52 protein-coding genes, 1 tRNA gene and 3 pseudogenes (2 of these 56 cut by a window edge) are annotated in these 57671 nt (G+C 45.7%); 22 read left to right on the top strand and 34 right to left on the bottom strand.

What is annotated here, in order from left to right:
• Nucleotides 1–262: pseudogene (locus tag N5P32_RS11815) on the bottom strand (threonine aldolase family protein); it reaches 745 nt to the left of the window's first position.
• 227 nt (nucleotides 263–489) lie between these two features.
• Between N5P32_RS11815 and N5P32_RS11810 the strand changes: the two are divergent.
• Complete coding sequence (locus N5P32_RS11810) at nucleotides 490–1323, top strand: amidohydrolase family protein (RefSeq protein ID WP_265729258.1); 834 nt, start codon at nucleotides 490–492, stop codon at nucleotides 1321–1323.
• A 52-nt stretch (nucleotides 1324–1375) separates the two neighbouring features.
• Here N5P32_RS11810 and N5P32_RS11805 read toward each other — a convergent pair whose 3' ends face one another.
• Nucleotides 1376–2527: a peptidase C39 family protein gene (locus N5P32_RS11805; RefSeq protein WP_265729257.1), complete on the bottom strand. Its 1152-nt coding sequence runs from the start codon at nucleotides 2525–2527 to the stop codon at nucleotides 1376–1378.
• Between the two features lie 273 nt (nucleotides 2528–2800).
• Here N5P32_RS11805 and N5P32_RS11800 point away from each other — a divergent pair, with 273 nt between their 5' ends.
• Entirely contained in the window at nucleotides 2801–4282 is a 1482-nt protein-coding gene (locus tag N5P32_RS11800) for a RimK family protein (protein ID WP_265729256.1), read from the top strand.
• 87 nt (nucleotides 4283–4369) lie between these two features.
• Here N5P32_RS11800 and N5P32_RS11795 read toward each other — a convergent pair whose 3' ends face one another.
• The 4 genes from N5P32_RS11795 to N5P32_RS11780 form a co-directional block, all read right to left on the bottom strand.
• A complete protein-coding gene (locus N5P32_RS11795; RefSeq protein WP_265729255.1) occupies nucleotides 4370–4711 on the bottom strand; it encodes a carboxymuconolactone decarboxylase family protein in 342 nt (113 codons plus the stop codon).
• A gap of 116 nt (nucleotides 4712–4827) precedes the next feature.
• Nucleotides 4828–5259, bottom strand: coding sequence for a group I truncated hemoglobin (locus N5P32_RS11790; protein ID WP_265729254.1), 432 nt, complete (start codon nucleotides 5257–5259; stop codon nucleotides 4828–4830).
• Nucleotides 5253–6122, bottom strand: coding sequence for a DUF3034 family protein (locus tag N5P32_RS11785; RefSeq protein WP_265729272.1), 870 nt, complete (start codon nucleotides 6120–6122; stop codon nucleotides 5253–5255). Before N5P32_RS11785 ends, N5P32_RS11790 begins: the two co-directional genes overlap by 7 nt.
• A gap of 33 nt (nucleotides 6123–6155) precedes the next feature.
• The gene (locus N5P32_RS11780; protein WP_265729253.1) at nucleotides 6156–6782 is read right to left on the bottom strand and encodes a methylamine utilization protein; all 627 of its coding nucleotides are present in this window, start codon (nucleotides 6780–6782) and stop codon (nucleotides 6156–6158) included.
• Between the two features lie 163 nt (nucleotides 6783–6945).
• On the opposite strand from N5P32_RS11780, the gene N5P32_RS11775 reads away from it, so the two are divergent.
• Nucleotides 6946–7665 carry an AraC family transcriptional regulator gene (locus tag N5P32_RS11775; RefSeq protein WP_265729252.1) on the top strand — a complete coding sequence of 240 codons (720 nt, stop codon included), beginning with the start codon at nucleotides 6946–6948 and terminating at the stop codon, nucleotides 7663–7665.
• A 1-nt stretch (nucleotide 7666) separates the two neighbouring features.
• Here the strand turns inward: N5P32_RS11775 and N5P32_RS11770 are convergent, their stop codons facing one another.
• The 6 genes from N5P32_RS11770 to N5P32_RS11745 form a co-directional block, all read right to left on the bottom strand.
• Nucleotides 7667–8731, bottom strand: coding sequence for an ABC transporter substrate-binding protein (locus tag N5P32_RS11770; protein ID WP_265729251.1), 1065 nt, complete (start codon nucleotides 8729–8731; stop codon nucleotides 7667–7669).
• Nucleotides 8728–10221, bottom strand: coding sequence for a sensor histidine kinase (locus tag N5P32_RS11765; RefSeq protein WP_265729250.1), 1494 nt, complete (start codon nucleotides 10219–10221; stop codon nucleotides 8728–8730). Before N5P32_RS11765 ends, N5P32_RS11770 begins: the two co-directional genes overlap by 4 nt.
• Nucleotides 10184–10867: a response regulator transcription factor gene (locus N5P32_RS11760; protein ID WP_265729249.1), complete on the bottom strand. Its 684-nt coding sequence runs from the start codon at nucleotides 10865–10867 to the stop codon at nucleotides 10184–10186. Before N5P32_RS11760 ends, N5P32_RS11765 begins: the two co-directional genes overlap by 38 nt.
• A 99-nt stretch (nucleotides 10868–10966) precedes the next feature.
• The gene (locus N5P32_RS11755) at nucleotides 10967–12487 is read right to left on the bottom strand and encodes a tripartite tricarboxylate transporter permease (RefSeq protein ID WP_265729248.1); all 1521 of its coding nucleotides are present in this window, start codon (nucleotides 12485–12487) and stop codon (nucleotides 10967–10969) included.
• 1 nt (nucleotide 12488) lies between these two features.
• Nucleotides 12489–12929 carry a tripartite tricarboxylate transporter TctB family protein gene (locus N5P32_RS11750; RefSeq protein WP_265729247.1) on the bottom strand — a complete coding sequence of 147 codons (441 nt, stop codon included), beginning with the start codon at nucleotides 12927–12929 and terminating at the stop codon, nucleotides 12489–12491.
• Nucleotides 12930–13024: 95 nt separating this feature from the next.
• A complete protein-coding gene (locus N5P32_RS11745; protein ID WP_265729246.1) occupies nucleotides 13025–14017 on the bottom strand; it encodes a Bug family tripartite tricarboxylate transporter substrate binding protein in 993 nt (330 codons plus the stop codon).
• Nucleotides 14018–14273: 256 nt separating this feature from the next.
• On the opposite strand from N5P32_RS11745, the gene yddG reads away from it, so the two are divergent.
• Nucleotides 14274–15194, top strand: coding sequence for an aromatic amino acid exporter YddG (yddG, locus tag N5P32_RS11740; RefSeq protein ID WP_265729245.1), 921 nt, complete (start codon nucleotides 14274–14276; stop codon nucleotides 15192–15194).
• A gap of 18 nt (nucleotides 15195–15212) precedes the next feature.
• Here the strand turns inward: yddG and N5P32_RS11735 are convergent, their stop codons facing one another.
• Nucleotides 15213–16445, bottom strand: a complete 1233-nt coding sequence (locus N5P32_RS11735; protein ID WP_265729244.1) for a pyridoxal-phosphate-dependent aminotransferase family protein — start codon at nucleotides 16443–16445, stop codon at nucleotides 15213–15215.
• Nucleotides 16446–16762: 317 nt separating this feature from the next.
• Here N5P32_RS11735 and N5P32_RS11730 point away from each other — a divergent pair, with 317 nt between their 5' ends.
• Nucleotides 16763–17200, top strand: a complete 438-nt coding sequence (locus tag N5P32_RS11730) for a DUF3010 family protein (RefSeq protein ID WP_110573400.1) — start codon at nucleotides 16763–16765, stop codon at nucleotides 17198–17200.
• A 69-nt stretch (nucleotides 17201–17269) separates the two neighbouring features.
• Here N5P32_RS11730 and N5P32_RS11725 read toward each other — a convergent pair whose 3' ends face one another.
• The 3 genes from N5P32_RS11725 to N5P32_RS11715 all read right to left on the bottom strand — a co-directional run bounded on the left by N5P32_RS11725 (nucleotide 17270) and on the right by N5P32_RS11715 (nucleotide 19211).
• Nucleotides 17270–17674 carry a DUF1801 domain-containing protein gene (locus N5P32_RS11725; RefSeq protein WP_265729243.1) on the bottom strand — a complete coding sequence of 135 codons (405 nt, stop codon included), beginning with the start codon at nucleotides 17672–17674 and terminating at the stop codon, nucleotides 17270–17272.
• A 62-nt stretch (nucleotides 17675–17736) separates the two neighbouring features.
• Nucleotides 17737–17946 (bottom strand): hypothetical protein, encoded by a 210-nt coding sequence (locus tag N5P32_RS11720; protein ID WP_265729242.1) that lies wholly within the window; start codon nucleotides 17944–17946, stop codon nucleotides 17737–17739.
• Between the two features lie 371 nt (nucleotides 17947–18317).
• Nucleotides 18318–19211, bottom strand: a complete 894-nt coding sequence (locus N5P32_RS11715; RefSeq protein ID WP_265729241.1) for a DMT family transporter — start codon at nucleotides 19209–19211, stop codon at nucleotides 18318–18320.
• Nucleotides 19212–19348: 137 nt separating this feature from the next.
• Between N5P32_RS11715 and N5P32_RS11710 the strand changes: the two genes are divergently transcribed.
• The 3 genes from N5P32_RS11710 (at nucleotide 19349) to N5P32_RS11700 (ending at nucleotide 23326) form a co-directional block, all read left to right on the top strand.
• Nucleotides 19349–20170 carry an HAD-IIB family hydrolase gene (locus tag N5P32_RS11710; RefSeq protein WP_265729240.1) on the top strand — a complete coding sequence of 274 codons (822 nt, stop codon included), beginning with the start codon at nucleotides 19349–19351 and terminating at the stop codon, nucleotides 20168–20170.
• A gap of 51 nt (nucleotides 20171–20221) precedes the next feature.
• Entirely contained in the window at nucleotides 20222–21448 is a 1227-nt protein-coding gene (locus tag N5P32_RS11705) for a glycosyltransferase family protein (protein ID WP_265729239.1), read from the top strand.
• A 120-nt stretch (nucleotides 21449–21568) separates the two neighbouring features.
• The gene (locus N5P32_RS11700; protein ID WP_265729238.1) at nucleotides 21569–23326 is read left to right on the top strand and encodes an alpha-amylase family glycosyl hydrolase; all 1758 of its coding nucleotides are present in this window, start codon (nucleotides 21569–21571) and stop codon (nucleotides 23324–23326) included.
• Between the two features lie 69 nt (nucleotides 23327–23395).
• Here the strand turns inward: N5P32_RS11700 and N5P32_RS11695 are convergent, their stop codons facing one another.
• Entirely contained in the window at nucleotides 23396–23725 is a 330-nt protein-coding gene (locus tag N5P32_RS11695; protein ID WP_265729237.1) for a DMT family transporter, read from the bottom strand.
• Nucleotides 23726–23814: 89 nt separating this feature from the next.
• Nucleotides 23815–25670 (bottom strand): annotated as a pseudogene (locus tag N5P32_RS11690) (ABC transporter ATP-binding protein).
• Between the two features lie 280 nt (nucleotides 25671–25950).
• Here N5P32_RS11690 and N5P32_RS11685 point away from each other — a divergent pair.
• The 4 genes from N5P32_RS11685 to N5P32_RS11670 all read left to right on the top strand — a co-directional run bounded on the left by N5P32_RS11685 (nucleotide 25951) and on the right by N5P32_RS11670 (nucleotide 28944).
• Nucleotides 25951–27159, top strand: a complete 1209-nt coding sequence (locus N5P32_RS11685; protein ID WP_265729236.1) for a Bcr/CflA family multidrug efflux MFS transporter — start codon at nucleotides 25951–25953, stop codon at nucleotides 27157–27159.
• Nucleotides 27160–27192: 33 nt separating this feature from the next.
• A complete protein-coding gene (locus N5P32_RS11680) occupies nucleotides 27193–27543 on the top strand; it encodes a HopJ type III effector protein (protein WP_265729235.1) in 351 nt (116 codons plus the stop codon).
• 165 nt (nucleotides 27544–27708) lie between these two features.
• Nucleotides 27709–28530, top strand: a complete 822-nt coding sequence (locus N5P32_RS11675) for an HAD-IIB family hydrolase (protein ID WP_265729234.1) — start codon at nucleotides 27709–27711, stop codon at nucleotides 28528–28530.
• Between the two features lie 252 nt (nucleotides 28531–28782).
• On the top strand, nucleotides 28783–28944 hold the full coding sequence (locus N5P32_RS11670) for a hypothetical protein (RefSeq protein WP_265729233.1): 162 nt from the start codon (nucleotides 28783–28785) through the stop codon (nucleotides 28942–28944).
• A 63-nt stretch (nucleotides 28945–29007) separates the two neighbouring features.
• Here N5P32_RS11670 and N5P32_RS11665 read toward each other — a convergent pair whose 3' ends face one another.
• Nucleotides 29008–30510 (bottom strand): TyrR/PhhR family helix-turn-helix DNA-binding protein, encoded by a 1503-nt coding sequence (locus N5P32_RS11665; protein WP_265729232.1) that lies wholly within the window; start codon nucleotides 30508–30510, stop codon nucleotides 29008–29010.
• The gene (locus N5P32_RS11660; RefSeq protein WP_265729231.1) at nucleotides 30507–31712 is read right to left on the bottom strand and encodes an ROK family transcriptional regulator; all 1206 of its coding nucleotides are present in this window, start codon (nucleotides 31710–31712) and stop codon (nucleotides 30507–30509) included. The genes N5P32_RS11665 and N5P32_RS11660 overlap by 4 nt, the downstream gene beginning before the upstream one ends.
• A gap of 155 nt (nucleotides 31713–31867) precedes the next feature.
• On the opposite strand from N5P32_RS11660, the gene N5P32_RS11655 reads away from it, so the two are divergent.
• Both N5P32_RS11655 and N5P32_RS11650 read left to right on the top strand, forming a co-directional pair.
• The gene (locus N5P32_RS11655) at nucleotides 31868–33058 is read left to right on the top strand and encodes an AGE family epimerase/isomerase (protein ID WP_265729230.1); all 1191 of its coding nucleotides are present in this window, start codon (nucleotides 31868–31870) and stop codon (nucleotides 33056–33058) included.
• 92 nt (nucleotides 33059–33150) lie between these two features.
• Nucleotides 33151–34104, top strand: a complete 954-nt coding sequence (locus N5P32_RS11650) for a LysR family transcriptional regulator (protein ID WP_265729229.1) — start codon at nucleotides 33151–33153, stop codon at nucleotides 34102–34104.
• Between the two features lie 80 nt (nucleotides 34105–34184).
• Here N5P32_RS11650 and can read toward each other — a convergent pair whose 3' ends face one another.
• From can to N5P32_RS11625, 5 genes are all read right to left on the bottom strand, one after another.
• Nucleotides 34185–34817 (bottom strand): carbonate dehydratase, encoded by a 633-nt coding sequence (can, locus tag N5P32_RS11645; RefSeq protein WP_265729228.1) that lies wholly within the window; start codon nucleotides 34815–34817, stop codon nucleotides 34185–34187.
• Entirely contained in the window at nucleotides 34810–35667 is an 858-nt protein-coding gene (locus N5P32_RS11640) for a putative RNA methyltransferase (protein WP_265729227.1), read from the bottom strand. The genes can and N5P32_RS11640 overlap by 8 nt, the downstream gene beginning before the upstream one ends.
• Nucleotides 35668–35792: 125 nt before the next feature.
• Nucleotides 35793–37805 (bottom strand): putative bifunctional diguanylate cyclase/phosphodiesterase, encoded by a 2013-nt coding sequence (locus tag N5P32_RS11635; RefSeq protein ID WP_265729226.1) that lies wholly within the window; start codon nucleotides 37803–37805, stop codon nucleotides 35793–35795.
• 51 nt (nucleotides 37806–37856) lie between these two features.
• The gene (locus N5P32_RS11630; protein WP_265729225.1) at nucleotides 37857–38726 is read right to left on the bottom strand and encodes a DUF1853 family protein; all 870 of its coding nucleotides are present in this window, start codon (nucleotides 38724–38726) and stop codon (nucleotides 37857–37859) included.
• Nucleotides 38723–39064, bottom strand: a complete 342-nt coding sequence (locus N5P32_RS11625; RefSeq protein WP_265729224.1) for a YqcC family protein — start codon at nucleotides 39062–39064, stop codon at nucleotides 38723–38725. The genes N5P32_RS11630 and N5P32_RS11625 overlap by 4 nt, the downstream gene beginning before the upstream one ends.
• Before the next feature lie 113 nt (nucleotides 39065–39177).
• Between N5P32_RS11625 and N5P32_RS11620 the strand changes: the two genes are divergently transcribed.
• Entirely contained in the window at nucleotides 39178–40257 is a 1080-nt protein-coding gene (locus tag N5P32_RS11620; protein WP_265729223.1) for a DUF3549 family protein, read from the top strand.
• 124 nt (nucleotides 40258–40381) lie between these two features.
• On the opposite strand, the gene N5P32_RS11615 is transcribed toward N5P32_RS11620, so the two are convergent.
• The 5 genes from N5P32_RS11615 to N5P32_RS11595 all read right to left on the bottom strand — a co-directional run bounded on the left by N5P32_RS11615 (nucleotide 40382) and on the right by N5P32_RS11595 (nucleotide 45450).
• Complete coding sequence (locus tag N5P32_RS11615) at nucleotides 40382–40642, bottom strand: formyltetrahydrofolate deformylase (RefSeq protein ID WP_265729222.1); 261 nt, start codon at nucleotides 40640–40642, stop codon at nucleotides 40382–40384.
• 189 nt (nucleotides 40643–40831) lie between these two features.
• The gene (gene purU, locus N5P32_RS11610; RefSeq protein ID WP_265729221.1) at nucleotides 40832–41692 is read right to left on the bottom strand and encodes a formyltetrahydrofolate deformylase; all 861 of its coding nucleotides are present in this window, start codon (nucleotides 41690–41692) and stop codon (nucleotides 40832–40834) included.
• A gap of 99 nt (nucleotides 41693–41791) precedes the next feature.
• Nucleotides 41792–43963 (bottom strand): bifunctional 23S rRNA (guanine(2069)-N(7))-methyltransferase RlmK/23S rRNA (guanine(2445)-N(2))-methyltransferase RlmL, encoded by a 2172-nt coding sequence (gene rlmKL / locus N5P32_RS11605; RefSeq protein ID WP_265729220.1) that lies wholly within the window; start codon nucleotides 43961–43963, stop codon nucleotides 41792–41794.
• A gap of 113 nt (nucleotides 43964–44076) precedes the next feature.
• Complete coding sequence (locus N5P32_RS11600) at nucleotides 44077–45117, bottom strand: quinone-dependent dihydroorotate dehydrogenase (protein ID WP_265729219.1); 1041 nt, start codon at nucleotides 45115–45117, stop codon at nucleotides 44077–44079.
• Nucleotides 45118–45228: 111 nt separating this feature from the next.
• The gene (locus tag N5P32_RS11595) at nucleotides 45229–45450 is read right to left on the bottom strand and encodes a DUF2835 domain-containing protein (RefSeq protein ID WP_265729218.1); all 222 of its coding nucleotides are present in this window, start codon (nucleotides 45448–45450) and stop codon (nucleotides 45229–45231) included.
• Between the two features lie 129 nt (nucleotides 45451–45579).
• On the opposite strand from N5P32_RS11595, the pseudogene N5P32_RS18255 reads away from it, so the two are divergent.
• The 7 genes and pseudogenes from N5P32_RS18255 to N5P32_RS11555 all read left to right on the top strand — a co-directional run bounded on the left by N5P32_RS18255 (nucleotide 45580) and on the right by N5P32_RS11555 (nucleotide 53496).
• A pseudogene (locus N5P32_RS18255) lies at nucleotides 45580–46547 on the top strand (AAA family ATPase).
• A 34-nt stretch (nucleotides 46548–46581) separates the two neighbouring features.
• A complete protein-coding gene (locus tag N5P32_RS11580; RefSeq protein ID WP_265729216.1) occupies nucleotides 46582–47493 on the top strand; it encodes a DUF58 domain-containing protein in 912 nt (303 codons plus the stop codon).
• On the top strand, nucleotides 47493–47978 hold the full coding sequence (locus N5P32_RS11575; RefSeq protein WP_265729215.1) for a DUF4381 domain-containing protein: 486 nt from the start codon (nucleotides 47493–47495) through the stop codon (nucleotides 47976–47978). Before N5P32_RS11580 ends, N5P32_RS11575 begins: the two co-directional genes overlap by 1 nt.
• The gene (locus N5P32_RS11570; RefSeq protein WP_265729214.1) at nucleotides 47971–48819 is read left to right on the top strand and encodes a VWA domain-containing protein; all 849 of its coding nucleotides are present in this window, start codon (nucleotides 47971–47973) and stop codon (nucleotides 48817–48819) included. The genes N5P32_RS11575 and N5P32_RS11570 overlap by 8 nt, the downstream gene beginning before the upstream one ends.
• A 289-nt stretch (nucleotides 48820–49108) precedes the next feature.
• Nucleotides 49109–50734: a VWA domain-containing protein gene (locus N5P32_RS11565; RefSeq protein ID WP_265729213.1), complete on the top strand. Its 1626-nt coding sequence runs from the start codon at nucleotides 49109–49111 to the stop codon at nucleotides 50732–50734.
• Nucleotides 50728–52545: a BatD family protein gene (locus N5P32_RS11560; protein ID WP_265729212.1), complete on the top strand. Its 1818-nt coding sequence runs from the start codon at nucleotides 50728–50730 to the stop codon at nucleotides 52543–52545. Before N5P32_RS11565 ends, N5P32_RS11560 begins: the two co-directional genes overlap by 7 nt.
• Nucleotides 52546–52572: 27 nt before the next feature.
• Nucleotides 52573–53496, top strand: a complete 924-nt coding sequence (locus N5P32_RS11555; protein WP_265729211.1) for a Dyp-type peroxidase — start codon at nucleotides 52573–52575, stop codon at nucleotides 53494–53496.
• A gap of 96 nt (nucleotides 53497–53592) precedes the next feature.
• Here the strand turns inward: N5P32_RS11555 and N5P32_RS11550 are convergent, their stop codons facing one another.
• The 4 genes from N5P32_RS11550 to lon form a co-directional block, all read right to left on the bottom strand.
• Entirely contained in the window at nucleotides 53593–55419 is a 1827-nt protein-coding gene (locus N5P32_RS11550) for a SurA N-terminal domain-containing protein (protein ID WP_265729210.1), read from the bottom strand.
• 76 nt (nucleotides 55420–55495) lie between these two features.
• A tRNA-Asp gene (locus N5P32_RS11545) sits at nucleotides 55496–55572 on the bottom strand.
• Between the two features lie 7 nt (nucleotides 55573–55579).
• Nucleotides 55580–55852, bottom strand: coding sequence for an HU family DNA-binding protein (locus tag N5P32_RS11540; RefSeq protein ID WP_012069435.1), 273 nt, complete (start codon nucleotides 55850–55852; stop codon nucleotides 55580–55582).
• Between the two features lie 125 nt (nucleotides 55853–55977).
• A protein-coding gene (lon, locus tag N5P32_RS11535) for an endopeptidase La (RefSeq protein ID WP_265729209.1) crosses the window boundary here: on the bottom strand, nucleotides 55978–57671 show its 3' portion. It continues 700 nt past the right edge of the window; 1694 of the gene's 2394 nt are visible here — the last part of the coding sequence; the start codon falls outside the window, past its right edge; the stop codon is at nucleotides 55978–55980.

The following is a 57671-nucleotide window of genomic DNA, read 5'->3' as shown; positions in this document are numbered from 1 at the left end:
CCACCAATGCCAACAAATCGCGCACCACTAGTGTAAAACTCCGGTGCGGTACTTTCGTCGTTTAGCAAATGACTTTCTTGGTGGCACAATACACTCCCCAAGGTGGCGTTAACGCGCTGATACTCAATACATTCGCGGCCGTACCGGTGGACACCAAAAACACATCCACATCACACTCAAACAGTTCCGACAACATACGCGTGACTTGCGCCGAGCCATCATCATTACCGTACGGCATAGCATCGCCTTGAGCAGCTTCCATCATGGCCTTAAAAACAGAATCCGATGCACCGGCAACATTATCACTGGTAAACGCAACCCTCATTGAACTACTCCTCCATTCATTTATTTCGTATCCATGAACCATACCATGCTCGCAATGAAAACCAAGCAATCGCCCTCCGTTTTTCCAATACCAGAAGTCAAAAACCAAATAGCCTAAACGAAGCGCTTTCATTACTGTGATGACACATTATAAAAGGAGCCATTATGTCGGTATTTACTGAGCGCAAAATCGATTGTCATAATCATATTTTTGACCCGCAACAATTTCCCTATCAAGCCGATTCTCCTTACGCGCCAGAAGGCCATGAAGTCGCCACGGCAGATTATTTTCTGCAAGTTTTAGAAACCTATGGCGTTTCACATGCCTTATTAATTGGCCCAAATTCCGCCTACGGCGAAAATGACAATCGTGCTTTATTGGATGCGATAGCTCGCTCTAACGGTCGCTTCAAAGGTATGGCTGTCGTTAAACAAGATACGCTTTCAGAGGAATTGGCAACGCTAAAATCCCAAGGCATTGTTGGCGTGACGTTTAATGTAGCCTATTACGGATTTGAGCATTTCGCTCGATCTTTGCCCTTGATGGATCGATTGGCAGATTTAGAGATGATCGTGCAAGTTCAGGTTGAAAATGAGCAAATGCTCCGATTAGCACCGCTACTGATGCAAACCAAAGCAACCATTTTGATTGATCATTGTGGGCGCCCAAACCTTGAACACGGTGTAAACAACGCGGGCTTTCAAGCCATCTTAGCGTTAGCCAAAACACAACGTGCTTATATTAAAATCTCTGGCTTTGCCAAATTCACGCAAGGCGCCTTTCCTTATACAGATACAAAACCTTATGTCGAGGCGATTGTCGAAAATTTCGGAGAAGATTTCATTATTTGGGGATCAGATTGGCCGTTTTTAAAAGCACAACATAGAATGGATTATGGCACCTTGCTCACCCTTGCTGAGAAGCAATTTCCCGATACTAGGGTACGAGCAAAGTTTTTCTGGGAAAACGCAGCCAAACTCTGCGGCTTTCCAATATAAATAAGCAGACAACAAAAACTAAGCCGTTTTCAGCGCTACAATCTTTGCAGTACTACAGCCTTTTTAGTACGACAGTAGCCTGAAGACGACTCTGCCCAAAGCGCGACATTTTTTCAAACTCATCCCGGGCAATCGGCACAAACTGACAATCCAGTGGGCTTGGTGGATCGTCAGGCAATTTTTTATCGTCGTCTAAATCGGGGTCATGCACCAAAATACAATGTTCGTCGTAGCCCGACATCACCACCCAATGGGGCGATTTTTTCCCGTCCATGCGAAAGGTGCTGATCAAGATAATCGCCAAGCCGCCCTCGTCAAAGGCTTCTATTAATTGTTCTAGCGGCATCGCCGTATAATGCAATGGCACACCGACATATTCGCATTGCTCAACAAAACTGTCATGCACGCGAGTAATGACCTCTTTCTTTAGCTCGTTACGCACGCTGTCGACGAACAAAGGACCTTCTTCGCTTAACCAAACGTCTGCTGACAAGCCACGCTTTTTCGCTGCCAACGCCAGCCCCATAGGGTGACAACCGCCATGACCAGACGTCATAAAAATCGTCGTCGCTTCACGCCAAATTTCTAACTCATCGTTCGGCGTTGCCAGATAATCTGGGTGCATGGAAGACAGCACCATTTGCAATGATGCAGGACCACAAGTAAATGGCGTACCTTGCGCTAACCAAGGAATCGCGCGCGTGGTTTGTTCATCACCCGCATGACGCAAACGTTTCTGCATACGAATCGCATCGGTTTGGTCTTCGTAATAAGCATCGTAATGACCAAACTCCTTGTAACCCATTTTTTGATACAAGGCGATGGCATTGTGATTCACATCACTAACTTCCAAACGCAGCAACATCTTGCCTTTTTTGAGGGCTTTTTTCTCACAGGCTTGGATCAACAATTTTCCGATACCAAGGCCCCGTGCTTCAGGTGATACCGCTAGCGAATACAAACGAGCCAAGTGAGTACCTTGGCGAAGATGCAGCAAGGCATAACCCAGCAGTTCACCGTCTTCCTTCATTGCAACAAATAGCGCTGAACCAGAACTCGTAATTGCATGACGAAAACTACGGCGACTCAAACGGTCACCAGTAAAGGCTTTGCCCTCCAAAACGAGCAATGCTTTTAAATCATCTATACTAGCTAAACGTATATCAATATTTGGGAAAGAACAGGTGACCGAGCTTGTGATCATTACATCGCCTCTAAAGGGCAAAAGGTCGCTAGGATCGTCGAACTACTGACAGTTTAACGATGAAAATTTTCGCGCATTCTAGGGCGAAACCTATCTAAAAGATAGTCTATTTTTTCATCAAAAAAACATTTTATTTTTTCATTTTAGACTATTGTTAAATTAGTAAAACAAGCGCACCATCCGCACAAATTGAGGGTATTTTTTACCCCCCATTTTTGATACAACTTTTAAACACTCATAATGATTTTTTAAGCAAAAGGAAAAGCATACCCAATGTCACAGACTTACATAGTTGTTGATCAGGCCAAAGATTGGTCCGCATTTCTACCAAGCGACCGTGTTATCACTTTCACGCAATACCTAAACTTGGCGGCTACCAAAAGCCAAGGCCGCACTCGCATCATCAACCTTTGTAAAAGCAGTAAATATCTCTCCGATGGATATTACTGCTCTCTGTTGGCAGAAAGCCGCGGCCATCACGTTATGCCGTCTGTGCGCGTGCTAAACGACCTAAGTAAAAAAGACCTTTATGAGCTGGAGATCTCACAATGGCTGCCTTTACTTGCAAAAAAACTGGCCAAACCAGACGCACCAATGGAAATGAAATTCCACTGTGTATTCGGCAAAACCATTCATCCAGAAATGAAGGAATTTGCACGCAAATTATTCGAAAGCTTCCCAAGCCCTGTATTGGAAGTGACTTTGAAATTCCGCAAAGAATGGCAAGTCACCGCCCTCTTCTCTACATCACAAAGTAAACTGAACGACGCAGAAGAAACCCTGTTCGCCGAATCCTTAGAAGCTTTTAGCAATAAAGTATGGAGCAAAGGCCGCATTCAACGTGCGGCGAAATTCGACATGGCCATTTTGGTTAACCCAGAAGAAGCCATGCCGCCTAGTGATGACCAAGCAATTAAAAAGTTTATCCAAGCCGGTAAACAACTTGGTATACACGTCGATACCATTGGTCCAAAAGACATCATGCGTCTACCAGAATACGATGGCTTGTTCATTCGTGAAACCACCAACATCGACCACCACACCTATCGCTTCGCTAAAAAAGCCGAAGGCTTAGGCTTGGTTGTTATGGACGACCCACAATCCATCATGCGTTGTACCAATAAAGTGTACTTAGCAGATTTGTTCAACACTCACAAAGTACCTTGCCCAAAAACACGCATAGTACACAAAGGTGAAAGCAACGTAGAAGACGCATTGGAAGCCGTTATCAGCTACCCTATGGTGGTAAAAATCCCAGACGGTGCATTTTCTAAAGGCGTTATAAAAGCTGAAAACCGCGAAGCTTTGACTGAAAGTTTGAACACCTTGTTTAAAAAATCGTCTTTGCTATTGGTTCAAGAATACCTTTACACCGAATTCGACTGGCGTATCGGCGTACTGAACAACAAACCGATCTTTGCTTGTCGCTACTACATGGTGAAAAACCATTGGCAGATTTACCAACATACAGGTAGCAAAAGCCAAAGCGGCGGATTTGATACGTTACCAACCTTCGAAGTGCCACGACGCGTGCTACAAGCCGCCATCGCTGCCACCAAACCAATTGGTGAAGGCCTATACGGCGTCGACGTAAAAGAAATAAACGGTCGCGGCTACGTTATCGAAGTAAACGACAACCCAAGTATTGACCGCGGAGTAGAAGACAAATACCTAGGAGACGAACTTTATATGCAAATCATGTCGGAATTCCTACGCCGAATGCAGATGAAGCGTGGCGATATTCACGCTTACTAAACAAACACACTAGCCATACAAAAGGCGACTGATGGGTCGCCTTTTATCCCGCTGAAGTTCAAGTTTTCATTCTCTTCATCGATAAAATCACCCCGCCAAAAACTCATCAACGGCAGCCAGCGCTTGCGTCCCATAGATTACCGAAGGGCCGCCACCCATCATGACAGCAACGTCGATGGTTTCTATTAGCTCTTGTCTTGAGGCACCGGCTCGGATCGATGCCTTGGCATGAGAAGCAATGCAGCCGTCGCATCGTGCGGCAATGCCGATACTCAGCGCCATCAATTCTTTTACCTTGTTTGAAAGTGCCCCTTCACGCATAGACGCTTTGTACATGGTCATAAAGCCATCCAAAATCTCGGGGGATGCCTTGCGGTATTCTCGTGAAAAAGTATTTTGCTCTTTGTTTATTTCATTGTAGTTTTTCATGTCAGCCTCCATAAATAAGATAAACCTAATATATAAAATGAAAAGACAATAAAAAAGGCCATTCCCAACAGAAAATGACCTAAAGCAAGAAATGAGGTTAGCCGTGAATAATCGCTTTATTTATACAGCATCTCACCACGCATTGGAGCAAGCACCTTTAAAACACGATTTTGTTGCGGGTAGGTTAAGCCAGCGCGTTTCATTGCACTTACCAACAAATCGACAGTTAAGTTGAAATCGGTTTCGTTTATCTTTTGTCCTTGATGCACTTTCAGCATGGTATCACCCGTGTAAGTACAAGGTCCCCCTGTATTCACACAAAGGTGTTCGATAAATTTCTCACGAAATCGCGTGATATTGGTTTTTTCAAAATAACGATAAATGTCTTTGTTGAAGCTAATTTCGTCAATAAAATTATCCGTAATCGCCTCGACCGTCGGCTTACCGCCGATTTCGTCATACAGACTTTGTGGCGCTTTGTTTGGCGCTGCGCAAGCAACCAAAAATACACTGAGCGCAATGAATGATGCTTTTACTAGGTTTACCATAAGTACCCCGTCATGGATAAATAAATGCCTTTTTGGTCTTTCTTCGTCGCTACTGTGCCTAAATCAACATACGCTGCTGTGATGTTGACGTTCTTGTTCGGCAGGTAACTCACAAACACATCCGTCCAATCGTCTTCAACAATGGATAGATTGTTTGGTTTTTGACGATATTCCATACCCACTACCCAGTTGGGCGAAAGCAGCAAACCAACACTGCCTTCCATCATCACTTGGTAGCTGTTATTTTCTGAGCCACCATATCCTAATAAACCCATTTCGTTGGCTTTTGTTGCACGCGCCGCCACATTCCATATTAGGTTATAACCCGCAACCGCGCCCAAATGCACTTTCGTGGCCGCTACATAAAAATCCGTACCGCTGTCAGTTTTTGCCCCCACTTTTGATGCGACGGTGTCGCTGTCCAGCTGCTTATACTGTAACCCAGCGCTCACTTGAGGATACGCTGAATACACAGCATCGCCATACAAACGAACCTTCAACCCGACAATGTCTTGCTTGATTTGCTCTGACGTTAAGCTCAACCCTGAAATCAAGGATTCTGGCAACACAAACGTCTGCTGGGCATAACTTAGCTCGACTCTGTCATAAAAACTCGTCGCCACTCCGATGGAGGTCATACGAAAGTCACTGACATTCACATCGGACATAAAAAATGACGCCGCTGTTTCGTCTTGACTGTCGTAACCCGCCAAAGTCGCCCATGGCACAAGCCCACCACCGCCACTGCCTTCTACTTGTGAAAGCCCAGCCGTTGCTAAAATTTTACCGTCTGCAGCCATGCTTGGAGCCGTTGCAAAAATACAACACCCCACACTCAATATTTTCAATATCCTGTTATTCATCACTTCGAATTCCTAATGTCATCGTCGATCGGTTTACTTCGACCATTTACTCTTTCCAAAACCGCTGTACATTGACCCCATCGGTTCAATCGGAGGCAAAAGCTCTAACGCGACGGTTTGTTGTGAATCATCTGTGATTTCTAAATCCAGAGTGGCACTAACGCCATCCAGCATTCTTTCACTCCATAAAGACACAGTGTCACCCTGCTTCACTGGTAAACGAGCCTTTCCTTCTTTGTCCGTTTTCACCGAAAATGTATTATCGGCAACAATAATATAGCCGATCATGTCATCATGAATATTACAGCCCAGCACAATCAAACCGGGTTTATCAAACAGAATAGGGTCAATTTCTGTGCCTTTATAAAGCTTAATTTCAAACACTTTCGGTTTAGAAAAACTGTAAACATGGTGTCGAATATCGTCACTGTTTGGAAAAGCAACCGACTGACCTTTTTGAACAACCAGCACTCTTGGCACAAACGACTCATCGATTTGGTCCATGATAGCAACCGTGTCTGGCGTCACAACTGAGCTATTCGCTACAATCACAACGGCATCTTGCACCGGCATGTTATCTTGATCCAAGATGGTCAAAGTCATCTCGGCCCACGCATTTTGCAAAGCGAATGAACACATAAGAATCAATATATAACGCATTTTATTTCCTTTTGGTTTTATTCGATTAAGCAGTACCATGTCTGTAATCGCGCATTGTTTAAGGTAACTTACTCCATGAAACAGCAAAGCACGAGCCGAATCACTATATTTTCTGTTATCCAGTGCTCGTAAGAGTAAAGATAGACAACAAGGAATGAAATAAATGCGCGAACTCATCGAGGTTATTTCTTACAAAAATACCGCCAAGGCGCATTCGCACGGTCACACTCAGATTGTATTGCCTCTGTCTGGGCAGCTCGTACTCGACGTTGAGCACCGCCAACAGACAGTACAATTTGGACAAGCTTGCATGATATCCGCCAGCCAATCACACACCCATTTGGCACGACAAGACAACCATTGTTTAGTTCTGAACTCGCTCCCACTCTGGGACGAAACCATTGAAAGCGAACACAATTTCGTCGAGCTGTCCCCACAAACTCAAGCCTATTTGCCATTTTTGTCCAGCTTAGCAGCAAGCAAGAGCGACCACATTACCACTCGCCAAGCGTTGAATTTATTGGAACATTTACTGCCCATTCCACAATCAAACATTGTCAAAGCCGACACTCGATTGGCCAAAGCAAAACACCGTTTAGACCACCATTTCCAACACAGCTGGAGCCTAGACGAATTAGCCAACGACATACACCTAAGCAGCAGCCAGCTCACGGTACTGTTCAAACGTCACCTTGGTATGACGCCAAAACAATATTTACTGCAACGAAGACTAACCGAGGCCAAGATGTGGTTAGATTCCAGCAACAAAAGCCTAGAAGACATTGCTCATAAAGTCGGCATCAGCGACGCCAGCGCCCTAGTCAGACTGTTTACTAAGCACTACAACATCACCCCTGGACGTTATCGCAGCGAAGCTCGATAAATTAATCGTCCTCACTGATTTCTAATGCCATTTCCCAGTTACGAATAAAGCGTTTTTGCTTGGCATAATCACGCCCCACCAACAACTGCTGATCCAATTCAATCACACCAGTTGGGCCCGGAGCATTCACTACATAGGGATCATTTGGAGAACTCGAATCTGGCCAAATGGGAAACAATAAGCCTTGCGTCTGCATCATTTTTTGTGCGTTATCCGATAACAAAAAATCCAAAAAAACACCTGCATCTTCTGAATTAGGCGCCCCTTTCGGGATCAACGCTGCGCGCATCAACATCAGCGTGTAATCCTTAGGCAAGATCATTTTTAACCGATCGTCTTCCTGCGCCCTTTGCGAGGCATAGGAGCCCAACAAGTTGTAACCCAAGACCAATTTACCCGACGCGACATCGTCAATAATGTCGTGCGTACAGCAATAGGTTTGCACATCGTGACTGCCAAAAGCTTCCAATAAACGCCCCCATGTTACATCTGCTTGGCGAGCGTCTTGACTGGCTAACAAATACCCCACGCCACTTTGTCGAATATCATACGTACCGATTCGCTTGGTCATGGTTTTTTCATTTTGACGAATGGTTTGCAATAAAGATTGACGGTCTTCCGGTAAATCGCCGGGGAACGCCTTTTTATTCACCAACATCACAATAGGCTCAAGGGAAAAGGCAAACAGCTGATTTCGCCATTTAAAGTTATCCGGTAAGCGATCCGTAAAACTCGACTGATAACTTTGCGCATAGCCGTCATTGACCAATTTAAGATGCAAATCCATCGCACTGCTGATCACCAAACTCGCCTCAGGCTTTTGCTGCTCTTTGATCGTGAGGTAATACAATTCCAGCGTATTCACATCTCGATACGCCACTTTAATCGTCGGATGCTGCACAACGAACGCTCTCAAGATAGGTTCAAACGACGCTAAATCCATCGCCGAATTGATATACAACACCCTCGGCGCATTGCTATCGCCAAACCAAACAGGATCCGTTGCCCATGCCTTTGACATAAACGGAATCAGCAGAAACATCACCCAAATAGACACCGGCTTCATAAGACCCCCTCATCAAATCGAAACTTGGCAAAATCCACCTGAAACGTCGTGCCCTTAGGCTCGGTGTCCAGTATTTGGAGGCGCGCAGAATGGTGATCCACAATGTCTTTTACCATCGCCAGCCCCACACCACTGCCAGCAATATCATAACGGCCTCGATAAAAACGTTCGAACACACGCTCTTTTTCGTCATCAGGAATGCCGTCACCATAATCAATCACCTTAATGCGATAGAAACGTTCAAACGCATTCACCTGCACAATCACTTCCGTCGCTTTTTGCGCGTTTGAACCACTGTATCGCACCGCATTTTCAATGAGGTTTTGCATCATCTGCTGAATCGAAAAACTGTCGCCTAAAATCAACGTCTCTTTCAGGTCGCAATCCAGTGACAAATGCACACCTTGATGCAAAGCCGTTACCGCCTGTTCGCGACAAGACGCTGCGATTGGAATCAGCAAATCCATCGGCTCTAATCGGTGCGTTTGTAAACGATGCGACACCACCGCTTGGTTCAACAGCAAGGTCACCGTCTGGCTCAAAGCATCGCACTGTCGCACAATGTTATCTAACGCCTGACGCTGTCGCTCGGAGGCCGTTCCATCCACCGAATGATCCCCGAAAGACGTGATATCCCGAGCGTTTTCTGCCAACGCTTTTAGGCTCGCCAATGGCGTACGCAACTGATGTGCGGCATCAGCGGTGTAATTTTCCAACTGCTCTAAGTTCGTCTGGAGACGCGCCATAAAGTGGTTAATGGCCACCTTCAGGTGATGCGTTTCTTTCGGCGTGTTGATCACAATAGGAGTAAGGTCGCCCATCGCCCGCTCTTCCAAAGCGCGTTCAATACGGTGCAATGGTCTCAACACAAGATGACTGCCAATTATAATAAGAGTGATCGCCACCAAGGCAATAAACACCACCACCTCAACGGCTTTTTGCGTGACGGCCGCTGCCATTTCTTCACGGGACAATCGAGTTTGCCCCAGCACAATACGCACGGTTTGCGCGGTTTCTGGGTCGGTTAAATGACGCTGAATCCAAGCAAAACGCACCATCTCGCCAGAGTATTCTTGATTATAAAATTGAATTTGATCGATCTTAGGAGGTTGCGGTGGCTCGCTGTTTAGATCTTGATAGCCTGTGATGAAGCCTTGCTCAAGGCTTTCGACCTTATAAAAAACCCGATCTTCATCGGCCTGCGCCAAGGTAGCAAACGCCGACCAAGGAATATCAATACTCACTTCATTGCGCATTAAACCGACGTTTTCATCCATTTGCAGCAAGGCGCTGCGCAGCAAACGATCGTATGATAAATCCGCCAGCTTTTGGCTGTAGTCAAAAATCAAGTTAATCGCTAATCCAGCGATAATACCGATGACCAACACCCCCGCTAAAATAAAACGAAAACGCAGCGATGGGGCTTTTTTTAAAGCGTTTTCTTCCTCTTCTTTACTGAGGTTTTGGTGATTTAGTGATTTCTGCCACATAACCAATTCCTCTTAAGGTATTTATTGCCAAATCGCCTTTGACCATTTTTTTCCTTAAGCGCCCTACGTACAACTCAATGGCATTTGGCCCCGGCGTTTCATTAAAATTAAATAAATGATCGGTGATTTCATCCTTGCTTAACACACGCCCTAAATGGCCAAGAAAAATTTCAAGCAAGCGAAATTCACGGTTAGTAATCGCGGTTAACTCACCGTCAATAAACACCTGACGACTATCACGATTCACTAGAATGTTCCCGTGTTCCGTAGTGTTGGCGGCATAACCCTGCTTACGACGCAGCAATGCCCGACAACGGGCTTCTAACTCACCAAAATCAAAGGGTTTGGTCAGATAGTCGTCCGCACCTTCGTCCAATAAACGAATGCGGTCTTCTATTTGGTCTCGTGCGGTTAAGATCAACACAGGCGTATCATCATCGCGTTGTCGCAGTTTTTGCAGCAACTGCAGCCCAGACAAACCGGGCAAATTCAGATCCAACAGTATTAAATCCACCGACTGATATTTCAGCAGTTCGTCAGCGCGCTTGCCATCGCCAATCAGATCAACACCGTGCCCAAGGCTGGTTAGTCGCTCGCAAATTGCCTGACCCAGCACTTGTGTATCTTCTACCACCAGAATTCGCATAACCGTTAGCCATCGTCTTTTTTATTATAAAAACAACAAAATTCGAGCAACGTGAGTCACTCGAATTTTGTTATCACAATGCCTTTAGTATTACAGGGCTTAAGCGTCTTTAACAGACTCTTTTGATCTCTTCATTTTGGCGCGAACAATTGGGCCAACAACGATAGGTAAAACCAAACCAAGAATCGCTACCATCCATAGGCCAATACTCAAACCACTATTGAAAAGCACACTCCAATCACCATCAGAAAGCACCAATGCATGACGAAGGCTCTTCTCCATTTCTGGCCCAAGCAACATACCCAAGATAATAGGCACAAGAGGAATATCCACTTTACGGAAGATGTAACCCGCCACACCAAAACCAACCATGAAATACAAATCCAACGCACTGTGGCTAACAGAGTAGATGCCCACAGACGCGATCAGAGTCACGATCGGCATTAGGTATTTAGGTGGAATGCTCAACAGCTTAACGAAGATGCCAACCATTGGAATGTTCAACAGAAGCAACACTAAGTTACCCACGAACATCGCAGCGATCACACCCCAAACAAGATCCGCGTTTTGCTGGAACAACATAGGGCCCGGAGAGATGTTCAAAGAAATCAACATCGCCAACAACACCGCTGTCGTACCACTGCCAGGCACACCCAATGTCAACATAGGTACAAGCGCACCAGACGCCGCACCGTTGTTACCCGCTTCAGGAGCCGCGACACCACGAGGGTCACCTTTACCAAATTCACCTTTATCGGAAACGCGCTTTTCTAATGTGTAACTAATAAAGCTACCCAAAGACGCACCCGCACCAGGAAGAACACCAGCAACAAAACCCAGTACTGCACCACGCACAGACGCTGGTAACACTTTAATAATGTCTTTGGCAGACAGTTGTAGCTTGTTGATGGCAACTTGCTTCAAACCATCACCCGCGTGACGCTCTAGGAAGAACAACAACTCACTGATCGCAAACAAACCCACGATCGCAATAATGAAGTCCACACCTTCAAACAACTCAAGCGTATTAAAAGTGAAACGCTGAACGCCCGTAGAAATGTCGATCCCCACTGTCGCGATCATCAGACCAATTGCCGCCGCCATCAAGGTTTTGAATTGATTCTTACCCGTAATACCGCCCAAAGTGGCAAACGCAAGTGCAAACAGAGCAAAGTATTCAGAAGGGCCAAATCGCAAAGCGAACTTCGCTAAAATTGGCGCTAGAATCACCAAACCGATAGTCGCAATAAAACTACCAATAAAAGACGCAATCGCAGAAATAGCCAAGGCTTCTGCTGCTTTGCCTTTTAATGCCATAGGATAACCGTCTAAACAAGTCATCATAGCCGGCTCGTCACCTGGAATGTTTAACAGGATTGACGAAATACGACCGCCGTACATGGCGCCCGCGTAAACAGACGTTAGCAAAATCAAAGAGGATGTTGGAGACAAGCCCAAACTGAATGCCAATGGAATAAGAATCGCAACACCGTTTGCAGGGCCAAGACCCGGCAATGCACCAATTAATGTACCTAATATGGCACCAACAACCGCAAACATAATACTTTCCGGCGTTAACGCCACCGCAAAGCCTTGCATTAATAAGCTCATAGTATCCATATTAAAACTCCAACAGACCTAGAGGCAGTGCTAGTTCAAGCACATTATTGAAAAGGAAGAAGATAACAACAGAGCTTGTCACACCCGTGATAATACTCTTTGTCATACTTGCTCCCATACGCCAGCTGAGGAAACTCACCACCAGCGCCGCCGCAGGCATAAATCCGATAGGCTCAATTGCCCAGGCAAAGGCCAACATAGAAAGCACCACAACACTCAACTCAATTAACATTGCGGTCGGTGCCCATTTCTCATCAGGGTCAGGGCGAACTATCATATAAATTGAACTAATACCTAAAATGATAGACAGCATGATAGGAAACGTTTCTGGTCCAACACTTTCGTGTCCACCAAAAGGAATAGGGAACTGTGTTGCTTCCCATCCGTACGCGACGGCAAGAATCAGCATCAGCATGCCAAACACACGATCGTTTATACGCATGTTTCTGCTCCATGTAAGTTAATTAAGGGGTGAATAGGTAAAACAGGAGGGAACGATTTGTCATAACAAATGCCCCTCCAAATAGCGGTCTGAGGTTATTTAATTAGACCGATGTCCTGAGACAAGATTTTGATGTCTAGCGTTTGATTTTTTACGAATTGAGTAAATTCAGCACCAGATTTGTGGAATGGCATCAAACCGTTTTTCGTCATGATGTCTTTCCATTCTTTCGTAGTGTAAAGCTCGTTCATTGTTTTTACCCACCAATCGTACGAATCTTTGCTCGCATTTCCTGGTACGTAAAATCCACGCCAGTTTGGCGCAACAGAATCAATGCCCTGCTCCATTGCTGTTGGGATAGAATCGAAAGGCGCTGGTAGACGCTCTTCAGAAAGTACCGCTAGCACGCGCAAATCACCAGAATCCATGAAGCCTTTTACTTCAGAGATATCACCAGTAAACGCATCTACGTGACCACCAACCACTTGAACCAAAGCTTCAGAACCACCGCTGAATGCTAGGTAACGAACTTTAGGTAGGTTTTCGACGTTTGCTTTTTGTGCCGTCATCAATACTTTCAAGTGATCCCAACCGCCTGAAGCACTACCACCAGCGAATTTCACCGCGCCTGGGTCTTTTTTCAACGCATCGATAACTTGAGTAAGAGAAGTGTATTTAGAATCTTTGCCTACCGCGATGATGCCGTAGTCTGCGCCCAATGTACCAACCCATTTAACTTGGTCAGCATTCATACCAGGGAATTGGCCTTGAGCAAGGCGAGTTGTTGTTGCTGTACTAGCGGCAACAATCAGGTTTTCGTCTTTGTCGCGTTTACTGATTGTGTGAGCGAAAGCAACACCACCACCAGCACCCGTCATGTTGACAGTCTGTACGTTACCTTTGAAGTAACCTTCATCGACCAATACTTTACCTACGCTACGGCATGTAAAGTCCCATCCACCACCTGGGTTCGCTGGGGCAATACATTCACCACTGCGAGCTGGTTCGAAGGCGTAAGCCTGTCCAGCAATAGAAAGTGCTACCGCACCAGAAACAAGAACAGACTTCAAAGAAATGGTATTAAGCATGGTTATCTCCTGCTTGTTATTTTTTTTGTTGTTAGCGAATCAAGTGTTGAAAATAGACATTCCAATCAACCTGAGTCGTTAAACCTTACCCCTCAAACCTGTCACTACCCTGTCAGAGGTCAATATTTTTTACTTATTTGCAGTAAAAAACTCATTTTTGACAAATTAATTCGCGCATTTTTAACAATGCCTAAACGACAAAAAACCGTTAATCTGCCACTCAATCAGACTAGAACAGCTTTTAGGAAACAACAACATGAGTGCACAAAATCCACAAGCCACATTGATTGGCAGCATCGCTATTTTGCTCTGGAGCGCGTTGGCGCTTTTCACCACCCAAGCGAACTTAGTCCCGCCAATGCTGCTGCTCACCTTAACCTTTGGTGTTGCGACGCTGTTGTTTTTTATTGTCTATTTATTCAAAGGGGAACTGCGCACTTCATGGCAAAAAACGCCCAAACGCGCCATGGCGATGGGTGGACTGGGCTTCTTTTTTTATCATTTTTGTTATTTTTATGCGTTTCAGCATGCGCCACCGGTAGAAGCGGGACTAATCGCGTATCTATGGCCGCTGCTCATTGTGCTCATGGCAGGCATGACGAAGGGAAATCATTTATCGTGGACGCATTTAGTGGGAGCCGTCATCGCCTTTATAGGCACCGGCGTCATGCTGCAATCTAAAGGAAAAATAACCGACGTTGCGTTAAATTCAGCGTATAACTGGACAGGTTACGCAGCGGCGTTTGCCTGCGCATTGATCTGGTCGAGTTACTCGGTGGCCAACCGACGCTTTCAGACAGTGCCATCCAGTGCGGTTCTCTGGTATTGCCTAATCACCACCCTGCTTGCTGGCTTATCGCACCTTGCCATCGAGCCACCAAACTGGCAATTTCCAGCCAGCACATGGATTGCCATATTAGGACTGGGATTTGGCCCTGTGGGCATTGCGTTTTTTTGTTGGGACTTTGGCGTGAAAAAAGGCAATTTGTCCTTACTCGGCGTGCTGTCTTACACCGCCCCCGCCCTATCGACTGCTTGGCTTGGGCTGTTTACCGACGCGCAACTTACCACAGGGCAAATCATTGCTTGTCTGTTAATTACCGCAGGCGCCCTATTTGCCAGCTTAATGCCAAACAAAAAAATACCCTTGGCTGTTGAAACCAAGGGTATTGGATAGATCACCTATATTGAAACACTAAGCCACTTGATAAAGCGTACGCGGAATCTTCTGCAAGTACGCTTCCATTTCCGCCATGCCATTAGGCTGATCCACTTTTACGCCCAAATCGCGCATCGTGCTGCCCAGCGCGTGCAAAGTACGGAACAAGTTATGCTCGCGGCATTGCTCCCCCATTTGGCCGATACGCACGATAGGCTGACCAAATGAACCCGCAATCTCAACACGATACATCTCAGAAATATGACGACAAATCTGCCCAGCGGTTAGACCTTCCGGAATGTTAATCCCCACCACAGAATTCAAACGAGAGGCTGGCGGAATAAACAACTCCAACCCCATGCCCTCAATACCCGATTGCAACGCCTTAGAACAACGCAAATGGCGAGCAAAACGGTTCTCCAATGTCTCGTCACAGACCAATTTCAGCGCTTCATGCAACGCCATAATGCCAGACACAGGCGCGGTGTAATGGTAGCCATCGTTGTGCCAAAAATTTTCAGCCAACTGAGCATCAAAACACCACTGAGCGGTTGGCTTAGTGCGATTTTTTACCGCTGCCCACGCCTCATTAGAAAACACCAACAAAGACACACCGGGAATAGACGACAAGCCTTTTTGTCCGCCCGTGATCACCACGTCCACTTGCCACGCGTCCATTTTCAGCGGCATGGTACTTAGCGTACAAACCGCATCCACCACCACTAAACAGCCATAAGACTTAGCAATCTTGGTGATTTCTTCCAATGAATGATTAAACACCGTATTAGACGTTTCGCCTTGCACTAAGGTGAGCACTTTTGGACGAGTCTCTTCGATGGCTTTACGAACACGTTCTGGGTCCGCGGCTTCATGAACCCCAACATGAAACTCATGAACATCCGCACCAATACGTGTCGCCATTTCCGCCATACGATGACTAAAAAAACCATTGTTAATGCATAAAATACGCTCGCCCGGTTGCAACAAATTGGCAACCGCCATTTCCATCGCAGCTGACGCCGGCCCCGCCACACCCAACACCCATTTAGACTCGGTTTGAAACACGTAACGCGCCATCGTTTTGACTTGCCCGATTACTTGCGCCATGACATCACCAAGGTGGTTGATCACCACCGAATTGGCCTTGGCCACACGCTCAGGAATAGGAACAGGGCCTGCACCCATCATTAACAAAGGTTCGTGAGGAAGAATTTCGTCTAAAGATTTCACCTGGGGTCGAGGAATGCCCATTGGCGATGAAGCAGTCATTTTATACAGCCTATTGGTCAGAATTTAAAAAAACACCTTCACGATAAAAAGCCTAATTTTTCACTTTTACAGTAGAAAATGTCGTGTTTTGCATTTTAACAAAATATTATTTTGGAATAGTACAATATCCTTATCAATAATAAGAGGCAGTAAAATGAAAAGAGTGTAATAAACCACAAGCGCTTCATTTCGCCTTAGATCTGAATGGTATCCTTTTCCAGCGGCAGTATTTTTTACTTCGTAAGAAGCAGGTTAACTGTGCGAGATCACCGACAACTGTGCGATAATGCGCGAAATTCCCTATTCAGGATCACCCTATGATTACTTGTGGTATCGAAATTAAAGGCAGCGAAGTCATTCTTTGCCTACTGTCCAAACAAGACGGACTGTTTCAAATCGCCGACTGTCGCCAAACTCGACACACCCTCAACAACCCAAACGACAGCGAAAGCGTACGCAAATTTCAATTCATGCTGAAAAAACTGTTTGAAGATTACAAAGTGAAACGAGCGGTCATTCGTGAACGTCCAACCAAAGGCAAATTCGCTGGCGGCGCAGTTGGCTTTAAAATAGAAGCGGCGATCCAATTGATAAATACCGTAGAAGTGGATTTATTCAGCGGCGCCAAAGTAAAAGACATCTTGCAACACAACCCAATGCCAATTCCCTTCAAAGCAACAGGCTTGCGTGCATTCCAAGAAGGCGCCTTCACCGTGGCGTACGCTGCACTGTCAGAACACATTCCTGAAGCGTAAATAGATAGATCTCGCAATAAAAAAACGGACGCCAGTAAAGCGTCCGTTTTTTGTGCTTTATCGTTTTGTTTAACAGCCCAGCAAGGGCAAATTTTTTCGCTGTTGATAGGTTAACGCCAACTCGATACAGTGCCTTACAGCCGCTTCGGGCAATGGCTTGGACAACGACAAAACGATGGCCCTGTTTCCCTGAAAATCCAACACTTCGCCATACAATTCACGGAACGTATCGACCAACTTGGTTTGGCAATGGAAGAAAAGGCTGTAATCATCAGGGGATTTCAGCTTCCAATCCATCCTAATCGGACTACCTGTCGCCACACTGTAACTAGGCTCGCCCCATTTTAAAGATTCTTCCACCTCGCCCAACGCCAAATCCGAAGCGACGAGAAAGACCAAACCTCGCAATTCTTCTAAACGAATACGAACGTTTTCTGGATACTCAGCGAAACGGTCTGTGACTACCTTAGTCATTGAAATATTGGGGTCGAAATATTGGGGTCAGATGAAAATTAAAGCGATTTTTCATGTGCTTGTTATGTATTTTCATCTGGCTTATAAAAATGTGGTTCGTGTATTTGAGGATTTACCTCGTAGATTCCATCCATTTCTTTTGGCCTAAGCTCAGGATAACGTTCCCATAAAGGCTGTAGCATCTCTAAGAAAATCTCTCCCATAACTTTCCCTGCATTTGATCTATAAGATTCAAAATTTTCTTTTGTAGCGCGATTTGATCCGCAAGACAAGCGATTCCCTCAGGTCTTATGATCTGACCTGTGTTCAAGGCAATGTATTTATGCCTCACTAAATATTACGTTGCCGGGTTAAATTCGCGACATTAAAACTCTTCGAATCAATGATTTATAAGGTTAATGAGAACAAGGCAAACACCAAGAGCGAGGTCAAACGACAGTGTCGAGCGGTGGTGTTTGGTTTGCTCACCTCTGCAGCAAAGGCCGAAGTAAAAGGCCCGAAGAGCCGAAGTAATACCCCCTCCCTCGCCCTCCCCTTGAAAGACATAAGAGAAGGGAATAAACACATTATCACACGAAAAACGACCAAATTTTACTCAACAAGCCTATCAACGATGGCGCATCAAGAGAAAAACGCACCAAAACTAGGCATTTTTAGGGGTTCGTTTTCTTGCGATTATGACAAGCAATACGCCACCCAGAACACTTAACGTGGCTATGACAAGGTGTAAAGTGATGGATTCATTGGCAAAAATAACGCCTCCAACGGTGGCGATGATGGGAACCAAGAGTTGTAAAACCGCCGCCATAGAAGCACTAAGATAAGGCAAGACAGCGTACCAAATGGCGTAACCTAACCCAGACATAATGGCGCCGGAAGTGATGGCCAACGCAATGCCTTCACGCTGTGCGCTTTGTGGTTCATCGTTATAAAAATGAATAACAAGCAACGCCATCAGTAACAGCGGAATCGTTCGGACGAAGTTAGATGTGGTCGCAAACAAAGGCTTGGCCGAGATTTTGCCTCGCCATGTGTACAAGCCCCACGCCATGCCTGCTAGCGTCATTAACACAAAGCCCAATAAAGAAGGAGACGATAAGGTCGGCAGCACCAAATAAACAAAGCCTGCAAAGGCGATGGCCAACCCTAGCCATTCCAACCCAACCAGTTGTTGACCTGCCCTCACCGCCAATACGACCAATGTCAGCTGGACAGCGCCAAACAGTATTAAAGCGCCTATGCCAGTTTCTAATGTGACATAGGCATACGAAAAGCCCAGCGCATACACAAAGAGCGCAAACGCCGATAGCCAGCTGCCTTCGCGCCATGTTGCTTTTAGATCGTTGCGCTGGTGTTTTACGAATTGACATGTGCAAAGGAAGACCAAAGTAACTGCGCCACTTAGCAAGCGCCAGGTGGTGAATTGAGCTGGGTCGATCAGACCGTCGTTCAGCGCCAAACGACACAGTACCGAGTTCGCGGCGAACGCCAATAACGCAAACATCACATAGACACACAAACGTAGCAAACTTGTCATTATTCTGTTCAACAGCCCAGTTAACCTTAGGCCAATACCTCTTCGATAAACGCTCACTTTTACGCACTGGCACCAGATTTGCAAGACTCATATTAACGTCCAGCTGCGGTTTTTGATGAACCTAAAAAGGAACCTACATGACATCGTTTTTAATTTTTACCGATTTAGATGGCACCTTGCTTGACCATCACACGTACAGTTTCAAGCCTGCGCAAGCCGCTCTACAGTCACTAAAAACCGTTTCTATTCCTTGCGTTATCAATACCAGCAAGACCTTTGCCGAGCTTGCTTCCCTTAGAAAAGAGTTACATCACCAAGATCCTTTTATCGTCGAAAACGGCTCTGCGGTGTATATCCCAAAACACAGCACGCTGTTTGTCGACGAAATATTAGAAGACTGCGGCGACTATTGGCGCAAGTCATTTGGCCCAAAACGTCAACGCTTAATCGAACTGACCGACAGCCAATTAGACCATTACACGTTTAAACGATACAGCGACATGACGCACCAAGAACTCATGTCCATAACAGGGTTAAGCGAAGCAAACGCCAAGCTGTCTATGCAACGTGAGTTTACCGAGCCCATGGTGTGGACGGATTCGAACACGGCACTGAATGCCTTTCGCGAATATTTAGCGCCTTTTGACATACAAATACAGAAAGGCGGCCGTTTTGCGCATTTGATGGGACAACACTGTGACAAAGCAAACGCAATGCTGTGGCTGGCTGAGGTCTATGCCATGCAAAGCGACGATGTGTTAACGACCATGGCATTGGGCGATGGTGAAAATGACATTGGCATGTTGAGCAAAGCAGACATTCCAGTGGTCATTCGCTCTCCGGTTCATGCGCCACCAGAAGTACCCAACCGAAGCGACGCTTGGTTAAGCGACGGTTATGGCCCAGAAGGCTGGGCACAAGCGATTAATTTACTGCTCACTAAACAAGGTATTTTGTAACACACGAAAAGAACAATAAAACGAACCATTCGATTATTTAGGAGAATTATTATGGGCGACTTTCATCAGAACGGTATCATCACCACACTTCACAATTTGGCACACCGCCCGTTAGAAGAAATGGAAAAAGAACTGTGTGAGTTTGCTAAAACGCGTCCAATGTCTCTTATTCTGCCCTGTTTGTATTCGGAACTCGAAACCGATGCCATGCCGAATATTTTGGAACACTTGAAAAAAGTGCCTTATTTATCGGAAATCATCATTGGCTTAGACCGTGCGACTGAAGACCAATATCGCCATGCGTTGGAATTTTTCAGTGTGTTACCGCAAAACGTCAAAGTACTGTGGAATGACGGCCCTCGTTTACGAGAAATCGATGGGGTTCTAAAAGGCGAACACCTTTCCCCGTCCGATCCGGGAAAAGGCCGAAATGTGTGGTTTTGCATGGGCTACAACTTAGCCGCTGGCAAAGCCGAATCCATCGCCATGCACGACTGCGACATCGTGACTTACGATCGCGAATTGCTGGCTCGCCTGATTTACCCTGTCGCCAATCCAAATTTCAACTACGAATTCTGTAAAGGATTTTACGCGCGCGCCGCCAATGGCAAGATGAACGGACGTGTGAGCCGTTTATTAGTCACACCATTACTGTGCTCTTTGAAAAAAGTATTCGGTCATTTGGATTACTTGGATTACTTGGACAGCTACCGCTATCCGTTGGCGGGCGAATTTTCCTTCCGCCGCGATGTCATGACCGACTTGCGCATTCCTAGCGATTGGGGATTGGAGATCGGCGTATTAAGTGAGATGTACCGCAACTATTCGACCAACCGTCTATGCCAAGTGGACATCGCCGATATTTACGATCACAAACACCAAGACTTGTCTGCAGACAATGACGATGGCGGTTTGTCTAAAATGTCGATTGATATTACCAAAGCCATTTTTCGGAAACTGGCGACAAACGGGACTATCTTTAATCAGGAAACGTTCCGCACCATTAAAGCAACATATTACCGCGTCGCGTTGGATTTCATTGAAACTTACAAAAACGACGCTGAAATTAATGGTCTAAAATTAGACGTACATTCCGAAGAGCAAGCGGTGGAACTGTTCGCGAGCAACATCATGAAAGCGGGCAACCATTATTTGGACAACCCAATGGAAACCCCTTTTATTCCTAGTTGGAACCGCGTGCTCAGTGCCTTCCCTGGTGTTATGTCACAACTTACTCAGGCAGTTGAATTGGACATGGCGGAATTTGGTCCAAAATAACAGCACGACTATCCGTGTTATCGGCGATGCCTCTGCTACTGGTTTTCTTTACAACGAAAGGCATACAGAGGCATCGCCACATTGCTTTCACCCACTTACGAAAAAGATAGGTAGGTAAAAATGGAAAATGCCCCTTTGTCGCACTTAGAGCAACGGCTTATTGCTCATCTCCAAGTCATTTACCCAAGCCTAGACAACAAAGATCTAGCGGAAAAATGCCTCGCTACGTTTCAATTAGATCCGATGACGGAATCCCCTCGCCCCCATAGAAACCTATGGGATCAGTCCGACATTATGTTGATTACCTACGCCGACACCTTGCGACAAAATGACGAGGCGCCGCTAGAAACCTTGCATAAATTTGTCAAAAATACCCTGTCAGACTGCATTTCTGCGGTGCATTTATTGCCATTTTTTCCCTACAGTTCGGACGATGGGTTTAGTGTCATGGATTACACCACGGTGAATCCGTCCTGTGGTCGTTGGGAACACATAGTGAATCTATCGCAAGACTTCAAAGTCATGGGCGATTTGGTGATTAACCACTGTTCTAGTCGTAGCCTTTGGTTTGAGAACTTCAAAGCTGGTGTCGACCCCGGTGCGAATTTCTTTTACGAAGCCGATCCGAATGCCGATTTGAGCGCCGTGGTACGTCCCAGAACGTCGCCATTGTTGCGTGAAATACAAACCAAAAACGGGGAAAAGCACGTTTGGTGTACCTTTAGCCACGACCAAATTGACCTGAATTTTGAAAAGCCAGAAGTGCTGCTTGAGTTTTTACGCATTATTCATTTATACCTAAAAAAAGGCATTCGCTGGTTCCGCTTGGACGCGGTTGCCTTCCTTTGGAAAATCCCCGGCACTACCTGTATTAACTTGCCGCAGACCCATGAAATCATCCGTTTGCTGCGACTCATGATCGAACATTACGCGCCCGATTCTGTCATTATTACCGAAACCAATATTCCAAACCAAGAAAACCTAACCTATTTCGGTAACGCCAACGAAGCGCATTTAATCTACAATTTTTCTTTGCCTCCGTTGCTGATAAACAGTCTAGTCACAGGCAATTGCAGCCATTTAAAACAATGGCTGATGAGCATGCCTCCTGCTCAGCAGGGCACCACATATTTGAACTTCCTCGCCTCGCACGATGGCATTGGCTTGCGCCCAACAGAAGGGTTACTGTCTGAATGGGAACTAGACACCCTGATCAATACCATGAAGCGCTTTGGCGGCAAAATAAGTTCACGCACCACACCGCAAGGTGAAGCCAAACCTTACGAAATCAACATCAGCCTATGGAATGCGTTTTCAGGGTCGGCACTGCATGGTCCAGATCAGTGGCAATTTGCCCGTTTCCTATGCGCGGCGGGCGTTATGATGGCACTCGAAGGCGTACCTGCGTTTTACATTCACAGTTTGTTTGGCACAGAAAACGATTTAGAACGCGTCGATAACACGGGCCAATTTCGTTCTATCAACCGACATATTTGGGACATGGAGGACTTGGATCATGTGTTAAACACGCCAACCCATCACCAAAAAGTATTCCAAAATATCACAAGGCTCACCAAGATCCGCCGTGCGCAACCGGCCTTCCATCCCAACGCGACACAATACATCTTGCACATGGGTGAGAATCTGTTTGCGTTTTGGCGCCAAAGTTTGGACAGAAGGCAGAGTCTGTTTGCGGTGTACAACATGACCGATCAACCACAAAGCTTCAATTTATCGGAACTCAACTTGATCGCCACAGACGACTGGACAGACTTGGTCTCAGGGCAAGTACATGAAGATCACTTGGGCAAAGTCACCCTGATGCCTTATCAGTTTGTTTGGCTGGCGAATAAGAAGGGCAAAGTGAAAAGTAGCTAATGTTCCCCAATAAAAAACGCGACCTATAACGTCGCGTTTTTTATTGGCATAGCAAATAGCATGAACAATCTAATGATTGACGGTTTTAGAAAACACGTTAATGACCACAACACCTGTGACGATCAAGGACATACCAATACAGGCGGCTAGATCCAGCTTTTCATTGTTGAATAAATAGCCAAACACAGAGATCAATACGATGCCCAATCCCGCCCAAATCGCATAGGTTACGCCTGTTGGCATAGAGCGCATCACCACGGACAATAAATAAAACGACAGGGCATACCCGACCACTAGCACAATGCTCGGACCCAATTTAGTAAACGAGTCCGACGCCTTTAACGCTGTGGTGGCCACCACTTCCGACAAGATGGCCAAAAACAATAAAAAATACGTCATAACACGCTCCTAATTCGTGGCTTATTTGCCATCACCCTCGTCTGTTCGTGGTGACCTTTTATTTCACTGCACTCGTTTCAGTCGTCGTTCTAGATCAATGTCTTTTCTAGATCAATGTCTTCAGCCAAAAAGCCGCCCGTTTGATGCGCCCAAAGCGAGGCGTAAATACCGGAATGCTGAATCAATTCATCATGACTGCCCTGCTCAACGATATTGCCTTTGTCCAATACAATCAGTCGATCCATTGCTGCGATGGTGGACAGACGATGAGCAATCGCAATGACGGTTTTGCCTTGCATCAATTTGTACAGGCTTTCCTGAATCGCCGCCTCCACCTCGGAATCTAACGCCGACGTGGCTTCATCTAGAATCAACAAAGGCGCGTCTTTTAGCAGTACTCGCGCGATGGCAATTCGCTGACGTTGACCACCAGACAGTTTGATGCCGCGCTCTCCAACCATGGCATCGTAACCGACATTGCCATAGGGGTCGGTTAACGTTTGTATAAAGTCATGGGCTTCGGCTTTTTTCGCAGCGGCGATCATCTCTTCTTCCGTCGCATCTGGACGACCGTAAAGCAAGTTTTCACGAACCGTTCGATGCAGCAATGATGTGTCTTGTGTCACCATGCCGATCTGAGCGCGCAATGAATCTTGCTTAACTTCGCTGATGTTTTGCCCATCAATGCGAATTTGACCCGATTCCACGTCATGGAAACGCATCAACAGATTCACAATCGTTGATTTACCGGCACCAGAACGCCCCACCAGCCCGACCTTTTCACCCGCCTTGATGGATAAAACGAGGTTCTCGATGACCTTGCTGTCTTGTTTACCATAATGGAAATTTACGGAATCGTATTCGATCATGCCATTTGGAACGCTCAACGAGCTCGCTCCTGACTTGTCTTCAATCTCGATAGGACGAGACAAGGTTTTCATGCCGTCGTTCACCATACCGATGTTCTCAAACAAGGCACTGATTTCCCACATGATCCATTGCGACATCCCGTTTAACCGCAAGGCCAAACTGACAGCAATGGCAATGGCGCCAACGCTAATAATGCTGCCAGTCCACAACCAAATAGATAAGGCGGCAACAGAAAACGCCAACACATAATTGCACGTTTGAACCCCTACATTCAGTAAGGTAACCAAACGCATTTGCTTGTACACCGTTTGCAAAAACCCATCCATGCCGTCTTTGGCGTAATCGGCTTCGCGCTGATGATGGGAAAACAGTTTCACCGTCGAAATATTGCTGTAACTGTCCACGACTCGACCCGTCATTGTGGAGCGCGCGTCCGCTTGTTCTGCAGATACTTTTTTCAGTTTAGGTACAAAATACATCTGCAATAGAACATAACATACCAGCCAGCCGAGCATCGGGATCATCAATCGATAATCGGCTTTTGCGATCAACACCACCATGGAAATAAAGTACACGCCGATGTACACCAATACATCGAGCAGTTTCATCACCGTTTCACGGACCGCCAGCGATGTTTGCATCACTTTTGTGGAAATCCGCCCAGCAAATTCATCCTGAAAAATGACATGCTCTGCCGCAAAATATAGTGATGAGACAGCCAACGAATTCGCATGGGGTAATTCCCCAACAGCGTCTGATGAATAATCGCGGAATGCAAAAACGTCACTAATGGCATCGCCACCAAAATCATCAACGACATCCACAGCAAATGCGTGCCTTCTTCCGCAAAAAATGTCTCGGGGTCTTTATTGATCAACCAATCAACCAGCTGCCCCATAAAACTAAACAAGGTCACTTCTAAGATGGCGATAGCAGCGGTGAGAAATGACATTAGGAAAAGCGGTAATTCAACCCCTTTTGAATAATAGCGACAAAAAGCAAACAGCGTATTAGGTGCTTGTTTGGCTTCGATATCTGGGTAGGCAGGCACCCATTTTTCAAAAAAACGTAACATGAAGTTCCTTATTAAACCGTTCGAGCTGACTTGCTAGAAAAATAAAACGCCAAAAACAAAGCCAGACTAGGCCAACAGCATTTTGATGACAAAAGGGGATGAAATTGAACCACGATCTATAAGGTAAGACCAGAAAAGATCCAACCCTGAAATTCAATGCCCCTGAGCTTTACTTACTGTTTGCACAATTAAATTCTCTCACATCACGCAAACCGATTATAATTTGCTCACCCTTTATAAAATGAAAATATTTCTGCTGAATGACAGCAGGCTAACCCACTTGAAACCTGATTATATGAAACTCACTTTCCCTATTATTTTAGTCCTTGGTCTGTTGTCAGGGCTAACCCCTTTGGCGATTGACGCCTATCTTCCTAGTATCCCTACTATTTCAAAAAGCCTAAATACAGACATCGGTTTGGTCCAGATGACACTCAGTATGTATTTGCTGGTTTTTGCGTTATTACAAATAGTCTTTGGCCCGATTTCAGATGCCATTGGTCGGCGCAAAGTCATTGTTGGCGGCTTAACGGTGTTTGCGCTTGGTAGCTTTCTGTGTGCCATCACACAAAGCTATGAGATGTTATTGGTTGGTCGTGCCATTCAAGCATTTGGTGGTGCCGCCGTGGCGGTTTGTGTCCCTGCGCTGGTAAAGGATGGCATGTCGATCAATCAATTCGCCAAAGCTATGTCGATGGTCATGCTCGTTATGGCACTCGCGCCGTTGGCTGCACCCATTATTGGGGGGGCGATTTTGACCATTCTTAATTGGCATTACATTTTTGTATTTTTAGGTATTTTGGCCATTCTCGCCATGATCTTATTTTTGCGCACCATTCCAGAAACTCTGCCCGCTGACAAAAGAACGCCATTTTCGTTGTTAAACGCCATCAGAAATTACATCATGCTGCTGAAGAATCGAGCCGTTATGGGCTACGTTGTCGCATCGGCATTTTACTTTGCAGGCATGATGAGCTTTATTACGGGCTCATCGTTTGTTTATATCGAAGTATATGGCGTAGACCCCGCAAAATTTGGCTTTTTAGTGGGGTTAAACGTCATTTCTATGATGCTCGCTTCGACGATCAATGGACGTTACGTTGAGAAGCTTGGCACGGAAGTGTTGTCTAAATACGCGATTTTTATCCCATTGTTTGCGTCCCTGTTAATGATCACCCTGACGTTTTTCAATCACCCACCGTTGTGGCTGATTATCGTTTCGAGCATGTTATTTATGGGCCCGATGGGAATTCTTGGCAGTGGGTTTATGGCTGGCGCTCTTAAAAATGCAGGCAATCATAATGGCAGTGTCACCGCATTAGCCGGCACATCCCGCTTTGCCATGGGCGCGTTAGGCGGTGTCGTCGTCAGTGTTTTACATAATGGCACGTTCGTCCCAATGCTTGGCACCATTGCCACATGTGGTATTGTTGCTTTCATCTGCTTCAAACTGACCGTTCGTTACAGCGAATCCTTGTCAGAACAATAAATTTTTACACTCAATCGACCATAAGAGGCTCTCATGCTAAGCACACAAACGCTCATTGAAAAAATCAAACTTTCACCTGAACAAGTACAGTTCAAGGAAGTCATTGATGTAATCGAGCGCGAATACGACTTCACACCAATGGCGTTTACAAACGGTAGCCAAAATAACGGCATCAATGAAAACAATGGCTCATGCAAAATTTTCTCTTTTGCGTCCATTCATCAACTGAGCGAAGCCGAAACCTTACAGTTATTTGGCGACTTCTACCGTGTAGATGTATTGGAAAACCCAACAGCCGAAGACCACCAAAACATTCGTCAGTTTATTAAACATGGTTGGGATGGCATTACGTTAGCAACGCCTGCACTGGCTCATAAAGCCTAGTATTCCGCGAACGCCGACAGGTAAAAAGAAGGCCATCACAGCGCATTGTTGTGATGGCCTCATTGGTTATATCACCTGACAAACGCATAACCTCAAGACTTAAATAGGTTGAATTCCCTTCTCATAAAATGAGATAGTGCGGAACACCAAATAAGCGAGGCAGTTATGGAATTAGTAGCATTTGATTTAGATGGCACGTTACTCAATCGACATCAACGACTTTCTGATTACACACTCGACACATTGGAACGTTTGAAATCCGCTGGCATTTTTTATACGGTTGCCACCGGTCGAACGCACTTTGCGGCCATGCCTTGCATTGCAGGACACCAATTTCCTAACTGGCAAATCTTCAAAAACGGCGTCGAATGGTGGGATCCTCAACAAAATCTTTACCGTCATAGAAACTTATTGTCTCAAAGCCATATTTCTGAATTGCTCACGTCTTTTGAGGAAAACCAAATCACTCCATTTGTTTTTTGTTTGGATGAGGATGGCTCTCACAAGGTCTATCACGCCCCGTTAACAGGGCATTTGAGCGATCATATTGCCAATGAATTGGGCAATCACAAAAACATGAGCCTGCACCCAATCAGTGAATTATCGCACCACGCCAGAATCACCAACATCAGTGCGATGGGGCACCCTGAATTTATTGATAACATCATTCAAGACACGCAAAAGCATCAGCATTTAACCGCCTATTCAGGGGGTGGAATTTATAACCCAGATGCTTTTTGGTTAGACATTCATCACAGCAATGTTTGTAAAGGTTCTGCACTGATGGAACTTAAAGCCGAGATTGGTGCCGAAAGGTTGATCGTGTTTGGTGACGGCGACAATGATCTGTCGATGTTTTCTCAATCCGATGAAGCATTCGCAACGGATAACGCATTGATGCATGTTAAAGACGCTGCAACACACGTGATTGGCCATCATGATGAAGATGGTGTTGCTCGATACCTTAGAAAACGATATGACTTATAATTTGCACAAGGCGCGTCATAAAAAGGCAATCATTAAGGATTGAAAACGAAAGGGTTGATTTTTACCCAGCGAGCGCCATTATAAGAAGATCGATGTGGCTTGAGCCCATTGAGAAAAGGCCATTTAAGGCGTTAGTCGAGGTCTGAAGTGTCATCTCGTACACTACTTAACCAAAAGACAACATAATTGCCTTTACCCAACGATCATTATGAACCATGATTGTTACAAGAATAATTAGTTTGGAGAAGTGCCATGTTTGAATTTTTGCTATTCATCGCTGCTTGCGCAGCAATTGCTTTCTTGGTCGCCAATGTTCAGCAATCTGTCTTTCAACCAAAGACAAAGTTACAGCCTATTAAAATTGAGCGCGAGAAAACACAACGTCCAACACCGCGACACAGACGCCCTTATTAATTAATTCACTTTTCCAAATATCTCTGTTAGCCAGACTGTTTATTATGACGTCTGGCTAAATTTTCAGGTACTGATGCCGTATTCTTTCAGCTTATTCGCAATAGCACTGTGGCTCATCCCCACAGCTTTCGCTAATCGCCGTGTACTTGGATAACGTGGGTATAACTGCTTTAACAGCTCCGCTTCCCATTCTTTGACCGTTTTATCCAACGATCCGTCTTTCAAGGTTAATAACCCACCCACCACGTTGTCCGATGCTGGTAAATGTATGTCTTGTGGATGCCATTCCGTGTGCTTTACGGTCAGTAACGTCTGAAGACAAACATTTTGCAACTCTTTCAGATTTCCCGGCCAAGAATACAAAGACAGCTTGATCAAGGCCGACTTGGACACGGTGACCGCTGGCTGACGGTATCGTTCTGAATGGGTCTGGATGATTTGCTGAACCAGCCCTTCTAGGTCTTCTCGACGATCACGTAGTGCAGGGACAGTGACAACCAATGTCGCTAAAGCGAAATACACATCTTTGTTCAGCGTCACGCCATCGGCTAACTGAGAGCGTGCCAAAGAAGACACACTAATTATTCTCAAGTTTGAATCGAGACTCGTGCCTATGGAGGGTTGACGCACTAGCCATTTGGCCAATTCGATTTGCACCTTCGGCGTCAGTTGTTCTATATCGTATATGACCAACCACCCCGAAAGCTGCTCCCACTCAGCCATTTCTTCACATGTAATATCGCCCGCGTTGCGTGCAATTAACCGAGCATCGGGTTCGCCTTGACGTTTATACCAATATTGAAATAACGCCTCTATAAGATCCCGCTTCCCCGTCCCTACTTCTCCATGAACCAAAAGGGACATCGACACATCAGCGAACGCTTTTGCTTGAACCAAAGTGTGTTTCATTGCATCACTCTTGATCACCTCAGGTTTAAAGTACGCTTCTAAATGCGATTCTGCATCTGGAGCGTGTTTTAAACTGGCTGTTTGGCGTTCTAAGCGAGTCTTGGTTTTTAGATAAATCACCGTTCCTGCGGGGTTCATCACGCCATCGTCATCCGCAACAAAAATGGGCTTCATTTCAAGCAACAGCGTTTTGTTGCGAATGCGAATCCGCTTACTCATGCTTTCACGCGGATTGGCCCATGTGTCTTTGGTGACGTTAAAACCTTTGATAACTTGGTGAAGCGGCTTATGCAGAAGCTCAGTGACAGACACATTCAAATCCTCCGCCGCCAGCTCTGTTGCCATCGTAATGTTGCCCTTTAAATCTACTGAAATCACACCATCAGGCAAGGCTTCAAGCAAAGTATAAAGCGCATTGTGCTCACGCTCTGATGGCGTAAACATAACAATTTTAACGTCTTCTACACTTTCTAATCGGCGTAAATCGGCCAACAGTTGCTGCAGTTTCGAAAAGGGAATATCTGGAAAGCCACAATAAATACAACGTCGTTTCGTATCCACTTCCACTAACCGCATATCAATACCGTGGGGGATAAACAAATCGAGTGCTTCTCGCACCATCCCGATTCTGTCTTCGCATTGTATTTCGACTCTCATGGTTTTCCTTTTGAGCTCAACAGTAGCAAGTTTTGTTGTGGGGCAAAGGTTTCATACAAGGGCAAGACCGCAGCACCCAACACCCCCGCCGTATGACCAGTTTGAGCGGGACGAATTACCGGTAACGGCAGCATACTTTGCGAACGTATTATTTGTTCAGCATGTTGAATAAACAATGGTAGCACTGCCGCAGGCAAACGCCCGCCAACCAGAATCGCTTCAGGGTCATGTAAGGCAATCACAGACACCAATGCAGGCGCCACTTCCGCAGCCACTTCTGCAGACCACTCGCTTATGGCGGCATGGTAGCGCTCGTCATACCACGCGGCTTGCGTCTCTGGCCAAGCCAGCTGTTTAGCAGATAAAAAACGGCGTAAGGAAGACAAAGACAAGGCCTCTAGAATCCATTGTCCATGTTTGCCTGTTGCCGTTGGTATCAAACCAAAACTGCCCGCCTTACCATGCGCACCAAAATGGCATTCCGCATTAGTCACCGAGCTTCCGCCACAGGCGGTGCTGACAAACAAATAAAAGAATTCCCTAGGGGGAATTTCGGGGGATAGCAACAATTCACTGGTGGCCGCCGCCACGGCATCATTCTGACAAAAGCACGTTAGACCAGTGGCCTGCGCCAACCACTCTTCGAAAGCGCTGGATCGCCAGTAAGAAAGTGACTCTTTTAAATAATCGAGGTTCGATCGCTGATTCGAGTCTGTCACCAAGGTCTCTAACCAGGAGTCCATATAATCAGGGCGGGCCAAACCGATGCCTTGTACTCGGCTCCAATCCTCTCCTAAGGTGAGTTTTACTTCTTCAATCAAATCGGTGGCAATTTGTTTGGCCAATTCTTCGGTTGGAAATGAAACCGCCCGCTCCACCAGCAACACACACGCACCGCTAAAATCCAATAAAGCGGCGCTAATATGGTCTCGATCGACGTTAATACCCAGCCCGTATGCACCTTGCTTATGAATGCTCAATTTGATCGAGGGCTGGCCTCGCCGCCCTTTTACTTTGCCTGCGACCTGCAAAAGTTGTCGCTCTAACAAAGAAGAAGTAATCACCGAAATTGTCTGCGCACTTAGGCCGGTTTGCTCTGCAATACTGACTCGCGAAATGTCAGGTTGCTGTCGAACCAAATGCAAAATGATCCTTTCGTTATAAATACGACTTTGTTCAGAGGTACTACCAGATGACGTCATGTAACTATCGCTCTTTAATAAATCTAATTGATTTAATAATATATATCCCATTAAGATGAAACAACGTTCTCAACATTGCTCAACCAATGGCAAGGGATCTTCTAAAAATAACAAGGCTCACATTATACAACAGTGACCGCAGCAAAGGACGAAGTATGACTTCATTTCCAGCGTTCCAATCCGCCGAGTTTCTAAACGACCACATTCAATCGACCATGGCCTTTTACCATCCTCGTTGTATCGACTCAACTGGCGGCTTTTATCAGTTTTTCAAAGACAATGGTGACATTTACGATGCAGATACTCGTCACCTTGTCAGTAGTACCCGTTTTGTTTTCAACTACGCCAAAGCCTACCAAGCAACCGGCGCCCAAGCGTATTTAGATGCTACACGTCATGGCCTAGCTTACCTGCGCGAACGTCATCGCCGTGACAATGGTGGGTATGTCTGGTTATTGAATAAAGACCAAAACCTAGACGAAACCAACCACTGCTATGGCTTTGCATTCGTCATGCTGGCGTACGCTACGGCCTATAAAGCGGGCATAGAAGAAGCCAAACCATGGATTAAAGACACGTTTGAAACAATGGAAACGCATTTTTGGGACGCCGACTTTGGTTTATACAAAGACGAGATCGCCAATGATTGGCAAGACGTTTCACCTTACCGTGGGCAAAATGCCAACATGCACAGCTGCGAAGCGCTTCTGGCCGCATACGATGCCACGAAAGAAGCACACTTTCTTGAACGCGCAACTTTGCTCGCACACAACATTTGTATTCGCCAAGCCAATCTTGCCAATGGGGAAATATGGGAACATTACACCCTAGATTGGCAAGTTGATTGGGAGTACAACAAAGACGATCCAAAACATCTGTTTCGGCCTTGGGGTTTCCAACCTGGCCATCAAACAGAATGGGCTAAACTCCTTCTGTTGATCCATCAACGCTCGCCTTTGGATTGGTTGATTCCAACAGCGCAACGCCTATTCGATCAAGCGTGGGAAAAAGCTTGGGACCATCAGCATGGTGGGCTTTGCTATGGCTATGACCCCAAAGGGAAAATATGCGATGGTGACAAATATTTTTGGGTACAGGCTGAATCGTTTGCCGCTGCCGCCATGCTTGCACTGATGACCAAACAACCTCATTACTGGGAAAAATATCAGCAGCTTTGGGAATACAGCTGGTCGCACATGATCGACCACCGATATGGTGCTTGGTTTCGTATTCTCACCCAAGATAATCAGTCCTATGATGACTGCAAAAGCCCTGCAGGGAAAACAGACTATCACACCATGGGCGCCTGTTACGAAGTCATCGAGCAGCTAAGCAAACACGGCTAAATCCCACACTAACTTAGGGGGATCATTCTATTCATTGTCAAAATGAAGTATGATGCAGCCCCCTACGTTAGTGGACGCGAGCCTCTTTCTTTATGCAGTTAGACAAAATAGATCTCAATTTACTTCGTTATTTAGACTCCTTATTACGGGAGCAAAATGTGACCCACGCCGCCAATCAGCTGGGTATCACCCAACCCGCAATGAGCAACGGTTTACGACGTTTACGAGATCTATTTCATGACCCATTACTCGTCAGAACCAGTGATGGCATGATGCCAACCGCTTTAGCAATACAGCTGCAACCACGCGTACAGAGCATTTTACAATCGGTCGATGAAGTATTGCACCTAGGGCAAAGTTTCGAAGCAGAATCCAGCTCCCGTGTTTTTCGTATTATGGCCAGCGACTACGCGGAAGCCACCCTCATCCCCCCGCTGATGAAAAAGCTACAAGATGAAGCTCCCAACGTCATTTTAGACGTTATGAACCCCAGCGATGTGAGCTTTCATGATGTGGAAAAGGGTAAAGTGGATCTGGTTATCAACCGATTTGACACTTTGCCTCAGTCGTTTCATCAGAAATCCGTTTGGGTCGACCATTTCTCTTGTTTGGTGCCTGCGGATTCAGACATCGCGAAGAACTTTTCATTAGAGACGTACCTAGAGTCTCCACATGTGTGGGTCAGTAAGACCGGCTTTGGTGTGGGTGTGGGCATTCAGCCAGAAGAAGTGCAAAAGCTAGGCTGGGTTGACGGATCATTGGCTGACCTTGGTTTTAAGCGAAATATCCGTTTATTTACTCGTAATTACAACGTTGCCATGCGCGCCACAGAGCAGCTCGGATTGATCGCGACACTGCCTTCGTTGGCCACTCGCCTAATGAAGAACAACCCCAACGTTGTCGTGATTCCACCGCCGTTCGATATTCCGCCGGTTGAACTAAAAATGCTCTGGAGCCCATTGCTTCAACACGATCCTGGCCACATCTGGCTAAGATCAACGATTGCGGGCTGCGCAAAAACCATTGCAGAAAACAACAACCTGTAATTCACCTGCGTCATTCAAACATAAAAAACGAGCAAATTTGCTCGTTTTTTTATGTGTTATCTTTTACTCACTAGCACGCATTACATGTTTAGCATTTGTTCAGCGGATTCTTCAGCATTCGACACGGTTCTTTTCAGATCGGTAATGTGCCCATTATCAATACTGTAGCACCAACCATGAACGTGTAACTCTTGGCCCGTTTTCCATGCATTTTGAACAATGCTGCTCTGACAAACGTTCGCCACCTGTTCAACCACATTCAACTCACACATGCGATCAAAGCGTGTGTGTTCGTCGCTAATGGCATCCAGTTCGTCTTTATGCAAACGATACACGTCCTTAATATGACGTAGCCAGTTGTCTATCATACCGTGCTCTTCGTTGCCCATAGCCGCTTTGATACCACCACAGCCATAGTGACCAACAACCATAATGTGTTTGACTTTCAGTACATCCACCGCGAACTGGATAACAGACAAACAATTCAAATCGGTGTGTACCACAACGTTGGCAATATTACGGTGAACAAAGACTTCACCTGGCAAAAGATCCACAATCTGGTTTGCTGGAACACGGCTATCGGCACACCCAATCCAAAGATATTCAGGCTGTTGTTGCTTAGATAAGGTGGAAAAAAATTCTGGATCTTCCGCCGTCACTTTGGCGGCCCACTCTCTGTTTTTATTGAAAAGTTCATCTAAATAGTTAGACATGATTCACTTCCTTAGCCTTTTTGTGATACCAGCGAAGCTTAATGTCCGCGGTTAAAATGATAGTATTGAGTTGCTTTAGAGCCTCACGGCCGTCATAAGACGCTTTATGCATATGAGGCGTCATGCTCAATAAATTCTGTATGTCTTCCTGAGAACCAAGAGTAAATGAAAAGGTTTCCGCTTTTTCCTGCACCAGTTCAAATCCCGCCACACCGTCAGCAAACGTCGGTTTGTACTCATGAATAGTCGGATACAATATTCTTCTCAGCTCGATTAGGTGATCTGGACCCGATTCAACCAGAAGCAGTAAACCGTCGTCGCTTAATACTCGAGAAAACTCGCTAAAAACAGGAAAGCCAAATAAACACAATACAGCATCAAAACGTGAATCTGGCACAGGTAAGCTGGCGTTGCTGCCCACCAACCAACTGACCGATTTATCTCGTTTGCTCGCGGCCGCTATTGCCCACTTTGAAATATCAAGCCCAGTGCGCTCGACACTCGTCTCTTGCACCATCAAAGCCTTACCAATTTCATCAAGATAATAGCCTTCACCGCACCCAGCATCGAGAATACGCACGCCGTCGTATAAATGACGTTCCGGCCAAGAAGATAAAATCGCACTCACAATGGGAAAATAATGTTGCTGCGACAGAAAAGCTTGCCGCGATGCCACCATCTCTTTGCTATCGCCAGGGTCTTTAGAACGCTTATTTTGTACTGGAAGAAGATTTACATAGCCGGATTTGGCCAGATCGAATGTATGTCCTTGATCGCACTTTAAGCTTCGTTCAACAAGGCTTAGCGGTGTGGAGTCTATCGGACAAGAAAGGTTTTCAAGCGTCGACACAGTGTTCCCATCGTTTAATAATTTTCGCGTGAGGAAAAGGATAACCTATTCCAAACACGCAAGACATCAAAAATGCCAAAGCCATAATGCTTTCTTAATTTGATGGCGTATTTTATCTTTAGCGGTCAAACGATGGCGCTGCGTCCGTTCACATAGGACAGAAAGTCATCACCACATAAAGGTCGAGAAAACAGATACCCTTGCACCTCTTCGCAAGCATAGCCGTTTAATGCATCCACTTGTGAGCGTGTTTCAACCCCTTCGGCAATCACTTTCAGATTCAAGCTGTTGGCCATGGCAATAGTGGCCTTAACGATGGCATCGTTATCGCAATCCAAGCCCAAGTCATGAATAAATGATCGGTCGATCTTTAACGTTTGAATCGGGAATTTTTTCAGATAGGCCAACGATGAATACCCTGTCCCAAAATCATCAATAGACAAGGTTAAGCCCAGCTTTCGAAAACCATGCAATTTATCGATAGATTGTTGCGCATCCGCCATCAACATGCTCTCGGTTAACTCAAGTTCAAAGTATTCAGAATCGACACCCGTCTCTTCCAACACACGTTCCACCATATCAACCAGATCAGCCTGCATAAATTGTCGGCTGGACAAATTCACCGACAGTTTTATCGGCGCAAATCCCGCTTCTCGCCATTCTTGTAATTGTCGGCAGGCTCGTCGAATCACCCACTCGCCTAGCGGTAGAATCAAACCGCTTTCTTCTGCTAAAGGTATAAATTGATCAGGACTGATCATCCCCAATTCAGGGTGAATCCAACGGATCAAAGCCTCCGCTCCCACCACCACTTCATCACACAGACGAATCTTAGGTTGGTAATGCAGAATGAACTGCTCTTCCTCAATGGCCTTTCTGAGTCCACCACCCAAAGTAAGGTGAGCATCAATGTTATCTGCCATGTCATTTTCGTAGACAAAATACATGTTATGGCCCGTGGACTTCGCACGGTACATCGCCGCATCGGCATTTTTGAGCAAATTATCAATGTCATCCGCGTGCTGAGGGTAACTCGCAATACCAATACTGGCAGTAATCATCATTTCCATTTTGGCCACCGGATACGTATCGCTGGCATTTTGCATAATGCCCTTTGCAATGTCTTCCAGCTCATCAATGGAATCGGTGTTTTCCAATACAACCACAAACTCATCCCCACCCAAGCGATACAAACAGGCTCGTGAAGGAATACAGGTTTTAATGCGCTCAGCAACACGTTGGATAAGTTCGTCACCCACACGATGACCAAAGTTATCATTGATCACTTTAAAACCGTCCAAATCCAGGTACAAAATACCAAAATGTCGCTGGCGCTTGCGTGCATTGACCAACGCACTTTCTAACTGCTGGTACAGCAAATTGCGATTTGGCAATTGAGTCAGGCTGTCGTAATTATTTAGACGGTACAGCGCGACGTCATGATCTCGTTCTTCTTGAATATCATGGGTCAGTAAGTAAATGTCATTTGTTAAAGGATGATAAGAGACTTCAATCTTATGCCAACGAACGCCTTTTTTACTGGACAAACGGATTTCTTGGGAAAGCAACTCTTTCAGTTCTAAACGTCGCATAAAACTATTGGCCGCACCAGACACAGCAAATAGATCTCGAATATGTTGAATATCGCCAAACAGTTCGCCAAAGCGGTCGCTTGCTTCCAAATAAACGCCATTAGGATCAAAAGCGGCAACAGAAAGGCTTTTGAATTGGGTAGGTAACCTGCTGGCGGTGATCGCTTGCGCTGGTAACATGTTGCCCATCACGGCAGGAGTAGGTTTGAATAGAACGGACACAGGGTGCGCTTCAACCGACAAACCTCGACGCCCTTCCCCTAATGCAATCACAGAACCACTGACCGTGTATTGTGTACCGTCTTTCGCAAGATAAGGCCATTTAAACGGCAAAGCATCGCCCAACGACAACGCGTCGATGTAAACAGACAAGCGCTTTTGCAGCGCCTCTGAAATCAAACGTTGGCCTGACTTTATATCGCTCAAAGAATCTGTCAGCAACTCAGCGGCCGCGTCATTACACCAAGGCACACTTGAGCGCTCTATATCAATAATCCAAGCAGCCAACGGCATTTTGTCATGCACCAGTGTCGATAAATCTGTCATCTACTAAGTTCTACTACAATACATTTTGCATACTAAAGGGTCGTCAAACCATCACCACAAATCAGGCACAATAAAAACATGCTTGTTTATTGCTTCTTCCTGTTCAGAAGAAGACCATAAAAAAACATGCTCAGGTCGAGAGTCATGTAGGATTTTACCTACGAGATTGTAGGCAGATTGCGTCAAATTGAAAGAAAAATTCACATTATCATTTGGAAAAGCCAGCCAATGCGGCTTTTGTAAGATTAAAAACTTCGAAAATTGTGCCGTCAACGTCGCCGCCTCAGATTCTCGAACCCAACCACCAAACTCTGTTTGCGTTAACCACTCGCCCCCATCTTGGCTATTGCCTAAAGGCTTATAAAGCCGACCAAAAATCAATAAATTCGAATGCGGCACACGACCTTTTGCCACATCCGCAATGGCACTGACGCCTTCTTCCGTTTGCAAAATTTGTAACTGATGGTCTCTGGCTCTTGTGACTTTTTTAAGCAGACTGTCGTTTTTATTTGGCCCAATCCAATGATTCGGGTACAAATCCTGTCGTTCTAAATAAAACTTAATGGCAATTTCAAACTGGTGTAGGTCACCGGCAGGCGTTTCCACCAACATGTCCACCTCGCCCAAGGTTTTGCCTTGGCCGACAATCTGAACATGCTCCAGATGAATCGTTAGCATCGACAAATGACGGATAGCATACGAAAACAACGTCTCAAAATAACTGCCAAGAAAATGCGATTTACACGCTGCCATGGCTTCAACTAAAGACGATGGCTGTTGATCCAGAGCCAACACACGCTCCGTCACATCTGGCAACCAATAGGTTTCCAACGCAAAATCACGCTCGATATAATGTCCCTCCACCAGCCACGCAAGATCCCTAACCAAAGGATGCTGAACTCGCTGAGACAGTGAGGTCACAACGCACCGCTTAAATGCTGATCGATGCGATTTAAACACACCACAATTTGGCTTACTTTATTGGCCGGCAGTCCTTTAAACGCATCTTCCGCCATCGGCGAAATATGACAACGCACCGGCAACGCCTCCCCCGTTTCCAACATGCTTTTAAAACGCTCAATCATCACAAACCGCAACCATTGCTCAAACGCCATGGTGTCCACACAAAAAGGTTCTGAGCTTTGCTGGGCTAGTTCAGAAGGAGTCTCGCATTCCCAAACACCACCGTCTTGCATTGCCATTTGCAAGTCCATCAGTAAATCCGCCAATACATGATGGGCAGAAAAGGTTTTTTTCAACCTGATTTCTCCTATGAAAAACGGTAAGATAGCGCATCTTTAATTCACACATGAAAGCCTACCGATAGCACTTCATTTGAACCTGTATCGGCAGCATGAGCCCAAACTTTAGTATGAACAAAATAGAATCTTTAGCAGACTTATTCGACATGGTTGGCTGTGATGTAAACTATTACGACCTCGGTCGTCACATCACCAAAATCACCCCACAACAGGCGATCCAATTCGATCGCAAACAGCAAGCCTACCCCTTTCCATTTCGTCAACACGCTTGGCTTGCTTGCCTACTAAAAATGAAAAACGCTCAAACTCAAAACAGCGATAAAGCCGCTGAGCAAAGCGTAATCTGGTTCATCAAAATGCCCTTAGACGAAGCTGGCTGCCTAAACCTCGGCACTCGTGATCACTTCATCAAAAGCATCGTCGATAAAATACTGCGCAAAGGCGAAGAAGCTGGTTTATCTGAAGCGCTAGAAGACAGCCCTTACGCTTTCAAACCTGACCAAGAACGCATGGCCAGCCTGCATGCTATATTGGGCAAAGACCTACGCCAAACACCCTCTCATTACTTCGATGCCGTGGTGAAATACCTCTCTTCTAGCGACCTAGAACAAGATGAAAGCTGGCAAACATTGGGGTTACAAGGCATAGCCGAATTGGCCACCCAAGCGCACGACAGCCACTATAGCGCACTCATTAACAATGCCATTCGCCATGCGGCCAACCCTGTTGTTAGCGCGTTATGCCATGCACTGGAACACGAAAATTTACCGGAAGCCCTACAAGACACCCTGATTGAAAAGCTGCAAACAGAACAAGAACCTTTGTTACAAGCAAGCTATCTGCGCGCCCTTTCCAGAGCAAACCTAGACGACCGACTTTTACTACCCTTGTTTGGATTATTGGGCAGCCTGACAGAATGCAAAGACGATGACCTTCATGCCATCGCCGCTTTGGCGGCGAAATGCCCACATTGGTTGGCTCAAAACCCTCAATTGCTGCGCATCATCATGGAAAAATTGGCACATCGAGAAGACGGCTACATAGCCTTCAAACAAATCGCCGCCGAACTCAGCCAACACCCAGAAACCAAACAACCGCTTTGGACATTGCTTCGCAGTGGACACGCCAGCCCAATACTGGCGCAAGCAGTCAGTCACCTATTCACGCAAACGCCAAGATCGGTACAGTGAGTCATTAGGAAAGAAGAGAAACAGAAGGATCAGAGTCTGTGGCGTTTACAATATAAGACGCCATAAAAAAGGCCCCATTTACCTGAGTAGAAAAAATGGGGCCAAGGTAGTCGTAGATACTTTGTCAATGACGAGTCTGTTTCGGCTCGTTGGTTTGACGCATTCGTTTGCGGTGCTCGACAAATTCATCGCTCAGCATGTAGTCGCCTTGCTCGTTGTGAGCCAATGCGCCACGATTAACCAGCGCATCCAGTGTTTTTGGCAACACTTTTTGTCGACGCTCGCCTTTGATAAAGTAAAACTGTTCGTCTAATTGGATTAGCTTAAACCCCGACTCCAAATACCCAACGCACAAGTTTTGAGTTGGCGTTAATTTGAGTTTCATAATTCACCTCACCTTGCCGTCTCTTAAATTGATCATTTATCGTACACATAACTATAGAATATAGACTCTTTTTCCAATAACGAAAATTTTGCAGCACTAAGATTACAAAAAGATAAAAAAATGCCAAACAAACACCTAAAAAAAGGGAAGGCATCACGCCTTCCTTTTCACTGTCTTACTATGAGCTGGTTACTCAGCAAACACTACGGTCTTATTACCATGCACCAAGACACGATCTTCTAAGTGATAGCGTAAACCACGAGACAGCACCAATTTCTCAATGTCTTTACCAAGACGAACCATGTCTTCTGCTGCGTGGCTGTGACGAACACGAATCACGTCTTGCTCGATAATCGGACCAGCATCCAAATCGGCCGTCACATAGTGACAGGTTGCACCAATCAACTTCACACCACGAACAGCGGCCTGATGGTAAGGCTTAGCACCGATGAAAGAAGGCAAGAAGCTGTGGTGAATGTTGATTACTTTGTGACGGTATTTTTCGCACAAGTATTCAGGGAAGATCTGCATGTAGCGCGCCAGTACAATGGTGTCAGCACCAGACTGATCAATGCAGGCTTCAATCTCTTGAAACGCTGGCATTTTGTTTTCTTTCGGCACCGGGATGCAGAAGTATGGAATTTTGTACCATTCAACCATAGAACGCAGGTCTTCGTGGTTCGCGATAACCCCTACGATTTCACAATTCAGTTCGCCCGTGTGCCAGCGATGCATAATGTCGTTTAGACAATGGGATTCTTTGGTCGCCAACAACACTACTTTCGGACGGTCTTCGCTGTCTTTCACATACCAACGCATGTTGAACTCTTCTGCGATTGGCGCGAATTCTTGGCGGAATGTTTCGACGTCAATATTCAGGCTTTCTGCGTCAATGTCGTGACGCATGAAAAACCATTTTTGCTCTAAATCCGTATGATGACTCGCTTCGATAATCGAGCCTTTGCGTTCGTTTAAGAACTGACTCACCGCCGCTACAATCCCCACTCTGTCGGGACAACTAATCACAAGTCGAAATGTTTTCTTTCTCATAGTAAAACTTATAAACCTTAAAAACGCTTAAAAATAAAAAGGCGAAGCGACACGCTTAGCCTGAATAAAACGTCAGCAAATTATACTGATTTCACTCACTTATGCTGACTTATTCTTAATAATGTAACACTGATGAATTTTGTCGTTACGATCAAAATCTGGATCGAGTGTTTCACGAGTGATGTTTTTCACATCGTATTCTTGCTCTAACGCTTCATCCAATACAAAACGACGATAGTTATTGGAGAAAATCAGCTCCCCGCCTCTCGCCAGTCTTGCCATTGCCAAACGAACCAATTCACCGTGATCACGCTGAATGTCCAACACATCCGCCATTTTTTTCGAATTCGAGAACGTCGGAGGGTCCATAAAGATTAAGTCAAATTTATCGCGGCTTTGTTTTAGCCATTCAATACAATCAGCACGCTCTACCTGATGATGCAAATCCGAGAACTCGTTCAACTCGATGTTACGACGCGCCCACTCTGTGTACGTGTTCGACATATCGACACTTAAAGAGCTGCGAGCACCGCCTTGGCCGGCATGGACTGACGCGGTTGCCGTGTAGCAGAACAAGTTTAGGAATCGTGCGCCATTGGCTTTGTCTTGAATCAATTTACGTACAGGACGGTGGTCAAGGAACAAGCCAGTGTCCAAATAATCTTTTAGATTCACGATGAAGTCGCAGCCGTATTCTTCAACGATCATTTCGTGTTTCGTCTGATCAAATTTTTCGTATTGCTCTTTGCCCGTCTGTCTTTGACGTTGTTTCAAGATCACATTAGATTCTGAAATATTCAATGCCGTTGGAATCGCAGACATGACTTCAAACAAACGCTGTTTGGCTTTTTCTGGATCGACACTTTTAGGCGCTTGGTATTCTTGAACGTGCGCCCAATCCTGATAAATATCGATGGCAACCGCGTATTCTGGCATATCTGCGTCGTACACGCGGTAACATTGGATTTTATTCTTCTCGACCCATTTTTTTAGTTTTTTGGCATTCTTTTGTAGACGGTTGGCGAACATTTGCGCACCCGGTGTCATCGCCGCTTGCGCGACCACGTCTTCTTTAATACTGCCGTCCAACAAGGGGAATCGGTAAGCGCGACATTCAATGCCACCGTTAATCACTCGTGTACTTTTCTCTGGACGAACAGGGATTTGACGCGCCAAATGGTCATTACTGGTCAGCATCATAAACTGCCAACCACGCACATTATTCACCACCCATTCACCTAATTGACGATACAAGGCAATCAAAGCCATTTCGTCACCAATACGCTCACCGTATGGCGGGTTAGTAATCACCAAACCGGGCATCTCTGGCGTAATGTCAAACTCATGCTCTTGGAAAGACGTCATAGTCACATCAATCACACCAGATAGTCCTGCGCGCTTGATGTTTTCACGCGCGGCCGCGATGGCTTTTTGTTCTCGGTCCGTACCTTGGAATCGAATACCCAAGGTCGTAGGATCTTTTTTACGATTTTTAGCGAAATCCATCAGCTGTTGCCACATACGATGATCGTGTTGTTTCCAGCCTTTGAACCCCCAATATGGACGACGTAAGCCCGGCGCGATATCCAAAGACATCATCGCTGCTTCAACGAGAAAAGTACCAGAACCACACATAGGATCAATTAATTGCGTCAAGCCACAATCCGTTCCCCAGCCTGCCCGCAACAAAAGTCCAGCGGCTAAATTTTCTTTAAGAGGAGCCATACCACCATGCTGGCGATAACCGCGGCGGTGCATACTTTCACCAGATAAATCGATGCTCACGGTAACCACATCACGCTTAATGCGTAACGCGATGCGCACTTCTGGCTGCTCTTTTTCGACGTTAGGGCGCTCACCCGTTAGGGCGACAAAATAATCGGCAATCGCGTCTTTCGCACGAACCGCACCAAATTGCGTATTACGAATATGGTGGTTGGTGCCGTGGCAGTCAATCGCCATGGTGTTTGTGACCTTCATGTGGTCAGACCATTGAATCGCTTTTACACCATCGTATAAATCGTCAGCCGATTCCATTTTGAAATTGGCGATGGGCAACATCACGCGAGTTGCAACACGCGACCAAAGGCAGGCTTTGTACATGCCTTCTAAGTCTGTTGTTAGCTTTACTTGTGCTTCGCCCAATCGAGTTTGCGTCAAGCCTTCGGCGTGCAACTCTTTTTCCAAGACATTTTCCAATCCAAGAGGACAGGTTATCTCTAGTGCGTAAACCTGACTTGCTGAATCAGTTGTCTGTAATATCGTGCTCATTTTTAAGTACTTTTTTAGATTTCAATGAATATTCAAGGTAAAAAGCAGGTGAGATTTGTCTCGGCCTGCTTTTTACAAAATGCGCTATGCCACATTAGGGTTGTGGTTAGGAATTAAATGCCCAATTCTCGTTCTCGGTAATACGCGTCTGTGCTGGCAATGGCTTCTTTAACTAATTCTGGACCTTGGTAAATAAAGCCAGAATAAATTTGCACCAAACGGGCTCCGGCTTGCAGTTTTTCGACGGCGTCGGAACCGCTGGAAATACCGCCCACACCAATAATCGGCAACGTATCTTTTAGGTGCTCCGCCAATACACGAACAACGTGCGTTGACGCATCGCGAACAGGTGCACCACTTAGGCCACCCGCTTCTTTTTCAAACTTGTGTCCCGCCACCGCATCGCGTGACAAGGTGGTGTTTGTGGCAATAATGCCATCAACCCTTTGGTCAACCAATGTGTCGGCCACCATTTTAATTTCGTCATCGGTCATATCAGGCGCAATTTTCACCGCTAAAGGTACGCGCTTACCATGCTCTGCTTCGTATCGATCACGAGCCTCTGTCAACGGCGCTATCAGTTGCGCTAGGCTGTCGCCAAATTGCAAACTGCGCAGCCCCGGCGTGTTCGGTGAGCTGATGTTGGCAGTAATGTAATCGGCATAAGGAATGACTTGTGTTAGACACGCCAAATAATCGGCGGCGGCGTCTTCTACGGATGTTGTTAGGTTTTTGCCGATGTTCACGCCCAAAACACCAGGATAACGATGGGATTTTATGCGCGATACAAGATGATCAACGCCTTTGTTGTTAAACCCCATGCGATTGATGATGGCGTTATGTTCTGGCAAACGAAACAAACGTGGCTTAGGGTTACCAGCTTGGCCTTTAGGCGTTACCGTGCCCACTTCCACAAAACCAAAACCCAGTGCACCTAATGCTTCAAACGCATCGGCATTTTTATCCAACCCCGCCGCCAAACCTACTGCGTTGGGAAAACGTATGCCCATCACATCCACTGGCTTCGTGGACGGCAATCCGCCTAGAAATTTATTTAAGCCCAATCGGCTGCTTGCTGCGAGAAGATCCAAAGACAATTCGTGGGATACTTCTGGGTCTAGTTTAAAAAGTAACGAGCGAGCAAGTTGGTACATTGTTAGGGCTCCTAGGCTATTAAAGTCTGGTGAATGCTTTCGCTGAGCTGTGCTATTTATCTAATTTTCAATCTGATTTGTGCTATTTAATGCGTGTCTTCCAAACGAACGCTATGTCAGTTTAGTCACAGCGATCAATTTATTCTTGTCATCAAACTCGACTTCAAACAATCCGTGGATGCCTTGATGGGTAACAAATCGCTGAAAAGCCGTTAAGGGCAACTGAACTTTACGTCCATCTAGGCTGCTCGCCACTAGGTTTTTAGCGGCTCCCGCATACATAGCCTCATATTTAAACGCGGGCAAAGCCACATTTAATACAATTTTTGCCATTTTCGTGTCCTGTACTTACATTACCCTTACAGAGAACGCTCTGTGCGTAAAGATTTGAATCCGATAAGATGAAGACTATTATATTGCGTTGACACTTTTTTTGACAGAAGTATAAGGAACCTAGGTTCGATGGTAACTGTAATTGAGCAATTAAAAGACCACCTAAATCGCGCCGTTGTCGGCCAACCCGAACTCACTCATGAATTACTCGTCGCTTTAATCGCCAATGGCCATGTTCTTCTAGAAGGCCCTCCAGGTATCGCCAAAACCACCGCCGCCAAAGCGCTCGCCAGCGCCATCGACAGTCGCTTTCAACGCATTCAGTTTACGCCGGATTTACTCCCTGGTGACGTCACCGGTTCTGACATTTACCAACAAGAAACGGGGCAGTTTAGCTTTATCCCCGGCCCCATCATGAACGACATTGTGTTGGCCGATGAAATCAACCGCGCACCAGCCAAAGTGCAGTCGGCATTGCTTGAAGCCATGGGCGAAAGACAAGTCACAGTCGGCAACCACAGCTATGCGCTGTCTGATCTTTTTTTGTCATTGCAACACAGAACCCTATCGAACAAGAAGGCACTTACCCTCTACCGGAAGCGCAGCTTGATCGCTTCATGATGAAGATCAATCTTGGTTACCCAAGCGCCGCAAGTGAATTGGACGTATTAAGATTAGTGCGCCAGCAAGACTTACATAAAACCGCATCCAGCAAACCACAACCCATTTGCACACCCTCTGACATTCTTAAGCTGCAACAAAACGCCTTGGCCTTGTATATGTCCGAAAGCGTCGAGCAATATATCGTGCAATTGGTCATGGCAACACGACAGCCTGAGCTTTATCTTGGAGACGCAGGTAAAGGAAGTCACTTGATTGAGTTTGGCGCCAGTCCTCGTGGCACACTCGCGTTAGACCGCTGCGCTCGGGCAAATGCCCTATTAAATGGTCGAGATTTTGTCACACCAGACGATGTCCGCCACATTGCGCTGCCGGTATTACGCCATCGCGTTATTACCACTTTTGAAGCGCAAGCGGCTGGGCTGTCAGTTGACGATTTGCTCAAGCGGTTGATCAGCCACGTTCCCGCCCTTTAATTCAAAGCATTGCATTACAAGGCTTCTGAGTACCATGAGTCCATTATTATCTCCCGTTTCGCCTGAGCTAGATGATGCCCATTTCGCTCTGTTAGGTCATTACGCTAAGCACCTAGGACGAGCGCCCAAAGCGATTCGCTTCGCCTCTCAAACCGGTGAGCGTCGTTCGCGCCAAAAGGGACATGGCATGGAAATGCTGGAACTGCGCGCTTATCAAGCCAGTGATGATTTAAGACACATAGATTGGCGAGTCACCGCTCGAACTGGGCAGGCACACACGCGGCTGTACGCGCAAGAAAACGATCATCAGCGACTATTGCTAATGGACTTATCAAATAGCGCGTATTTTGGCACTCGTCATACGTTTATATCGACACGGCTTATTCAGCTCGCAGGTCTTATTGCGTGGCGCGCCAAACAACAAGGCGATACTTTGTCGTATCGATTAACCTTTGGCAAAGAAGACCACGCAAGCAACCGATCGAACACCTTGCCAACCCTGCTGACACAGTTAAAAAATGCGTCTTACATCCACAATCGTAATCACCCAAACAATAACAACAGCGTTTGGTCAAACACCCTACTGACACATAAAACACACAATAAAGACGTGATCATATTGACCGACAAACAATACTGGGACGACAGTGAAGAAAGTGCTTTAATGCAACTCGCACAACACAATAGCGTTCACTGGATTCAAATCATCGACAGCAATGCCTTTAATTTACCCCCTGGCCAATATCAAATGGCCGATGAAACGGGCGTAAAGCAAGTCACCATTAGCAAACAGAGTATGCAACGCGCTAAAGACTCTTTTTTTTCGCAAAACACCCAGATGCGCAAAAAACTGTCTTCACTGGGCATTCGATATCAAGCGTTTGATCTCACTGAGTCACCCGATAAAATCGCTCGCTACTTACTGTCTCAAGGAGCGCTACACTGATGCCGACTGCAAACACAGCGCAACAAGCGATGGACTTGCCGCACAAAGCGTATATGCTGCCGCAGGCAGTTCCTATGTGGCCTCCAGTGTGGTGGACATGGCTACTGGTCGCGGCCCTTTTTCTCATCATCATTGCTCTGCTTGTTTTATGGTTCCGCCGTCATCAAAAACGCGGCTATCGACGTGAAGCGTTGTCTGTCATTACTCACACATCCAGCTCACTCAGTGACAAAGACTGTATTCTGCTGTGCCATGAAGTGCTGCGACGCTGTTTGATCAGTGAAGGACGACGCGAAACCGCCGCACTTCCCAGCAAAACCCTGTTGGAACAATTAGACCAATCCATGCCTAAAAAGCGCCAGTTTTCATCACTTGGAAGCGATTTTGTTGATGGCCCTTATCGAAGCCACATAGATCTCACTCAAGAGCAACGACTCACCATGATCAAAACCACTTGCTACTGGATAAGGACGCATCATGCTTGAGCTATCTTGGCCTTGGTTTCTTTTACTTTTACCCTTGCCTTTTATTATGTATTTTTTGCCACAGACCAAGCCCAGAGGCGATGGCATCTGGTGGGGAAGCAGTACCGAGCTGCTGAGTAAGCATGACCGTTCAACAGCAGCAAAAAGACCAACACCTCACTACGTCTGTCTTTTGTTGTCTTGGGCATTACTGGTTTTGGCCATTTCTCAACCTGTTTGGCTGGGTGAGCCGACCAAAGTAACACCATCGGGACGCGATTTACTGATCGCTCTCGATTTATCTGGCAGCATGCAAGTCAGTGACATGGCGCTCAATGATCAACCCGCCAACCGTTTGGAAGCGGCAAAGTCTGTTCTATCCGATTTTATTCAAGCTCGCCGAGGTGACCGCATTGGCATCATTGTTTTTGGCTCCAAAGCCTATCTTCAAGCTCCGCTCAGCTTTGACACAAAGACCATTAATCAGCTGGTCCAAGAAACCCAAATTGGCTTTGCTGGCGAACAAACCGCCATTGGCGACGCGATTGGATTGGGCATAAAAAGACTAGAAGACAAACCGTCTGACAAAAAGGTGCTTATCCTAATGACAGACGGTGCTAACACTGCTGGCCGGGTTCAACCGCAACAAGCAGCTTCATTCGCTGCCTCACAGAATGTAAAAATTCACACCATTGGCATCGGTGCGGACAGCATGGTGGTGCAAAGTTTTTTTGGCCCTAAAGCGATCAATCCATCAAGCGACCTAGACGAGACCTTACTAAAAAACATTGCCGCACAAACGGGGGGAGTACTTTCGCGCCAAAAGTACCGAAGATCTACAAAGCATCTATCAAACTCTTGATGCGCTAGAACCCACACCGACAGAAGACATTTGGCAACGCCCGTTGACCAGTTTATTCCATTGGCTTGGCCTTGGCTCCATGTTTTTTTCGCACTTGCCTTGCTTAGTAGTAAACACATTGCATGGAATAATAGATTCAAAAAAGACGTCACGCGCAAAGGAGGCCAAGCATGATGTTGTTCGACTTGATGCATTTTGAACGTCCTTATTGGCTGATCATGTTGCCCATCACCTTAGTATTGGCCTTTTTTTCAGCCGTAATCGGTCTCGCCAAAGCCCTTTAAAAAACGTGGTTGATCCAGTATTAATGCCCCATTTGGTCTATAAAAATACAACAAGTAACCTCAATAAAAGATTGGGCATTGCTGCGGCATGTGTGTTGTGGATTGGCCTAGCTGGTATTAGCTGGACAAAAGCCCCTACCACTATGTTTGAAAACACTCAGAAGACCGTTTTCATCGTTGATCAGTCTTTGTCGATGTACGCCACCGACATCAAACCCAACAGACAAACGCAGCTAAAGCAGACTATTCGAGACATTTTAGAGCAAAGCAAAGAAGGCGATGTTGCGTTGGTTGCCTTTGCTGGTGAGGGTTTTATTATCAGCCCATTTAGCCAAGATAGGGAAACCATCACCCACTTCCTACTCGCGTTGGACCCTATTATTATGCCGATGTATGGCAGCAATCTCAGCAGCGGTGTTGAAACCGCTCTTTCACTGAGCAAAGACCCTTCCGAGCCAATGCATCTGGTTATTTTTACAGACGACGTCAGCCGACAAGACGCCACCCAACTACCCTCCCTGCTGAAAGACAGAAACATTCGCTTGGATTTGGTCGCGATCGGTACAGACAATCCTTCGTCTATTACACTGCCAGACGGTCAGATTTTGCGAAAGAACGGTCGAAATGTCATGCCGATTACGCCTCTAAAAGAATTACAAAAATTGACTGCGTCACTCGGCGGCCAGTTTCATCAGGGACGCTTAACGCCATTAGAGATCGCGCAAATCACCAACACCCCATTGGACAATGCGCAAACACAAAAGGCGCAAAATAAAAGCATTCATTGGATTGAGCAAGGTCATTGGTTTGCTTTGCCTTTCATGCTGTGGCTGGCGTTCCAGTTCCGTAAAGGCATGCTGTTCCTCTTGCTGATGAGCCTGCTATCCTTCCCTTCCGAAAAGACATACGCATCACCTCTAGATTGGTTCCTTACCCAAGACCAAAAAGGCCAAAAAGCGGTAGATCAAGGCGACTGGCAAGCTGCGGATCAATACTTCGAGCGGCCTGAATGGAAAGCGGCGACGTCATATGCATTAGAGAAGTACCCAGAAACGGCTCAACAACTACAGAACATGAACAGAAATGCCGCGGATAATTACAACCTTGGCAATGCATTAGCCCTATCTGGTGACACAGAAAAAGCCATAGAAGCTTATGAGACAGCACTCGAACAAGACCCCTCATTAAAAGCTGCCAAAGACAATCTTGATTACTTAAAGAAGCAACAACAGGAACAGCAAAAAAAAGACCAACAACAAAAAGAACAGAAAAAAAACCAACAACAGCAGCAAGATAAGAACCAAGATAAACAGTCAACTCCGTCAGACTCAAAAGATCAAAATGACGAAAAAGACCCCAATGATTCAAAAAATGACAATAAAAAGAACGAAAAACAAGACAAAAACGAAACACCTAAGGATAATAAGCAAGACAAGCACTCAGATGAAAAAAGCAAAAACGAGCCAATACAACCGCCATTAGACAAAGAAAAAACACAAGCACTGAACCAATGGCTACGACAAATTCAGGATGATCCCGGCTTGTTATTACAGCGGAAGCTTTGGTATTTACATCAAGAAAAACGCAACGAAAATCGATTTTCGCAAGAGGATGGGCAAAACCCATGGTAAAAAAGCACTACTTCATTTCATTACTACCGCAAGACAAGCTGAGTCGCTTGCTTTCTTGCCTAATGACAGCACTGCTTTTTATCACTTTATCCAGTCATCTTTATGCCGCCAGCGTCACAGCCTCGCTTAACAAAAGTGTTTCGACCGAAAACGAAGTGGTTCAGCTAACATTGCGCGCCGATTTTTCCGATACTGGAAATGGCCCTGACTTAACCCCATTAGAGCGCGATTTTGATATTTTAGGCAAAAGCCAAAACAGTCAATTTAGTTTTAACCTTGGCACCAGTACTGCGCTGAATTTTTGGGTCGTGTCATTAATGCCAAAGTCTGTTGGTACCGTTGAAATTCCCGCCATCAAAATTGGCGATCACGAATCTCAACCTATTCGTCTGGTGGTCAAAAGTTCCCCTCAATTACTGGACAATAATGGCAACCCGCCAGTCATGCTCAAAACAGACGTATCTGAAGTGGAACCATACCTTCAGCAGGAAGTCATTTTAAGCGTCAAGCTTTACACCTCTGTTGCCCTCCAAAATGCAAATCGCTCTGTACCGACTCATCCTGACCTTGTCGTTGAAAGGTTGGTAGACGATCAGATGAACTACCAAACCATCAATGGCACCCAATACCAAGTCATCACCCGCGAATACTTGGCCTTTCCACAGCGCAGCGGTGTACTTACGATTCCACCGCAAAGCATACAAGCCATGATCAATACATCGACTGGCCGAAGAATGATTAAAGTACAAAGTGAGCCATTAAACTTACAGGTCATTCCCATTCCTGCGAGCTATACAGGCGACGCCTGGTTGCCTAGTGCAAATGTCTCAGTGTCAACCACACTAAGCAAAACGAGCGAATCACCACGTGTAGGAGACACCCTTATTTGGACGATCAATATCAAAGCGGAAGGCTCATTGCCCGAGCAAATACCGACACTCGATTTTAACAGCACTCGCCAATACAAACTTTATCCAAAATCTCCAAAATTTGATAATCAAAAAACCGCAAATGGCGTCACTGGCAGTCAGACGATTATCGTAGAAGTGGTACCAACGGCCGAAGGCCCATTAACCTTGCCTGACATCAATGTAGCCTATTGGGATACGGAAGCGAGAGCGATCAGCAACGCCAGCGCAACGACCAAAACCATCAGTATTGCCCCACTACCAACTGGCGCGACACTACCTGACAATACCGCCAGCAATCCACCAACAATAAACGAGCCATTGCCTGCACAAACACGCTCCGTTGCACCAATTTCATTGGCTAAAAAACCCACAGAACCATCAGAACCAACGGACACAAACCGCATTGTTATAAATGACACAGAGGACAATCTATCATTCAGACACTACCTGATTGCCGGATTGCTCATTGTGGCAACCCTGATGCTGGTGGCATGGGCGGCTCTTTGGTTTAAACGCAAGAAGTCAAAACAAGACCCAGAACTAGACGTTCCGACATTGCAGGACTTTGCCCCTTTGAACACCAGTGATGAGCAAACGGCTTATACCTCTTTGATTCAATGCTGTCAGCAAGACAACTTATCTGCGTTGCGTTCTCACTTATTGGAATGGGCAAGACATCGCTGGGGAGATGATGAAATTCGTGGCATTGACGACATTAAGCGACTCACCACCGTTCAAATAACTCAGCTTTTAATGGAAGCCGAACTGATGCTGTATTCCAGCAACCCTGCTCACGAATGGCAGGGAGAGCCTCTTGCCGACGCTCTTGAAGAATACACCAGCGGCCAAACCAAACCGTCAAAAGCCAGTCAGCTAAAGACGCTTTACCCTAATTTTTAAGATACCGCTATTTCTAAAAGGACGAACATGATGACTTCATTTCAATCTGGCATTATTGCCGAAGCGTCCAGTGACGCACTTTTCATCACCTTAAACGTGAATAGATCCGATATTAATGCCGTTAAAAACGCACTCGCCGCTATGCCCGCTCTGATTGAAGAGCATCAAGCGCAATTCCCAGACGGCCAACTGCATGCAGCCATCGGACTTAGTCGATTGATATGGGATGATTTAGACAACCAGCGACCAAGACACCTCTCTACGTTCCCTAACATAACTGGCAAAGATATCGATATGGTCGCTACGGATGTAGATTTGATCCTTCACATTCGCTCTTCTCGTCATGATGCGACCTATCTATTAGGCAGCGCCTTGTTTGCAACATTTGGCAATGCCGTCACTTTAGTAGATGAAGTCAGCTGCTTTAAATACCTAGACAACCGAGACTTAACAGGATTTGTTGACGGCACAGAAAACCCTGAAGGAGAACAACGCAAACAAGTGGCTCTTGTTGGCGAAGATGACCCCGAATTTAAAAACGGCTCTTATCTAAATATCATCAGATTTGTTCATGATCTCACTAAGTGGGAAAAAGAAGACATTAAAACCCAAGAAGATATTTATGGACGTACAAAACATACCAACCAAGAATACCCCTCTTCTGAAAAGTCGGTACACGCCCATACCAAACGCACTTCATTAAAAGATGAAAATGGCAACTCGATGGAAATCTTACGCCATAGCATGCCATTTGCGTCATTAACGGAAAAAGGACTGATGTTTGCCAGTTACAGCAAAACACCAACCATTTTTAACCTGATGTTAGAAAGCATGGTAAAAGGCGATAAAGAAGGAAATACAGATCACTTAATGAAATACACTCGAGCCACCACCGGACAGGCATTTTTTGTCCCGTCTAACGAATGGCTAGAATCTCGATCAGGTAAATAACACATTTCATCTGCTAACCCGCACTAAAATGCCCACAAAAATACCAAAAAAAGCCACTTCATTTGAAGTGGCTTTTTTAACAAAAATAACACAATGTTATCTTTCTATCTTCGCTTTATTCTTTAACAAGTCTTGCTGGGCTTGCGTACTTAAACTGGCCTGAGTTTGATTCAAATAACGCTCATAAGCGAGCTTCTGATCATCAGGAAGAGAAGCATCACTGCTACCTACCTTATTCAAACGAATCAACGCCAAGTCACCGTTAGATAAACCTTTAATCTCAACAACAGGTTGTCCAGCTTCAGGATGCGGAAGAGAAAAAGCCAGCGATGTTACTTCATCTTGACCACGCTTCGCTTCGCTCACAGACTTCCAGGAAGTTGTCTTGGAAACTTTGGCCTGTTCAGCTTTAGTCTTCAACGACTCAACCGCTTTGTTCTGTACAACAATCGAAGTTACCTGCTCTTTTGTTTCTTCATAAGTCTGAAACGCTTCTGGCTGCAGGTTATTCAAGTGTACGACAACAACTTGGTCGTCATTTAGTTCAATCAAACTGCTGTTTTGACCATCTTCTAATACAGCAGGACCAAAGGCAGCAGCAATAACAGAGGCGTTACTGGTAATATCATCCGTTCCACCCTCTCGACTAAAGTACGCACTTTGAAGCACATCAACATTATACTCTTTCGCGATAGCGTCCAATTTATCACTGGCGTAAGCTAAATCTGTAATGTCTTCATGAGCCGTTAACAATGCATCTCTTGCTTTGTCTTCAATGAGAGCCTGCTCCAATTCTGCTTTCTTAGAGGCAAAGCTTGGCACGTCTGGTTTGGTAATATCATTCAATTCAATCAGGTGATAACCAAACTGGGTCTTAACCGACTTGATTTCTCCTTTTTTCATAGAAAATAGCGCGTCATCAAAGGCCGGATCTATTGTGCCTTTTTCAACATAACCTAAATTACCGCCGTCATTTTTCGAACCAATATCATCGGAAAATTCGGCAGCCAAGTCAGCAAAACTTTCACCACTTTTTAGTTTTGCTTGAACCTCAGCAAGACGTTTTTCCGCTTCGTCATCGGATCTATCCGAGGTATCGATCAGGATATGCGACGCAGATCTTTCTTCTTGAGTTAAATTCGAAATAGAAGCCTGATAAGCATCTTGTAATTCAGCATCCGACACACTTACTTTACTATAAAAGTCAGAGCTGGAAATCACAACGTAGTTTAATTTAACTTGCTCAGGTGTTTTAAAGCTGTCTTTATTTTCATCGTAATAGGCTTTTAGCTCATCATCAGAAACACTGGTTCCTTCAGACTCGTCGGCCAATGAAAAAGTAACGTAATCATAAGATCTCGTTTGAGACTGCAACTTTGAAACGCCATTTACTTGATAAGGCAGAACGAATTCAGAACCCGCTATAGCATTACGTGATTGCTGAATTAAAACATCTTGTTTGATGCGCTCTTTAAACGCCAACGGAGTAAAACCCAATGAACGGATGAAGTTTAGATATTTGTTTTCATCAAATTGCCCATTGGTTTGGAACTGCTCTGCTTGCAACAAATAAGCATTGACTTGAGCGTCAGACACTCCCAACCCTAATGACTTAGCTTGGTTGGTCAAAACAACTCGCTGCACAAGCTCATCCAATGCACGACGTTGCAATACATTATCTTCTAACAGCGCTGGATTAACCTGCCCACCCATCATAGAAATTAATTGTCTACGTTGAGTTTCTGCGCCTTGGAGCATTTGAGTTCGGGTAATATCAACCCCGTCTACTTCGGCTACCGTATCGGATGAATTAAAACTTTGAACCAAGGCATCGACGCCAAATAGAGCAAAAGTCACAACGATAAAACCAACGATGATCTTTACCACAATGCCTTGTGACTTATCTCTTATATCCTGGAGCATTACTGCCTCCAAATGAATGAATTAAATGACCAATAAAAAAGGTGCATTCCGCATGGAATACACCTTTTGTGTCTAATGGCGGAACAGACGGGACTCGAACCCGCGACCCCCTGCGTGACAGGCAGGTATTCTAACCAACTGAACTACTGCTCCAAAAACATTAGTTTACAGCGTCTTTAAGACCTTTACCGGCCTTAAAGCCAGGAACCTTCGCTGCTTTAATTTGGATTTCCTCACCAGTTTGAGGATTACGGCCTGTACGTGCCGCACGTTCTTTTACTGCAAAAGTACCAAAACCAACTAGTGTAACCTGGTCACCTTTTGCCAAAGCCGCTTCAATTGCTTTTAAAGTAGCGTCAAGAGCATTGCTAGCAGAAGCTTTAGATAAATCAGCAGACGCTGCAATAGCATCAATCAATTCAGATTTGTTCACGTTGTACCCCTTCAGTATTTTCGTGGTTCCTTAAATTTTTTCGGCGCAGTATAAATACCTACCAACAAGGCCGAGCGAGAAGTTATACAAGCCCGACCTACTCCCTGTCAACACAGGATATGACCTTAATGATGACTTACAGTTTCTTGTTCATCAACAGTTTTTTCACTCGAAGGTAAGGTTTCTACCTTTTTTGGTGAAGGAATGTACTCTAAAGCAATATCCAAAACCTCATCAATCCATTTGACAGGGATGACCTCTATGTCTGCCTTGATATTATCAGGAATTTCCTTCAAATCACGAGCATTTTCTTGCGGAATAATAACGGTTTTTATTCCGCCTCTGTGAGCCGCCAGAAGCTTCTCTTTTAGCCCACCTATAGGTAGCACCTCTCCGCGCAACGTAATCTCGCCAGTCATTGCCACAGAGGCCTTAACAGGGATCTTAGCTAGGACAGATACAATTGCTGTACACATTGCCACACCTGCGCTCGGCCCATCTTTCGGTGTTGCACCTTCAGGCACATGCAGATGAAGGTCGGTTTTTTCATGAAAATCTTCGTCAATCCCAAGACCGACCGCTCGACTTCTCACTACAGTTAGAGCCGCTTGAATGGACTCTTGCATCACATCACCTAGTGACCCAGTCTTAACATGACGACCTTTACCCGGCACACCCGCCGCCTCAATGGTCAATAATTCACCACCAACTGACGTCCAAGCCAAGCCCGTGACCTGCCCAATTTGATTTTTTTCTTCTGCTTTTCCGTAACTGAATTTATGAATACCAGAAAAGTCTTCTAAATTTTCACTCGTTACTTCGACAGCTTTTGTATCTTTTGCCTTAGTTAAAGCCTGCTTTTTCACCACGCGGCGACAAATTTTACTTAACTCACGTTCCAAACCACGCACACCAGCTTCTTTAGTGTAGTAACGAATAACGTCCATTAAGGCATCATCCGTCACCTGAATCTCTTTCTCTTTTAATCCAGCCTGCTTGACTTGTTTAGGCAGTAAATAGCGTTTTGCAATATTAAGCTTCTCATCTTCGGTGTAGCCCGGAATACGAATCACTTCCATACGGTCAAGCAATGGCCCAGGGATATTCATACTGTTCGACGTACAAATAAACATCACATCAGATAGATCAAAATCCACTTCAAGGTAATGATCGTTGAACGTATGGTTTTGCTCTGGATCAAGCACTTCTAACAACGCTGACGCTGGATCTCCACGCTGATCCATGCCCATTTTGTCAATTTCATCCAATAAAAAGAGCGGATTCTTCACTTTAACTTTCGCCAATTTCTGCAACAACTTACCTGGCATAGAACCAATATAAGTACGGCGATGACCTCGAATCTCCGCTTCATCACGAACACCACCTAAAGCCATACGAACGTACTGACGATTGACAGCTTTGGCAATAGACTGCCCCAAGGATGTTTTACCCACTCCCGGAGGACCGACCAAGCAAAGAACAGGCCCTTTCACTTTCTTCACGCGCTGCTGAACAGCCAAAAACTCTAGAATGCGCTCTTTAACATCCTGTAAGCCATAGTGGTCTTGGTTAAGAATTTTTTCAGCATAGGCTAAATCATTACGCACTTTACTGCGCTTTTTCCAGGGAAGAGACGTTAACCAATCAATATAACCACGTACAACGGTTGCTTCCGCAGACATCGGCGACATCATACGTAATTTTTTCAATTCAGCTTCTGCTTTTTCTTTCGCCTCATCAGACATGCCTACTTCTGAAATTTTTTCCTGAAGCGCATCCAGCTCATTACCGCTGTCTTCCATGTCACCAAGCTCTTTTT

The organism is Marinomonas pontica (assembly GCF_026191375.1).
In the GTDB taxonomy this organism is placed as follows: domain Bacteria; phylum Pseudomonadota; class Gammaproteobacteria; order Pseudomonadales; family Marinomonadaceae; genus Marinomonas; species Marinomonas pontica.
Note: the sequence above shows the minus strand (reverse complement) of the source record. Positions and strands in the feature narration are given on the sequence as shown.

Bases quoted from the DNA above. Each gene is read 5' to 3' on its own strand.
- N5P32_RS11810 (WP_265729258.1), top strand. From the start codon at position 490: ATGTCGGTATTTACTGAGCGCAAAATCGATTGTCATAATCATATTTTT.
- N5P32_RS11805 (WP_265729257.1), bottom strand. From the start codon at position 2,527: ATGATCACAAGCTCGGTCACCTGTTCTTTCCCAAATATTGATATACGT.
- N5P32_RS11800 (WP_265729256.1), top strand. From the start codon at position 2,801: ATGTCACAGACTTACATAGTTGTTGATCAGGCCAAAGATTGGTCCGCA.
- N5P32_RS11795 (WP_265729255.1), bottom strand. From the start codon at position 4,711: ATGAAAAACTACAATGAAATAAACAAAGAGCAAAATACTTTTTCACGA.
- N5P32_RS11790 (WP_265729254.1), bottom strand. From the start codon at position 5,259: ATGGTAAACCTAGTAAAAGCATCATTCATTGCGCTCAGTGTATTTTTG.
- N5P32_RS11785 (WP_265729272.1), bottom strand. From the start codon at position 6,122: ATGAATAACAGGATATTGAAAATATTGAGTGTGGGGTGTTGTATTTTT.
- N5P32_RS11780 (WP_265729253.1), bottom strand. From the start codon at position 6,782: ATGCGTTATATATTGATTCTTATGTGTTCATTCGCTTTGCAAAATGCG.
- N5P32_RS11775 (WP_265729252.1), top strand. From the start codon at position 6,946: ATGCGCGAACTCATCGAGGTTATTTCTTACAAAAATACCGCCAAGGCG.
- N5P32_RS11770 (WP_265729251.1), bottom strand. From the start codon at position 8,731: ATGAAGCCGGTGTCTATTTGGGTGATGTTTCTGCTGATTCCGTTTATG.
- N5P32_RS11765 (WP_265729250.1), bottom strand. From the start codon at position 10,221: ATGTGGCAGAAATCACTAAATCACCAAAACCTCAGTAAAGAAGAGGAA.
- N5P32_RS11760 (WP_265729249.1), bottom strand. From the start codon at position 10,867: ATGCGAATTCTGGTGGTAGAAGATACACAAGTGCTGGGTCAGGCAATT.
- N5P32_RS11755 (WP_265729248.1), bottom strand. From the start codon at position 12,487: ATGGATACTATGAGCTTATTAATGCAAGGCTTTGCGGTGGCGTTAACG.
- N5P32_RS11750 (WP_265729247.1), bottom strand. From the start codon at position 12,929: ATGCGTATAAACGATCGTGTGTTTGGCATGCTGATGCTGATTCTTGCC.
- N5P32_RS11745 (WP_265729246.1), bottom strand. From the start codon at position 14,017: ATGCTTAATACCATTTCTTTGAAGTCTGTTCTTGTTTCTGGTGCGGTA.
- yddG (WP_265729245.1), top strand. From the start codon at position 14,274: ATGAGTGCACAAAATCCACAAGCCACATTGATTGGCAGCATCGCTATT.
- N5P32_RS11735 (WP_265729244.1), bottom strand. From the start codon at position 16,445: ATGACTGCTTCATCGCCAATGGGCATTCCTCGACCCCAGGTGAAATCT.
- N5P32_RS11730 (WP_110573400.1), top strand. From the start codon at position 16,763: ATGATTACTTGTGGTATCGAAATTAAAGGCAGCGAAGTCATTCTTTGC.
- N5P32_RS11725 (WP_265729243.1), bottom strand. From the start codon at position 17,674: ATGACTAAGGTAGTCACAGACCGTTTCGCTGAGTATCCAGAAAACGTT.
- N5P32_RS11715 (WP_265729241.1), bottom strand. From the start codon at position 19,211: ATGACAAGTTTGCTACGTTTGTGTGTCTATGTGATGTTTGCGTTATTG.
- N5P32_RS11710 (WP_265729240.1), top strand. From the start codon at position 19,349: ATGACATCGTTTTTAATTTTTACCGATTTAGATGGCACCTTGCTTGAC.
- N5P32_RS11705 (WP_265729239.1), top strand. From the start codon at position 20,222: ATGGGCGACTTTCATCAGAACGGTATCATCACCACACTTCACAATTTG.
- N5P32_RS11700 (WP_265729238.1), top strand. From the start codon at position 21,569: ATGGAAAATGCCCCTTTGTCGCACTTAGAGCAACGGCTTATTGCTCAT.
- N5P32_RS11695 (WP_265729237.1), bottom strand. From the start codon at position 23,725: ATGACGTATTTTTTATTGTTTTTGGCCATCTTGTCGGAAGTGGTGGCC.
- N5P32_RS11680 (WP_265729235.1), top strand. From the start codon at position 27,193: ATGCTAAGCACACAAACGCTCATTGAAAAAATCAAACTTTCACCTGAA.
- N5P32_RS11675 (WP_265729234.1), top strand. From the start codon at position 27,709: ATGGAATTAGTAGCATTTGATTTAGATGGCACGTTACTCAATCGACAT.
- N5P32_RS11670 (WP_265729233.1), top strand. From the start codon at position 28,783: ATGTTTGAATTTTTGCTATTCATCGCTGCTTGCGCAGCAATTGCTTTC.
- N5P32_RS11665 (WP_265729232.1), bottom strand. From the start codon at position 30,510: ATGAGAGTCGAAATACAATGCGAAGACAGAATCGGGATGGTGCGAGAA.
- N5P32_RS11660 (WP_265729231.1), bottom strand. From the start codon at position 31,712: ATGACGTCATCTGGTAGTACCTCTGAACAAAGTCGTATTTATAACGAA.
- N5P32_RS11655 (WP_265729230.1), top strand. From the start codon at position 31,868: ATGACTTCATTTCCAGCGTTCCAATCCGCCGAGTTTCTAAACGACCAC.
- N5P32_RS11650 (WP_265729229.1), top strand. From the start codon at position 33,151: ATGCAGTTAGACAAAATAGATCTCAATTTACTTCGTTATTTAGACTCC.
- can (WP_265729228.1), bottom strand. From the start codon at position 34,817: ATGTCTAACTATTTAGATGAACTTTTCAATAAAAACAGAGAGTGGGCC.
- N5P32_RS11635 (WP_265729226.1), bottom strand. From the start codon at position 37,805: ATGACAGATTTATCGACACTGGTGCATGACAAAATGCCGTTGGCTGCT.
- N5P32_RS11620 (WP_265729223.1), top strand. From the start codon at position 39,178: ATGAACAAAATAGAATCTTTAGCAGACTTATTCGACATGGTTGGCTGT.
- N5P32_RS11615 (WP_265729222.1), bottom strand. From the start codon at position 40,642: ATGAAACTCAAATTAACGCCAACTCAAAACTTGTGCGTTGGGTATTTG.
- purU (WP_265729221.1), bottom strand. From the start codon at position 41,692: ATGAGAAAGAAAACATTTCGACTTGTGATTAGTTGTCCCGACAGAGTG.
- rlmKL (WP_265729220.1), bottom strand. From the start codon at position 43,963: ATGAGCACGATATTACAGACAACTGATTCAGCAAGTCAGGTTTACGCA.
- N5P32_RS11600 (WP_265729219.1), bottom strand. From the start codon at position 45,117: ATGTACCAACTTGCTCGCTCGTTACTTTTTAAACTAGACCCAGAAGTA.
- N5P32_RS11595 (WP_265729218.1), bottom strand. From the start codon at position 45,450: ATGGCAAAAATTGTATTAAATGTGGCTTTGCCCGCGTTTAAATATGAG.
- N5P32_RS11580 (WP_265729216.1), top strand. From the start codon at position 46,582: ATGAGTCCATTATTATCTCCCGTTTCGCCTGAGCTAGATGATGCCCAT.
- N5P32_RS11575 (WP_265729215.1), top strand. From the start codon at position 47,493: ATGCCGACTGCAAACACAGCGCAACAAGCGATGGACTTGCCGCACAAA.
- N5P32_RS11570 (WP_265729214.1), top strand. From the start codon at position 47,971: ATGCTTGAGCTATCTTGGCCTTGGTTTCTTTTACTTTTACCCTTGCCT.
- N5P32_RS11560 (WP_265729212.1), top strand. From the start codon at position 50,728: ATGGTAAAAAAGCACTACTTCATTTCATTACTACCGCAAGACAAGCTG.
- N5P32_RS11555 (WP_265729211.1), top strand. From the start codon at position 52,573: ATGATGACTTCATTTCAATCTGGCATTATTGCCGAAGCGTCCAGTGAC.
- N5P32_RS11550 (WP_265729210.1), bottom strand. From the start codon at position 55,419: ATGCTCCAGGATATAAGAGATAAGTCACAAGGCATTGTGGTAAAGATC.